The sequence below is a fragment of the Dendronalium phyllosphericum CENA369 genome, from assembly GCF_016056275.1.
Classification (GTDB): domain Bacteria; phylum Cyanobacteriota; class Cyanobacteriia; order Cyanobacteriales; family Nostocaceae; genus Dendronalium; species Dendronalium phyllosphericum.
In genome coordinates this window covers 1859-59529 of sequence record NZ_JAECZA010000231.1, presented here as the reverse complement: position 1 = coordinate 59529, position 57671 = coordinate 1859, and the positions used below count along the sequence as shown (strand labels likewise).

58 protein-coding genes and 1 tRNA gene (1 of these 59 cut by a window edge) are annotated in these 57671 nt (G+C 41.1%); 21 read left to right on the top strand and 38 right to left on the bottom strand.

Annotated features, from left to right (window positions below):
* Both clpP and clpX read left to right on the top strand, forming a co-directional pair.
* Positions 1–684 carry the 3' portion of an ATP-dependent Clp endopeptidase proteolytic subunit ClpP gene (gene clpP, locus I8752_RS26370; RefSeq protein ID WP_214435188.1) on the top strand. Its footprint begins 15 nt before the window's first position, so the window shows 684 of its 699 coding nt (coding positions 16–699); its start codon lies off the left edge, out of view; the stop codon is at positions 682–684.
* Positions 685–693: 9 nt separating this feature from the next.
* Positions 694–2034 carry an ATP-dependent protease ATP-binding subunit ClpX gene (gene clpX, locus I8752_RS26365; protein ID WP_214435187.1) on the top strand — a complete coding sequence of 447 codons (1341 nt, stop codon included), beginning with the start codon at positions 694–696 and terminating at the stop codon, positions 2032–2034.
* Between the two features lies 1 nt (position 2035).
* Here clpX and I8752_RS26360 read toward each other — a convergent pair whose 3' ends face one another.
* Positions 2036–2212 carry a hypothetical protein gene (locus I8752_RS26360; RefSeq protein ID WP_214435186.1) on the bottom strand — a complete coding sequence of 59 codons (177 nt, stop codon included), beginning with the start codon at positions 2210–2212 and terminating at the stop codon, positions 2036–2038.
* Positions 2213–2314: 102 nt separating this feature from the next.
* On the opposite strand from I8752_RS26360, the gene I8752_RS26355 reads away from it, so the two are divergent.
* Positions 2315–3235: an alpha/beta fold hydrolase gene (locus I8752_RS26355; RefSeq protein ID WP_214435185.1), complete on the top strand. Its 921-nt coding sequence runs from the start codon at positions 2315–2317 to the stop codon at positions 3233–3235.
* Here the strand turns inward: I8752_RS26355 and I8752_RS26350 are convergent.
* Positions 3232–3891 carry a nitroreductase family protein gene (locus I8752_RS26350; RefSeq protein ID WP_225895917.1) on the bottom strand — a complete coding sequence of 220 codons (660 nt, stop codon included), beginning with the start codon at positions 3889–3891 and terminating at the stop codon, positions 3232–3234. The genes I8752_RS26355 and I8752_RS26350 overlap by 4 nt on opposite strands.
* Positions 3892–3978: 87 nt before the next feature.
* On the bottom strand, positions 3979–4962 hold the full coding sequence (locus tag I8752_RS26345) for a GntR family transcriptional regulator (RefSeq protein ID WP_214435183.1): 984 nt from the start codon (positions 4960–4962) through the stop codon (positions 3979–3981).
* A gap of 211 nt (positions 4963–5173) precedes the next feature.
* Here I8752_RS26345 and I8752_RS26340 point away from each other — a divergent pair, with 211 nt between their 5' ends.
* The gene (locus I8752_RS26340) at positions 5174–5911 is read left to right on the top strand and encodes a dienelactone hydrolase family protein (protein WP_214435182.1); all 738 of its coding nucleotides are present in this window, start codon (positions 5174–5176) and stop codon (positions 5909–5911) included.
* A gap of 161 nt (positions 5912–6072) precedes the next feature.
* Positions 6073–6975, top strand: a complete 903-nt coding sequence (locus I8752_RS26335; protein ID WP_214435181.1) for a S1 RNA-binding domain-containing protein — start codon at positions 6073–6075, stop codon at positions 6973–6975.
* Between the two features lie 110 nt (positions 6976–7085).
* Here the strand turns inward: I8752_RS26335 and I8752_RS26330 are convergent, their stop codons facing one another.
* The gene (locus tag I8752_RS26330; RefSeq protein WP_214435180.1) at positions 7086–7559 is read right to left on the bottom strand and encodes a hypothetical protein; all 474 of its coding nucleotides are present in this window, start codon (positions 7557–7559) and stop codon (positions 7086–7088) included.
* Between the two features lie 184 nt (positions 7560–7743).
* Between I8752_RS26330 and I8752_RS26325 the strand changes: the two genes are divergently transcribed.
* Positions 7744–7956 (top strand): helix-turn-helix domain-containing protein, encoded by a 213-nt coding sequence (locus I8752_RS26325; protein WP_200320187.1) that lies wholly within the window; start codon positions 7744–7746, stop codon positions 7954–7956.
* A gap of 21 nt (positions 7957–7977) precedes the next feature.
* On the opposite strand, the gene I8752_RS26320 is transcribed toward I8752_RS26325, so the two are convergent.
* The 3 genes from I8752_RS26320 to I8752_RS26310 form a co-directional block, all read right to left on the bottom strand.
* Positions 7978–8439, bottom strand: a complete 462-nt coding sequence (locus tag I8752_RS26320) for a type II toxin-antitoxin system VapC family toxin (RefSeq protein WP_214435179.1) — start codon at positions 8437–8439, stop codon at positions 7978–7980.
* Positions 8436–8702 carry a FitA-like ribbon-helix-helix domain-containing protein gene (locus tag I8752_RS26315; protein ID WP_214435178.1) on the bottom strand — a complete coding sequence of 89 codons (267 nt, stop codon included), beginning with the start codon at positions 8700–8702 and terminating at the stop codon, positions 8436–8438. Before I8752_RS26315 ends, I8752_RS26320 begins: the two co-directional genes overlap by 4 nt.
* A gap of 117 nt (positions 8703–8819) precedes the next feature.
* Positions 8820–9200 carry a hypothetical protein gene (locus I8752_RS26310; protein ID WP_214435177.1) on the bottom strand — a complete coding sequence of 127 codons (381 nt, stop codon included), beginning with the start codon at positions 9198–9200 and terminating at the stop codon, positions 8820–8822.
* Between the two features lie 124 nt (positions 9201–9324).
* Here I8752_RS26310 and I8752_RS26305 point away from each other — a divergent pair, with 124 nt between their 5' ends.
* Both I8752_RS26305 and I8752_RS26300 read left to right on the top strand, forming a co-directional pair.
* Positions 9325–9534: a ribbon-helix-helix domain-containing protein gene (locus I8752_RS26305; RefSeq protein ID WP_214435176.1), complete on the top strand. Its 210-nt coding sequence runs from the start codon at positions 9325–9327 to the stop codon at positions 9532–9534.
* A 402-nt stretch (positions 9535–9936) separates the two neighbouring features.
* Positions 9937–11379, top strand: a complete 1443-nt coding sequence (locus tag I8752_RS26300; RefSeq protein ID WP_214435175.1) for a tetratricopeptide repeat protein — start codon at positions 9937–9939, stop codon at positions 11377–11379.
* 164 nt (positions 11380–11543) lie between these two features.
* Here I8752_RS26300 and I8752_RS26295 read toward each other — a convergent pair whose 3' ends face one another.
* The 3 genes from I8752_RS26295 to I8752_RS26285 form a co-directional block, all read right to left on the bottom strand.
* The gene (locus I8752_RS26295) at positions 11544–11732 is read right to left on the bottom strand and encodes a hypothetical protein (RefSeq protein WP_214435174.1); all 189 of its coding nucleotides are present in this window, start codon (positions 11730–11732) and stop codon (positions 11544–11546) included.
* Positions 11733–11820: 88 nt separating this feature from the next.
* A tRNA-Ser gene (locus I8752_RS26290) sits at positions 11821–11905 on the bottom strand.
* Between the two features lie 78 nt (positions 11906–11983).
* Positions 11984–12910 (bottom strand): TIGR04168 family protein, encoded by a 927-nt coding sequence (locus I8752_RS26285; protein ID WP_225895916.1) that lies wholly within the window; start codon positions 12908–12910, stop codon positions 11984–11986.
* Between the two features lie 150 nt (positions 12911–13060).
* Between I8752_RS26285 and nadA the strand changes: the two genes are divergently transcribed.
* Entirely contained in the window at positions 13061–14035 is a 975-nt protein-coding gene (nadA, locus tag I8752_RS26280) for a quinolinate synthase NadA (RefSeq protein WP_214435172.1), read from the top strand.
* A gap of 378 nt (positions 14036–14413) precedes the next feature.
* On the opposite strand, the gene I8752_RS26275 is transcribed toward nadA, so the two are convergent.
* The 3 genes from I8752_RS26275 to I8752_RS26265 form a co-directional block, all read right to left on the bottom strand.
* Complete coding sequence (locus I8752_RS26275) at positions 14414–15370, bottom strand: hypothetical protein (protein WP_214435171.1); 957 nt, start codon at positions 15368–15370, stop codon at positions 14414–14416.
* 292 nt (positions 15371–15662) lie between these two features.
* The gene (locus I8752_RS26270) at positions 15663–16358 is read right to left on the bottom strand and encodes a Uma2 family endonuclease (RefSeq protein WP_214435170.1); all 696 of its coding nucleotides are present in this window, start codon (positions 16356–16358) and stop codon (positions 15663–15665) included.
* Positions 16359–16640: 282 nt separating this feature from the next.
* Positions 16641–16874: a hypothetical protein gene (locus I8752_RS26265; protein ID WP_214435169.1), complete on the bottom strand. Its 234-nt coding sequence runs from the start codon at positions 16872–16874 to the stop codon at positions 16641–16643.
* A 133-nt stretch (positions 16875–17007) separates the two neighbouring features.
* On the opposite strand from I8752_RS26265, the gene I8752_RS26260 reads away from it, so the two are divergent.
* Complete coding sequence (locus I8752_RS26260) at positions 17008–17220, top strand: helix-turn-helix domain-containing protein (RefSeq protein ID WP_214435202.1); 213 nt, start codon at positions 17008–17010, stop codon at positions 17218–17220.
* Between the two features lie 23 nt (positions 17221–17243).
* Here the strand turns inward: I8752_RS26260 and I8752_RS26255 are convergent, their stop codons facing one another.
* From I8752_RS26255 to radC, 4 genes are all read right to left on the bottom strand, one after another.
* Complete coding sequence (locus I8752_RS26255; RefSeq protein ID WP_214435168.1) at positions 17244–17489, bottom strand: type II toxin-antitoxin system HicA family toxin; 246 nt, start codon at positions 17487–17489, stop codon at positions 17244–17246.
* Positions 17482–17688 (bottom strand): type II toxin-antitoxin system HicB family antitoxin, encoded by a 207-nt coding sequence (locus I8752_RS26250; RefSeq protein ID WP_214435167.1) that lies wholly within the window; start codon positions 17686–17688, stop codon positions 17482–17484. Before I8752_RS26250 ends, I8752_RS26255 begins: the two co-directional genes overlap by 8 nt.
* Before the next feature lie 197 nt (positions 17689–17885).
* Complete coding sequence (locus I8752_RS26245) at positions 17886–19106, bottom strand: sensor histidine kinase (protein ID WP_214435166.1); 1221 nt, start codon at positions 19104–19106, stop codon at positions 17886–17888.
* Positions 19107–19360: 254 nt separating this feature from the next.
* Entirely contained in the window at positions 19361–20092 is a 732-nt protein-coding gene (radC, locus tag I8752_RS26240) for a RadC family protein (protein ID WP_214435165.1), read from the bottom strand.
* Positions 20093–21016: 924 nt separating this feature from the next.
* On the opposite strand from radC, the gene I8752_RS26235 reads away from it, so the two are divergent.
* A complete protein-coding gene (locus I8752_RS26235; RefSeq protein WP_214435164.1) occupies positions 21017–21256 on the top strand; it encodes a hypothetical protein in 240 nt (79 codons plus the stop codon).
* Complete coding sequence (locus I8752_RS26230; protein WP_214435163.1) at positions 21253–21519, top strand: type II toxin-antitoxin system RelE family toxin; 267 nt, start codon at positions 21253–21255, stop codon at positions 21517–21519. Before I8752_RS26235 ends, I8752_RS26230 begins: the two co-directional genes overlap by 4 nt.
* Positions 21520–21707: 188 nt before the next feature.
* Here I8752_RS26230 and I8752_RS26225 read toward each other — a convergent pair whose 3' ends face one another.
* Positions 21708–22538 carry a M90 family metallopeptidase gene (locus I8752_RS26225; protein ID WP_214435162.1) on the bottom strand — a complete coding sequence of 277 codons (831 nt, stop codon included), beginning with the start codon at positions 22536–22538 and terminating at the stop codon, positions 21708–21710.
* Positions 22539–22809: 271 nt separating this feature from the next.
* Between I8752_RS26225 and I8752_RS26220 the strand changes: the two genes are divergently transcribed.
* Positions 22810–23847, top strand: a complete 1038-nt coding sequence (locus I8752_RS26220) for a cysteine hydrolase family protein (RefSeq protein ID WP_214435161.1) — start codon at positions 22810–22812, stop codon at positions 23845–23847.
* A gap of 135 nt (positions 23848–23982) precedes the next feature.
* On the opposite strand, the gene I8752_RS26215 is transcribed toward I8752_RS26220, so the two are convergent.
* The gene (locus I8752_RS26215; RefSeq protein WP_214435160.1) at positions 23983–26142 is read right to left on the bottom strand and encodes a pentapeptide repeat-containing protein; all 2160 of its coding nucleotides are present in this window, start codon (positions 26140–26142) and stop codon (positions 23983–23985) included.
* A 52-nt stretch (positions 26143–26194) separates the two neighbouring features.
* The gene (locus tag I8752_RS26210) at positions 26195–26539 is read right to left on the bottom strand and encodes a hypothetical protein (RefSeq protein ID WP_214435159.1); all 345 of its coding nucleotides are present in this window, start codon (positions 26537–26539) and stop codon (positions 26195–26197) included.
* A gap of 339 nt (positions 26540–26878) precedes the next feature.
* On the opposite strand from I8752_RS26210, the gene I8752_RS26205 reads away from it, so the two are divergent.
* Complete coding sequence (locus tag I8752_RS26205) at positions 26879–27319, top strand: hypothetical protein (protein ID WP_214435158.1); 441 nt, start codon at positions 26879–26881, stop codon at positions 27317–27319.
* A gap of 268 nt (positions 27320–27587) precedes the next feature.
* On the opposite strand, the gene I8752_RS26200 is transcribed toward I8752_RS26205, so the two are convergent.
* Positions 27588–28022, bottom strand: coding sequence for an RrF2 family transcriptional regulator (locus I8752_RS26200; RefSeq protein ID WP_214435157.1), 435 nt, complete (start codon positions 28020–28022; stop codon positions 27588–27590).
* A gap of 333 nt (positions 28023–28355) precedes the next feature.
* On the bottom strand, positions 28356–29192 hold the full coding sequence (locus I8752_RS26195; protein WP_214435156.1) for a sensor histidine kinase: 837 nt from the start codon (positions 29190–29192) through the stop codon (positions 28356–28358).
* Positions 29193–29800: 608 nt separating this feature from the next.
* Here I8752_RS26195 and I8752_RS26190 point away from each other — a divergent pair.
* Positions 29801–31087: a serine hydrolase gene (locus I8752_RS26190; protein WP_214435155.1), complete on the top strand. Its 1287-nt coding sequence runs from the start codon at positions 29801–29803 to the stop codon at positions 31085–31087.
* A 144-nt stretch (positions 31088–31231) separates the two neighbouring features.
* On the opposite strand, the gene I8752_RS26185 is transcribed toward I8752_RS26190, so the two are convergent.
* Both I8752_RS26185 and I8752_RS26180 read right to left on the bottom strand, forming a co-directional pair.
* Positions 31232–32875: a purple acid phosphatase family protein gene (locus I8752_RS26185; protein ID WP_214435154.1), complete on the bottom strand. Its 1644-nt coding sequence runs from the start codon at positions 32873–32875 to the stop codon at positions 31232–31234.
* Positions 32876–33227: 352 nt separating this feature from the next.
* Positions 33228–33506, bottom strand: coding sequence for a hypothetical protein (locus I8752_RS26180; protein ID WP_214435153.1), 279 nt, complete (start codon positions 33504–33506; stop codon positions 33228–33230).
* A gap of 292 nt (positions 33507–33798) precedes the next feature.
* On the opposite strand from I8752_RS26180, the gene I8752_RS26175 reads away from it, so the two are divergent.
* Positions 33799–34002 carry a hypothetical protein gene (locus I8752_RS26175; protein ID WP_214435152.1) on the top strand — a complete coding sequence of 68 codons (204 nt, stop codon included), beginning with the start codon at positions 33799–33801 and terminating at the stop codon, positions 34000–34002.
* A gap of 40 nt (positions 34003–34042) precedes the next feature.
* On the opposite strand, the gene I8752_RS26170 is transcribed toward I8752_RS26175, so the two are convergent.
* The 4 genes from I8752_RS26170 to psbO form a co-directional block, all read right to left on the bottom strand.
* The gene (locus I8752_RS26170; protein ID WP_214435151.1) at positions 34043–34288 is read right to left on the bottom strand and encodes a hypothetical protein; all 246 of its coding nucleotides are present in this window, start codon (positions 34286–34288) and stop codon (positions 34043–34045) included.
* A gap of 2 nt (positions 34289–34290) precedes the next feature.
* The gene (locus I8752_RS26165) at positions 34291–35184 is read right to left on the bottom strand and encodes a hypothetical protein (RefSeq protein WP_214435150.1); all 894 of its coding nucleotides are present in this window, start codon (positions 35182–35184) and stop codon (positions 34291–34293) included.
* A 162-nt stretch (positions 35185–35346) separates the two neighbouring features.
* Entirely contained in the window at positions 35347–36123 is a 777-nt protein-coding gene (locus I8752_RS26160; protein WP_214435149.1) for an RNA polymerase sigma factor SigF, read from the bottom strand.
* Between the two features lie 977 nt (positions 36124–37100).
* Positions 37101–37934, bottom strand: a complete 834-nt coding sequence (gene psbO / locus I8752_RS26155; RefSeq protein ID WP_214435148.1) for a photosystem II manganese-stabilizing polypeptide — start codon at positions 37932–37934, stop codon at positions 37101–37103.
* Between the two features lie 539 nt (positions 37935–38473).
* On the opposite strand from psbO, the gene I8752_RS26150 reads away from it, so the two are divergent.
* Complete coding sequence (locus tag I8752_RS26150; protein ID WP_214435147.1) at positions 38474–38863, top strand: hypothetical protein; 390 nt, start codon at positions 38474–38476, stop codon at positions 38861–38863.
* Positions 38864–38904: 41 nt separating this feature from the next.
* On the opposite strand, the gene I8752_RS26145 is transcribed toward I8752_RS26150, so the two are convergent.
* Both I8752_RS26145 and I8752_RS26140 read right to left on the bottom strand, forming a co-directional pair.
* Positions 38905–43893, bottom strand: a complete 4989-nt coding sequence (locus I8752_RS26145) for a WD40 domain-containing protein (protein WP_214435146.1) — start codon at positions 43891–43893, stop codon at positions 38905–38907.
* A gap of 75 nt (positions 43894–43968) precedes the next feature.
* Positions 43969–45300, bottom strand: coding sequence for an ATP-binding protein (locus I8752_RS26140; protein ID WP_214435145.1), 1332 nt, complete (start codon positions 45298–45300; stop codon positions 43969–43971).
* An 869-nt stretch (positions 45301–46169) separates the two neighbouring features.
* On the opposite strand from I8752_RS26140, the gene I8752_RS26135 reads away from it, so the two are divergent.
* From I8752_RS26135 to ftsZ, 4 genes are all read left to right on the top strand, one after another.
* The gene (locus I8752_RS26135; protein ID WP_214435144.1) at positions 46170–47015 is read left to right on the top strand and encodes a cell division protein FtsQ/DivIB; all 846 of its coding nucleotides are present in this window, start codon (positions 46170–46172) and stop codon (positions 47013–47015) included.
* A gap of 395 nt (positions 47016–47410) precedes the next feature.
* Complete coding sequence (locus tag I8752_RS26130) at positions 47411–47602, top strand: hypothetical protein (RefSeq protein WP_214435143.1); 192 nt, start codon at positions 47411–47413, stop codon at positions 47600–47602.
* Between the two features lie 240 nt (positions 47603–47842).
* Complete coding sequence (locus I8752_RS26125; RefSeq protein ID WP_214435204.1) at positions 47843–48379, top strand: hypothetical protein; 537 nt, start codon at positions 47843–47845, stop codon at positions 48377–48379.
* 90 nt (positions 48380–48469) lie between these two features.
* Positions 48470–49762: a cell division protein FtsZ gene (ftsZ, locus tag I8752_RS26120; RefSeq protein WP_214435142.1), complete on the top strand. Its 1293-nt coding sequence runs from the start codon at positions 48470–48472 to the stop codon at positions 49760–49762.
* A gap of 887 nt (positions 49763–50649) precedes the next feature.
* Here ftsZ and gshB read toward each other — a convergent pair.
* The 8 genes from gshB to I8752_RS26080 all read right to left on the bottom strand — a co-directional run.
* Positions 50650–51627: a glutathione synthase gene (gshB, locus tag I8752_RS26115; protein WP_214435141.1), complete on the bottom strand. Its 978-nt coding sequence runs from the start codon at positions 51625–51627 to the stop codon at positions 50650–50652.
* A 157-nt stretch (positions 51628–51784) separates the two neighbouring features.
* Positions 51785–52048, bottom strand: coding sequence for a glutaredoxin 3 (grxC, locus tag I8752_RS26110; RefSeq protein ID WP_214435140.1), 264 nt, complete (start codon positions 52046–52048; stop codon positions 51785–51787).
* A gap of 175 nt (positions 52049–52223) precedes the next feature.
* Entirely contained in the window at positions 52224–52394 is a 171-nt protein-coding gene (locus I8752_RS26105; protein WP_214435139.1) for a PEP-CTERM sorting domain-containing protein, read from the bottom strand.
* A gap of 227 nt (positions 52395–52621) precedes the next feature.
* Positions 52622–53512, bottom strand: a complete 891-nt coding sequence (locus I8752_RS26100; RefSeq protein ID WP_214435138.1) for a 2OG-Fe(II) oxygenase — start codon at positions 53510–53512, stop codon at positions 52622–52624.
* Between the two features lie 443 nt (positions 53513–53955).
* Positions 53956–55701 carry a GTPase HflX gene (hflX, locus tag I8752_RS26095; protein ID WP_214435201.1) on the bottom strand — a complete coding sequence of 582 codons (1746 nt, stop codon included), beginning with the start codon at positions 55699–55701 and terminating at the stop codon, positions 53956–53958.
* A gap of 170 nt (positions 55702–55871) precedes the next feature.
* On the bottom strand, positions 55872–56201 hold the full coding sequence (locus tag I8752_RS26090; RefSeq protein ID WP_214435137.1) for a type II toxin-antitoxin system PemK/MazF family toxin: 330 nt from the start codon (positions 56199–56201) through the stop codon (positions 55872–55874).
* Complete coding sequence (locus I8752_RS26085; protein WP_214435136.1) at positions 56179–56400, bottom strand: hypothetical protein; 222 nt, start codon at positions 56398–56400, stop codon at positions 56179–56181. Before I8752_RS26085 ends, I8752_RS26090 begins: the two co-directional genes overlap by 23 nt.
* Before the next feature lie 278 nt (positions 56401–56678).
* Positions 56679–57671: tetratricopeptide repeat protein (locus I8752_RS26080; RefSeq protein WP_214435135.1), on the bottom strand; the 993-nt coding region annotated here is incomplete at its 5' end.

The following is a 57671-nucleotide window of genomic DNA, read 5'->3' as shown; positions in this document are numbered from 1 at the left end:
TCGGGAAATTACCCTATTAGCAACTCAAGTCGAATTGGAATTTACTCCCACATGAGTGGTTTTAGCAACATCGTGCCGATGGTGGTAGAACAATCCGGTATGGGAGAAAGGGCTTTCGACATCTACTCCCGCCTACTGCGAGAGCGGATTATATTTTTGGGAACGCCTATAGATGATGCCGTTGCCAACTCAATTGTTGCTCAGTTGCTATTTCTAGATGCTGAAGACTCAGAAAAAGATATTCAACTGTACATCAATTCTCCTGGCGGCTCTGTCTACGCAGGGATGGCAATCTATGATACAATTCAGCAAATTCGTCCCGATGTTGTTACCATATGTTTTGGATTAGCCGCGAGCATGGGGGCATTTTTACTGACAGCAGGAACTGCGGGTAAGCGGATGTCTCTGCCTGACTCCCGAATCATGATTCACCAACCGCTGGGTGGCGCTCAAGGTCAAGCCATTGACATAGAAATTCAAGCAAGGGAAATTCTTTATATTAAGGCTAAGTTGAATCAGTTACTGGCTAGTCACACTGGTCAACCTCTAGAAAGAATCGAAGCAGATACCGAACGCGACTTTTTTATGTCGGCAGAAGAGGCTAAAAATTACGGCTTGATCGATCAAGTCATCTCCAGACAAAATCTTCCCACCGCAGGGGAAAACGTCACCATTGTGAAATAAGAGGCTGGTATGTCTAAGTACGACTCCCATTTAAAATGTTCGTTTTGTGGCAAGTCTCAAGAGCAGGTGCGTAAGTTGATCGCAGGCCCGGGAGTCTACATCTGCGATGAATGCGTAGACTTGTGTAATGAAATACTAGATGAGGAGTTACTCGACACAAACGGTGCAGCTTCCCAACCAGCACCCAAGTCAGAACCACCACAAAAACGCCGCGCTCGCTCTTCTAATCTCTCGTTTAATCAAATACCCAAACCCAGAGAGATTAAGAAGTACCTAGACGAACACGTTATCGGTCAAGATGAAGCTAAGAAGGTGCTATCAGTTGCGGTTTACAATCACTACAAGCGGCTGGCAATCCTTCAATCCAAAGGCAATGGCAAAGGCGTAGCCGATGATGCTGTAGAACTGCAAAAGTCCAATATTCTGTTAATCGGGCCGACAGGCTGTGGCAAGACTCTCTTAGCGCAAACCTTGGCCAAAATTCTGGATGTACCGTTTGCTGTCGCTGATGCCACGACGCTGACAGAAGCAGGATATGTCGGAGAAGATGTAGAAAATATCTTGCTGCGACTGTTACAAGTAGCAGATTTAGATGTAGAGGAAGCACAACGCGGCATTATCTACATCGACGAAATAGACAAAATTGCCCGCAAGAGTGAAAATCCCTCAATTACACGAGATGTCTCCGGCGAAGGCGTGCAGCAAGCTTTGTTGAAAATGTTAGAAGGAACAGTCGCTAACGTACCACCTCAGGGAGGACGCAAGCATCCTTATCAAGACTGCATCCAGATTGATACCAGCAATATTCTCTTCGTCTGTGGCGGAGCCTTTGTCGGCTTAGAGAAAGTGGTAGAGCAGAGAGCAGGCAAAAAGTCAATAGGATTTGTCCAACCAGGAGAAGGACAATCGAAAGAAAAGCGGACTGCTGATACTCTCCGTTATCTAGAACCCGATGACTTGGTGAAATTTGGCATGATTCCCGAATTTATTGGACGAGTGCCAATGGTAGCGGTGGTAGATCCCCTGGATGAAGAAGCGCTGATGGCGATTCTCACACAACCGCGTAGCGCCTTGGTGAAGCAGTACCAAAAGCTGCTGAAGATGGATAACGTCCAATTAGAATTTAAACCAGAAGCCTTGACAGCGATCGCGCAAGAAGCCTACCGTCGTAAAACTGGCGCTAGAGCACTGCGGGGCATTGTGGAAGAACTGATGCTTGATGTGATGTACGAGTTGCCGTCTCGTAAGGATGTGACTCGCTGTACAGTTACGCGGGAGATGGTTGAGAAACGCTCAACGGCGGAACTGATAGTACACCCATCTTCGCTACCTAAGCCAGAATCGGCATAAATTAAGTGCTGAGTGCTGAGTGCTGAGTGCTGAGTGCTGAGGAGCCACTGCGGTGAGGCAGTACAGTCTTGGGGTTTCCCCAAGTGGAGTAACTGCCGAACCCTTTAGGGTCTTGGGGTCTCCCCAAGTAGAGGAGCCAGCCGCGTGGGCGGGTCTCCCGACTTGAGCGGACTGGCATCAAGTGGCGTTGCTGAGTACAGTTAGGAGTGTAGAATTAATTTAAAACTCCTAACTATTGTAGAGACGCGATTAATCGCGTCTCTACTACTAATTTTAAAAAATGTCTTTTATTAACGTTCGTGGCATTAAGCATTATTACGAGTGGGTGAAAGAACCCTCTAGTTCTTTGGTTAAGCCAGTGATGGTGTTCGTTCATGGTTGGGCTGGTTCGGCTAGGTATTGGAGAAGCACTGCTGAGGCTTTAGTAGAGCAATTTGATTGTTTACTCTACGATATGCGAGGATTTGGGCGTTCTAGTGGCAAACCAACCATCGCCCAAGCTAGCGAATCTGTTGTTGAGTCTCAGTCTCTTCAAGAAGAATCAGCAGCAATCAAAGAGTTAACCTATGAAATGGAAGAGTATGCTGAGGACTTAGCAGCTTTGTTGGATGAGTTGCACCTCCAGCGTGTCTTTGTCAATGCTCATTCTATGGGTGCTTCTGTAGCCACTATGTTTTTTAACCGCTATCCCCAAAAAGTGGAAAAAGGAATTCTAACTTGTAGCGGAGTTTTTGAATATGACGAAAAAGCCTTTACAGCTTTTCATAAATTTGGGGGCTATGTAGTTAAATTCCGTCCCAAATGGTTAGGAAAAATACCATTTGTTGACAGGATGTTTATGGCGAGATTTTTGCACAGTCCCATACCAGCCGCGGAACGCCAAGCTTTTTTGCAAGATTTTCTCGAAGCAGATTATGATGCAGCTTTGGGAACAATTTTTACTTCTGTTAGTCAAGCCCAAGCTGAAGTGATGCCGCAAGAGTTTGCTAAGTTGACAGTGCCAACTCTGATGGTCTCAGGGGAGTATGACAAAATTATTCCCGCTCAGATGGGTCGTCAAGCAGCTGCATTCAACGACAAAGTTGAGTTTGTCGTTATTCCCAATACAGCGCATTTCCCAATGCTGGAAGATGCACCAACTTACTTGCGGCGGGTGCGAGAGTTTTTGCAAATTCCCACACCAGAACTGCAAATCAGTTAACTGAATTGGAAAGGTGCGTTATATTTTTCGTTAAAGAAAACTCGGTCGCTGGGGAAGCGGCCGCCATATTGCTTAAAAGGTTCCTGAGGATAGCCAAGTGCTAGCAAACAGCAAACATCCACTTCTTCAGGAATTTGGAATGCTTCCTTGACTTGAGCGCTGTCAAATCCTTCCATTGGGCAGCTATCAATACCAAAGCTTTTTGCCACAATCGTCATGTAGGCTACCGCTAACATTGTATGGCGGTTAGTCCAAGTTTCCATTGTCTCAAAGCTGGAATGATTGGCAAAAAATTCAGGAATGTTGGAACGGAGATAATTTGCATAACTATCATTCATTGCCCCTGCATCTTCCCCTAGATGGATGACAGAGGTAATATATTCCATCTGCGTTATCCGGCGATCGCCACAACAAATTAACACCACTGGCGCTTCACCCACTTGTCGCTGATTAAAAGCGCAAGCTTGGAGTTTATCTTTATTTTCTTGCTTGCTAACGACAATAAATCGCCAAGGTTGGAGGTTAAAGCCGGATGGTGCTTGGATTCCTAGTTCGAGAATTTCTTGCAAAATCGCTTCGGGAATGGGGTCGCCTCTGAAAGATCGAGCAGCACGACGCTGCTTAATTGCTTCCACTAGACCAATGGAAGGGTGCATTTTCACAACCATTTGAGGAAATTTCTTAAATGTGTCTTTCTATGCCATTCTCCCCCTATATATATCTCGCTCTCTTCTACCTTTGGGTTAACCTAAACCTAGTTCTCGTTTTAACAAGTTAATTGAATTAGTGCCGATGTAATTTTCTACCTTAATCAGCTTGGGCGGACGAATAATATCTTCGATAGATGCTTGTACGGCTGCTTGTACCACTGGAAAGCTGGCTTGATCGCTGATAATTACTTCAGCTCGCTTAACGATCGCGCTTAGTTTGTAAGCATCTTTTGGTTGGGAAGTCATTACCAGTATTTCATCACCGCGTAAACCGTGGAGAATTACTTCAGCAGCGCGGACAATTCCAGAACTGAGACTAACTATGCCCACACAATTTTGTTTTGGGAGAGTTTTGAGCAGGTTAAGTTCTTTCGTGTAGTCGTAGATATCCAGAGGAATTACCCGTACAGCTTTGGGAGCTGCGATCGCTTCCACATCATGAATGAAATATCGACTTGTGACCACCGTAGCCGAGGTAGTTTTATCTAGAACAGCTATTAATTCTTCCATCGCTACTAACTGGATCGGTATTTTCAGAGCTTGTTCCAACTCATACACCATTAATTCACCAGCACCCATATCATGAGATGGCACAGCAACCAACACCTGGGCGCTACAACGCAAACGCCAATCAATTTCTGCTAAAAATAGCTCCCTAGCTTGATTGAGCGAACAGCCTTGAGAGAGCAGTTCGTCTAGTGCTTGCTGGACAATTTTATCTGCGTCGGGATGTTGTTTGAGAATTGGCGATTGCAGCTTGCTACCGCCCTCGTGACCTTGAGCGCGCACATAAATTCCCGAACCAGCCAGACTTTCCACAAATCCATCGTCTTCTAACTGGCGGTATACTTTGCTAATAGTATTACGGTGTAACCCAGTTTGCATTGCCAGCGCCCGTGTACTTGGCAATTTGTAACCAGGTGGATATTGCCGAGAAGCGATCGCAAACCGAATTTGATTAAACAGCTGGGCTGATGCGGGAATTTCGCTGTCTGGCTGAATACGGAATTGAATCATCACCAAACCTCCTGAATACTAGTAGCAGCAAGTGACCAGCTGCATTTGCTATATGTAAAAAATTTTATTTAAACATGAATTTTTTCTAGGAGAAATTACTAATGCACTCACTTTTGGAAATTGATAATTTGATTGGAAACAGCCTGTATATACTGGCATAGTTATATCAAATAATTACACTGCTAGTTAAACAGCACTGGTAAAAAATATTATGACACGGGCAATACAAACCACAACTGTTAACCTTTCGCAAGGTAATTTCCAAATAGCGGCTTACCTAGCGCAACCCCAAGAACCCGGCTCTTACCCAGGAATTGTAGTGTTACAGGAGATTTTTGGCATTAACATTCACATTCGGGAAGTTACAGAAAGGATTGCTCAAGAAGGATATGTTGCGATCGCACCTGCACTTTTCCAACGCCAAGCCCCAGGTTTTGAAACTGGTTACACTCCGCAAGATATCGAAACTGGCAGAGGCTACGCGATGCAAACAAAAGCATCAGAGTTATTGAGCGATATTCAATCAGCAATTGACTACCTCAAAAGCCTTCCCCAAGTCAAAAAAGATGGCTTTGGCTGTATTGGCTTTTGTTTTGGCGGTCATGTAGCATATCTTGCTGCCACATTACCAGATATCAAAGCGACTGCTTCTTTCTATGGTGCTGGAATTACTACTCGTACATTCGGAGGTGGTGCTCCCACTGTTACCCGCACTCCAGAAATCAAAGGCACAATCTATGCTTTATTTGGTACAGAAGATAAAAGTATTCCTACGGAACAGGTAAATGAAATAGAAGCAGAGTTAGAAAAAAATAACATTCCGCATCGTGTGTTTCGCTACGATGGAGCTGACCACGGATTTTTCTGCGACCATCGCGCCAGCTATAATCCTAGAGCAGCAACCGATGCTTGGCAGCAGGTGCAACAACTCTTTGGTCAACAACTCTGAAAACCTATGTAGCCGTTGCATATTTCTTGTTTAGGTTGTGCTTAGTCAGTTGTCAGTAGAAAAATTGACAATTGACAATTGTACAGACGCGATTAATCGCGTCTCTACTGACAACTGACAACAGTAGCATCAGCTAAAATAACAATTTATCTTCAATTGTCATGAATTCCGAATCGAAAGTCTCTCAAACAGCCAATTCGTCTTTTACAATGGACGATTTTGCCAAAGCACTAGAAAAGCACGACTACCAGTTTCAAAAAGGACAGGTTGTACATGGCAAAGTGTTCCAACTCGACCATGATGGAGCCTATGTTGATATTGGTGGCAAGTCGTCGGCTTTTCTTCCCCGCGATGAGGCTTCTTTGAGAACAGTGACCGATTTATCAGAGGTGCTGCCATTGCAAGAAGAACTGGAATTTTTGATAATTCGAGATCAGGATGCTGAGGGTCAAGTCACCCTTTCACGACGGCAATTAGAAATTCAGCACATCTGGGAACGACTGGCGCAAATGCAGGAAAATGCTCAGAATGTGCAAGTTCGGGTTACAGGTGTGAATAAAGGTGGTGTCACCGTTGATATTCTCTCTTTGCGGGGATTTGTGCCGCGATCGCACTTGGCTGAACGTGATAACCTAGAAGCACTTAAAGGTCAAACTCTCAACGTTGGCTTTTTGGAAATTAATCGCAACACCAATAAACTCATACTTTCTCAACGCTTGGCGACTCGTTCTAGTAACTTCAACTTGTTAGAACTAGGTCAGTTAGTAGAAGGTAAAGTTACTGGCATCAAACCTTTTGGCGTATTTGTCGATTTAGATGGGATTAGTGCTTTGTTGCACATTAAGCAAGTCAGCCAAAAATTCATTGATTCTCTAGAAAAAGTCTTTCAAGTCGGTCAACAGATTAAAGCTGTAATTATTGACTTGGATGAAGGTAAAGGTCGAGTAGCTCTTTCTACCAGGGTTTTGGAAAACTTCCCTGGCGAAGTACTAGAGAATATGGACGAAGTAATGGCTTCAGCCGAGGCACGTGCTAATCGAGCCAGTAACAAAGCTGCTGAATAAGCTCTTACACGTTTAACAAGAGTCAATAGATACTATCAGCTATTGATTCTTGAAAAAATGCAGTATTTAGATGCATTAACTTAACTGTTAAACAGTGTCTTAATTACGAATTACGAATTAGCATAATAGCTATTTCGCAGTTCTTGTAAAGTATCTTCATGAAAAGCAAATTTAATTAACTCAATTAATTTGCCCCAACTATAAAATTCAGAATCTGAAGTAATTCGCTGAAATTCCTGAGTTAAAAATTCTGTCCACCACTGGGGTGCTTGCTTTTTGTATGTATGGTCGTGTTGCGATCGCCAGCGCCTACGCCATTTGATAAAATCTATTTCAGCAGGTGGTTGTACTCCAATAATTGGCGGAAAATCCGCGTAGCTGACAAACTTGCTTACACCTTTGGCATGGACGTAAACTACATACCGCCAGCATTCTACTGTGTAGATATCTTCATAACTAATTTTGTACATTAAGCAAATTGCTTCTTCTGTAACAAATCGCGCGAGTTGGTGACGAGTTAACGATTTGTAAACAATTTTTGATTCGCGGATGACAAGCGTTTTTGCTTTGAGTGATGATACCATAAAAATGCCAGTGAATCGGGTAGATTTCTGCCCTGTCAATGCATACAGGTGAAGGTGCTATCCGTTTTACGGGAAATGTATTGTGTATGATGCGATCGCCTTTCAGTTTTGCAGGCCGGGGGGCGATCGTTTTATCTAATACAAGATATTGAACGATAGAATTCAATCGTTTGTCAATAGATTAATGGGGCTGATTAAGCTAAGAATTCGAGAATTCGCGGATGAGAAGGGTTGGACGCTAAAAGATGTAGCTGACCGTTCGGGAGTTGCTTATAGTTCAGTTAGGGCATATGCAAGAGCGCCAGGGCTGGCAATGGTAGACTTTACCTCAATTTTGAAGATGGCCCGCGCCTTGGATGTGATGATTGAAGATTTGGTGGAAGTAGTAGAAGAATAGTTTGCAGTTGGGGAGCCGCTATTATATTGAAGGCAACGGTGGAACCTCAAAATCATTAAACGAAACAACATTATAAGACGAAGCTGCCAAAGCCCTTATCAGTTTGCCGTCCAGAGTTAGCAAAGCAGCACCAACTTGTTGTGAAAGCGCAACATAAGAGGCATCATAGGCAGAAATTCCGTAAGCCAAGCCGATACTAACTGCATCCGCCATCAAATCAGCTGTAGAAACTACGCGCAAAGGAAAGCTTTTGAGAGTTGCTAAATCTGCTGGCACATCAGCAACAGCATAAAGTCTGGCACGGACGTATTTCCAGATAATATTGCCACACTCAATGTAAAACAGGTCTGGGACAAAAATTGCTGTTTGGGGATTAGTGAGGTGAGCAAACAGTTGATTAACTTTTGGTGTTAATGGCTCGTTGGGTATAAATTGCTTAATAGCTACATTGGCATCTACAACGCACCGAAGAGGGATAGTCATCTGTCGCGGTCTTCTCGAATTAATGCAGTACTATCAGGCCATTCCACATCAGTCCGACGGCTCTCACGGCGAAGGCGGATTTCCTCTAGAAGTTTTGGGACATTTTTTCGTCTTTCGTCATCCGTTGGCTGCGTTTTTGCCTGCAAAGCGTTCTGCAATATTGTAATAACTTGAGCATCAATTGATTTATTTTCAGCTTTAGCTAACTGTTGCAGCTGTTCGTATAACTCATCGGGTATATTTAGCGGATTAAGGATAGCCATTGATTGACCTCCCACAAGAATTTATTGGTAATGGTAGCATGATGGCATTAGGAAGGCGCTTCATAGAGAGAACCCCTCTCAGAGGAGAGGAGTACAGTAGTTGTTATGGTTTAAATGCTATTTATTGAGCGTTTCAATTGCTTCTTGAATCAATTGCTTAGTCTTGTGAAGATTTAGCAGTCTAGTTTGGTCGTAGCGTTCTGGAAGTGGAAGTAACTTACCTTCTAGGGTTGCTCGAATTAACGCGGCTTGTTCGTCAGTAGGTTCTCCGATTTCATAAAGGATTGTGCCAAGTGCTTCAGAACTTCTCCAACTAGGATTTCGTAAGCCTCTTTTGTGGTCTTGGAACTGCCCAATAGCTTGCATTGGAAAAGCCAATAACGGAGTAATCCAGCTTGTTTTATACCCTGGATTCCCTATTGGCTTGATTCCGTATCGTGCAGCTAAATCTTTCAATTCTTTAAGGGTTTTGCTTTCAAGTTCAGAACGTGTAAACATAGAAGTGCCTAATTTTCTAATTGGGTTTGGCAGCTACCCCAACTTGCGAGGCTCGGCTAGCTGCCAATTAAATTATCGCACGACTTCATGCGATATAGTAGTAATATTTATATCAGAATTTTTTATGCCTAATTACGAAGAGAAACCTTATTTAAAAAAGCATCAATTTACTACTAATAGGGAAGAAGCATTAACTGCAAAAATAACTCTCCGGCTTCCGCCATCGATGCTGGAAAAATTAAAAGGTCTAGATAACTATCCAGAATTTATCAGGCAAGCAATTTCTGATGCACTAAATAAGCTTGAAAATTCCAAGGACGCTACAGAAGATTGATAATAATTCGTAATTTATAATTCGTAATTATTAGAAACGTTGTTGGCTTTGGCTAAAGCTTTTAGAGCCTTGTGTATAAATTATTAATTAAATAGATGCAAATAAAGGGTAGCGATCGCTTAACTTATCAGTAGAAGTTATTGGTATGGAAAGAGTAGGTTTAATGGTTACTTTAGTATGCAGATAGAAGAATACCAAGATTGAGGTTTGTTACTATTATTTTTTGACCGAATTTATACTTAGTTAAATATTAAATAATTATTTTTAATTTAGAAAATTCTGATAAAAAATCAGAGTTTTCACAAATGTGACTTGGCAAAAATACTATTAATATTTATAAAGTACAGAAATGCTAGTAATAGTTACAGTTTTAAATACTTTTTGGATAAAGTTGGAGGATAAATGAGTATAGAAGAATTTGTTGTAGATGTTGCAGAAGAATATATATTGAATGAATTTACAGGTAGCAACAAAGTAGGGGCAGTAGCAGGTGGTGTAGGAGCATTGTGTGCAATAGGTGCTTTAGGTTTAACTGGGCCAATTGCAATACCTGTAGCCATAGCTGGAGGGGTTCTGGCTGGTGCAAAAGGAGAGTCTTCAGTTAAAAATGCAGCAAGAAGTATAGGTTCCATAGTTGAAAGTGTGGCATCCGGGGTAGTTTCTGTAGTTGGTCATACAACCAAAGGAATAGCAGGAGGTTTTTTAGGATTTATTGATATCTTCAAAAACGATGAAGATTTTTTTAAAAGAGGAGTTGAAAGGCTTGAAAATGAGCAGTATGCAGAGGCATTTGAAGATTTTTCTAAAGTAATAGAAATCAATCCTCAGTATTCAAAAGCATATTTTTTAAGAGGTTGTATTTATTCTGACGCTGGTGAATATCAAGAAGCCATTAAAGATTTTTCTCAAGCAATAGAAACTAACCCTGAATGGGATGAAGCTTATTTTTTAAGGGGCTGTATTCGTTCTGACGTTCATGACCATCAAGGGGCTATTGCTGATTACGCACAGACTATCATAATTAATCCTGAGCATTTTGAGGCTTATTGTAATAGAGGGCATCTTTTAGCTGCACAAAAAAATTATGATGGCGCTATTTCAGATTATACACAATGTATTACAATAAAACCAAATGAAATAGAGATTTATGAGAGAAGAGGAAGGATATATATTGAGATTAAAGAGTACAAAGCTGCTTTATCAGACTATACACAAGTAGTTAGATTAGATCGACGAAAATTTGATGCTTACTTTATTAGAGGTTCTATCCTTATTGATTTAAAAGACTATCAACAAGCAATAAAAGATTTTACTTACATTATAGAAAATAACTATAATTTAGCTGATGCACACTTATATAGAGCTAATGCTTATTTAGCAAACAAAAATTATCATCAAGCAATTGCAGATTTTACTCAAGTTATCAAGATTCGTCCTAATGATGTACCTTGCTTATTAAGTCGTGCTGGCGCTCGTGCTATTGTTAAAGATTACAATGGTGCTATTGCAGACTATACTTTAGTTATTCAAAATCAATCTGAATCTGTTGATGCATACTTTCAGAGAGGTAATACTCGCAGCCTACAAAAAGATTTAAAAGGGGCAATCAAAGACTATAATCAAGTTATAAAACTCGATCCAAGTTATGCTTTTGCATATGTAAAACGCGGTTACGTTTGTAAAGCACAAGGAAAAAATAAAGAAGCAATAGAAGATTTAAAGCTAGCGATCGCTATTTTTTATAAAAAGTCGATGCTAAGTGAAGTTAGAAATCTTCAACAGGAAATTAGAAGTTTGGAAAATGTAATTAAAAATACTCCTTGGTGGAAAACACGAATTTTTTAAAATCAACCTCAGAAAAATCTCACTCAATTAGGTAAAGAGGATTTAGGCTCAGAACGCTTGGTGATACAGTCAACTATCCTCGCTGCATACTATGGAGAAGTTTAGGCAATATTAAGTATAAATAACTGAGAAATTTTCTACCGCTGTTTCTGTCCAGTAAACTTTCACTCTAACAGTCCAAACTTTTTCCGCACTTCTTGTACAGAAATCACGTTACCAGCTTTGCTATCTGCTAGTCCAGCTTCAACAGTTTGCCGAACATAAATTTGGTACATTAAATCATCCCATGTGGGATTTTCTGGCAATCTGTCAATCAACTTATGGGCTTCTTCTTTAATGTTGATATTCTTCATCAGTTGCTAACCAAATATTTTTTTGCATCCATTGAATATATTGTAGATGCGAAAAATGTAGTTAGGTTTTATAACAACATTTATGCAACGGAGAGGGGGAGATTCGAACTCCCGGAGGTTTTAGCCTCATCCGATTTCAAGTCGGACGCAATCGACCACTCTGCCACCTCTCCAATAAACTGTCAAGCTATTGCCTAGCCTACATTTGTCGGTTAGCACTAAAGCTGACAGATAATACTATATCTCATCATCTACGCAGGTTGCACTACTGAAGGCGATCGCTCGTACAAAATTTCTTCTGATGCCACTTGGTAATCATCGCCCACCCACACTAAGGAGGCTTGCGTCACTACACCCGCCTCTAAAGAAACTAGGGAAAAATTACGCAACTTCTGGTCGTCATTCTCCACAATTCTGGGCACACTGGCTGCATTTAAGTAAATTATCCCCTCTGGACTTCTAAAGATGGGCTTTCGCAGCACCTTGGTGTGCCGCAAAGCATGGTGCATATGACCAAATGTCACTAGAGGAATATTTTTCCCAGCTGCGATCGTCCGAGAAATCGCCTCACCAAAGTCTGGATCGCCAAAGTCACCGCCAATCGGATGCCAATCTTTGCCGCAGGGGTCTTCTGGGCGATCGCCTAATCCACTCGGCCCGTTGTGACCTAGAAAAATAATCGTATCGCTAGCGGCGCTTTTGACCGCAGCTGTAATTTTCTCTGCTGATTCTTCCAAACTGGTCACACCATACCGTTCTTTACAGATATCAGCAAATCTCCACTCCGTGCCACCCCAGGTAAAGGGACGACCTCCGACTACAGTGAGATTCCAAGCTGGAAAATCTAGCTTACCGTAACCAACATGGGCTGAACCCAATAAATCGAGTTGTTCTTGTACCCAATCTTCTTTTGAGCGGTCATAGGGACACTTCTTACGTCCCCATTCTGTGGCTGTGAACCATGCATCATGATTTCCCATCACTGCTGCTTTGGGAATTTCAACTGAAGCGATCGCTCTCACCACTTCCACCGACTCATTGCCAAAATCTCCCACAAATAGCACCAAGTCTACACCCAGATGCTTGAGTGCAATACCATCTTCTACTTCCCATTGGTCGTGAACATCTCCAACTACAGCAATTTTCAGAGTTATTGATTGATTTTTTTGACTAGTCATGCGACTTTCCTTGCCGTCTATCTCCAGCATAGAAAACTCAGCCGGATTTGGACACAACTAACAGGGACAACAACCGTCTACTATTTTTGGTAAAAACTACTATAATTGATGCACAAGACAAAAATCTGCAATATAAAGCACCCCCTAACTGTGTTTACCACTGCACTTGCTCAACGAGAGAAAACCCAACCAAACGGACTACCACTAGATTTATTTGCTGCCATTGAAAGTCTTAAAAAAGAACTTAACGCGGTTATTCTGGCACATTACTATCAAGAGCCGGATATTCAAGATATCGCAGACTTTATCGGGGATTCATTACAACTGGCGAAAGCCGCAGAAAAAACCAATGCAGATACAATTGTTTTTGCTGGCGTTCACTTCATGGCAGAAACAGCAAAGATACTCAATCCAGATAAATTAGTACTTTTACCAGATTTGAATGCTGGTTGTTCTTTAGCAGACAGTTGCCCAGGGGACGCATTTGCAGCTTTCAAAGCGGCGCATCCCAATCATTTGGTGGTTTCTTACATCAACTGTTCTGCCGAAATTAAGGCGATGAGCGATATTATCTGCACCAGTTCCAATGCTGTAAAGATTGTGCAGCAGATACCAAAAGACCAGCCGATTATTTTTGCCCCCGATCGCAATTTGGGGCGGTATGTTATGGAACAGACTGGACGAGATTTGGTACTGTGGCAAGGTAGCTGTATTGTCCATGAAACCTTTTCGGAAAAGAAAATTGTTCAGTTAAAAATTGCCCACCCGGAGGCGGAAGCGATCGCCCACCCAGAATGTGAAAGTAGTATTTTGCGCCACGCCAGCTTTATCGGCTCTACAGCAGCTTTACTTAGTTATTGTCAAAAAAGCCCGACAAAGGAATTTATCGTTGCTACAGAGCCTGGGATTATTCACCAAATGCAAAAATTAGCTCCTGAAAAGCATTTTATTCCCGCCCCGCCCATGAATAATTGCAATTGCAACGAGTGTCCTTTTATGAGATTAAACACTTTAGAAAAGCTTTACTTAGCGATGAAAAATCGCACTCCTGAAATTACTATGCCAGAGGATATTCGTGTTGCTGCTCTGCGTCCAATTCAGCGAATGCTAGAGATGAGCGTGTAGTTTAGACAATTTGTAGAGATGCGATCGCTTGCATCTCTACATTTTATATCAAAATATTTTTGATTTACCTTTTGTTGAAACTTTCCTAGAAGTAATACCAATTCACCAAAATCTTGATATGCAAGAAATTGTAGGGGCGTACCGCTAAAGCGGAACCCGTTCGCCGTCAGGCGTTCTCGAAGAGTAGGGTACAGCCGTTCGCCCTTACATGCGTATTTGTATTATTTATAAAGTGAAATATTATAAGGACACAGTTCAGCGAAATTCAATAGTTGACATTACTAAATCTAGCGATGAGTTTACCTCATGCAGAGACGCAGAAAGTAAGAGTTTTAAAATACTAGATTTTTTAATTTCGTAGTTCTATTTTGAAATGCTCTAAAGTTTACTCTTATCTGCTTCTTTCTGTGCTGCTTCACTATATTTTTTGTATAGCTTAGTGCGAATTTGAGCATCTTGATAGCGGCTGTGCTTAGATGACACCTGACTCATTAAATCTGAAGCTTGTTGCCACCTTGCAGCTAGTTCTAACCATTGAGTTGAAGTTGTGGCTGTTTTACCAGATGCAGAAGCTTGGATAGCAATTCGCACTCCTGCTGTAAAAGGCTCGTCATCTGAAGGGACGGAAGAATTATTTTTTGCGGTTAGGATTGGCTTTTGTGCTTTTCTATTGTTATTATCTGCCGTAGCTAATTGAGAATTGTCTATTGGCAGTAAATTTTTAAGTTTATCTCCTAACTGAGCATAAACAACCCAACCTACCAACAATAATGAGCTTAAACTAGTTGCTATCAGCAATCCTGTTTTCTGGAAATTTTTGTTTTTATTTTTATTAGTAAATACTGAACTTTGAGGAAGTTTTGTCTTAGTAAAATTTGTTTTTACGACTTCAGTTTGAGGTTCTGTTAAATCTTGAATTAGTTGCTTTAAGATATGTGGCTGATCTAATGTAATCTCCTGCGACCAGAGCAATTGATTTTCAGGATCGCTAGTAATTTCCTTCAGCCAAAGTAATTGTTCTTCTCTGACAATTCGACTATTTATCTTAATGCGGCGAATGTTCCGAGGTGCGGTTGACTCAAGAATTTGTTGAATTTGCTCTACTAAACTAGATTGTTCTAGTTGCTCGGCTTTAGCCGCTTCGCACAGAATTTGTAAGACTCCATTAGCAAAAATGGCTCTAGTTCTGACACCAGAGTTAGCTAGCTGTTCGTTCAGTAGTTGAATAATCGCAGCCACGCTACCTTGGCGAGCTTGCCAAGCGATATCATTTATTCGATCTACCATTTGAGGTTTAGCGATCGCTCTTTCACCCTGACTAATTAACATACTCATTATAATTTAGGGATTTTTGTCTACTGATCTTTATCTTGTCTTCGATTTTACGAGTAAAAAGCTGAGGTCGCCACATAAAATCTTAAAAATAAAAACCGTCCTGGATTCAGTAATCAGGCTCTATTACTATCAGTAAATGTAATGCTTTTACACTTATGCTGACAGGAAAACTATTTACGTAATGATACGCTATTTTGGAGCAATTGCACTTCGATTCAAGTATTGTTCGCTAATTTTAGAGCTGAAGGGCGATCGCTTTTTATAGAAAAACTTTTTATTTTACTAAATTTGACTAAATAGTATCAGGATTAACACCGAGGGAGCGCAATTGTTCTTTCAACTTTTCCACCTGTGACTGTGCTTGTCTAGCTTGCTCTTGGGCTTGCTCTCTAGCCAATCTTTCTTCTTTGAGCGCCTGTGCTAATTCTTCAGGAATCAGCAATTTATCTCCAGTATCCTCTCGGTAAAAACTAATTAGCTGTCCCTCTATTTGCAAGCGCAGCTCTAAAGGTTCGCATCGATTGTCTGTAATTGGCTCATACACCTCGTTTCGCAGTCTATACCCTTGTAGCTTCTCCTTTATCCACTCACCTTTAGGGTCAAATAACCAATACTCCAGCACCCCTAACTGTTCGTACAGCGTCTTCTTAAAACCTGTGTGCTGATTTCTAGTACCTTCAGAAGTCATCTCAAAAATAACTACAGGTACTTGTCCCTCTTCCCAAATCTTGTAATTATCCCGACCTCCAGGCGCAACATCAAAAATCACCATCACGTCTGGAGCCACCCGTAATTTAGGAAATCCTTGAGCGTAGTAGAGAAATTGATTGCTCAGAACGGTTGCTTGCTGACCCTGCAAATACTGCCTTAAAACTTCCAAAGTTACCAGCAAGGCATATAAATGAACGTAACTTTCAGCCAAAGGTTCACCATCCGAGCTTGGGTAAAAAACCTCTGTTGATTGAGAAGAGGGTAAGAGGCTAGTCATAATTAGCCAACTTTAAACAGAATATTGAGTGATTTTATTATGTTAACGACTCCAGCGATCGCATCTATAATATAGCAAAGTGCTGAGTGCTGAGGAGCCAGCGCTGTGCGGGGGTTCCCCCCCGTTGAGGCGACTGGCGTTGCTGAGTAAAACCTGATTGCTGTAAGGCTTTGAGCAATCGCAATTGTCCTAAAGAGTGTGAATACGGCTATATTGATTGAAAAGTCGGACTAGCGCTCTCCCCCGCAGAGTTCACAAGGAAACAGACGCATCGCCCAAACTTTATACCAGTTGCTCAAGCACAGATTTTTCGGCTTCTTCTGTTATTTCTGTAACTGTTGAATCAAATACAATTACATGATTTGCAGAAGGTAGCAGTCGCTGAAGAATTTGGAAATAGGCATCTACATCATTCCTACGATGAAACCGAGCTACTACCTGCCGCTGCATATTGGGTAATTGCCGAATAATACACCAAGGATGACTATTTAATTTTGGCTTTGAGGTTGGTATCATAAATTAATTCTCCCCACTTTGTGGGGTTTGTTAGGAATAGCGGTCGCTCTGTTAGTTTTCCAGGCTAGAGGAGCGATCGCTTTTAATGTACACAGATATTATCGGGCGCATATGCACCCGTGTCAACCACAAAATGGGCTATTTTAGGCTGCGAATTCGAGAACTGGCTCAACAGAAGGGTTGGACACTAAAAGAAGTTGCTGACCGTTCTGGAGTCAACTACAATACTGTTAAAAGCTATGTACAACGTGATGTCTTAAATACAGTTGATTTGAGTGCAGTTTATAAGATAGCTCGTACTTTTGATGTGACAATTGAAGACTTGATGGAATTGGTAGAAGAGTAGGCGATCGCATTTCACAGTAAATCCTACAAATTCTCTAAAAACTCTTCAACTGAAACACTAGCTTGATTCAAAATACTTTTGAGTGTGCCAACTGCTAACGTTTTATTGTGCAGAGGTACAACACAGCCTATTTCAGTAACATTCTGATTTTCACCAACAATCTGCTTTTTTAAAACTATATGACTTCCTCGTTGTCTTACTTGAACAAACCCTAAGTGTTCTAAAGCACGAATAACTTCAGAAGCAGGTACTCGTGGTAGCTTAGGCACTCATTACCTCAAATGTAGTTAACAAACGAGGACTCGTTTTATGAAGAGGAAATTCTTCTAGGTAAAGCTCAGTTGCTTCTTTAAGATTAGCTATCGCCTCTTCAATTGTTTCGCCTTGGCTAGCCGTTCCTACTTCTGGACACTCAGCCACGTAGATATCTTCTTCCCAATACACCATCGCTGTAAACGTGCGAGTCATAATGAATAATTAGTCTGTACTACATTTATTTATATTATTTAGCGATCGCAATATTTATCAAGCCAAAAATGCTCGTTTGCTTTCTCTCGATTATCTGAGTTTTTTGTATTTTAATCGAGATAAACTACACAACTTGTTTAGTATTATTTCAGACTCAACAATAAGTTTCTTCAAAAGCGTTAAGTTATATACAACTATTAAGATTCTGTTTTTTCAACTTCATGTTCATGACCGTTCGCTTCTAATGGCAGAATTACTGTAAAGGTAGAGCCTTTTCCTGGCTGTGAAACTACTTTGATTTCACCGTGCATTAATTCAACTAAGCGAGATACGATCGCTAAACCTAATCCCGTACCATCAGAACTTTGCACTAATGGATCGCTGACTGCACGAAAATAGGGATTGAAAATTTGTTTTTGGGCATCTGAAGAAATACCAATACCTGTATCAGTAACAGAGATTACCCATTGCTGTTGAGATTGTTTGCGGCAATCTAAACTGACTTTACCAAATTCTGTATATCGAATTGCATTGCTAAGTAGATTCGTGATAATTTGCTGAACTCGAAGCGGATCGGTAATAACCTGTTCGAGAGTGCGATCGCAATCAACAACCAAGGATAATTCTTTAGCGTGTGCTAGTGGTTCAATTATCTCTACAACTGAGTTGATTAACTCAGACACATCGCATAAAGTCGGCTGTAATTTCATCTTGCCAGCATCGTAACGCGAAATTTCTAGAGTGTCGTTGATTAGCCGCAGGAGAAGCCTACCACTTTTAAGGACGCGCTCAATACTTTCAATATTTGAAGGCGCATCGTGGACTTCCGGTTGTTGGCGATGCTGGCGCAAAAATAAATCTGCGTAACCGATGATTGAAGTTAGCGGTGTTTTCAGTTCGTGAGCCAAGTGAGAGAGGCTATCTTTATTAGCGCGAACCAAACGAGTTAATTCTTGATTAGTCAGCCGCAACTGATTTTGAAGTTGTTTAAGTTCCTGTAGTCGTCCATAAGTGTAGCTGTTGAAGCAACGAGCGATCGCTTCATCAATTACTGTATCAATCACACGAACAGCCCGCAAAAGATCCACTGGGGATGCCTGTAATAAATCTTCTTCTAAGAAAGAAAAAATAACCAACCGGAGTAAACGATACTCTCGCGCTATTTCTGCTGGCTCGAATCCCTGTTCGGCGCGAAGTATGCCGTGTTCTAGGCTTGCATCTACTAACGTTTGCAAATCGCTTTTTTCAGATTCCGAAAGTACTGTTGCTAATGCTTTCAAAACACGGGGTAAGCTATCCCTTACGGCTTTAAAAGTAAGTTCTTTAGTGGCTTCAATTTGCTCGTCCTGATAAACTGCTTCTACCCAGCGATCGACAATGGCATCACTTTTTTCTTTTAAAGCCTGACTAAAATCCATCTTTTACTCAACCAAACACACTAAGCGCAAAGCCTTTTGGGCTAGAGGTAGCTTAATGTGTTTTATGCTGCGATCGCAACTTACAAAAGATGGAAGTTAGCGAGAAGCTGTAATTATGACGAGGCTTTTGATGATGGCTCTAAAATATCCAGCATCTAATATTAGACCTGTTGCAAAACTAACTTGTGTACTCTTGCGGCAAAGAGAAAAGCTTTTCTCTCATTGCTTTTTTCCCGACTTTTGCAACAAGTCTCTTAATCCTCTTGAGGATAATCATCCCATAAAGTTGTAATCTCACGTAAACTTTGATGATTGCCATTACCTAAAATCAAATGGTCTAATAAGGGAATATTCAAAACCTGTGCCCCTGACAGCAATTGGCGCGTCAATTCAATATCTTCTTGGCTAGGTTCTAGATTACCCGAAGGATGATTGTGAGCAACTATTACTCGCGTTGCTCCGTGACGAATGACTTCCCGAAAAATCTCACGCGGAGATGCTAAAGTTTCGGTAGCTGTACCAATGGTAATTACTTGCGTACCCAGCAAGCGATTTTTAACGTCTAAAAGTACTACAGCAAACCGTTCTTGGGTCTGCCACATCAAATCTTGACTAAGTGCAGCCGCAGCCGCCACAGGGCTATCAATGGGTGTACGGTCTAAAGGACGGGATTGAAAAGCGCGTTTGCCCAATTCAATCGCCGCTAAGATAGTTGTTGCTTTTGCCGGGCCGATGCCAGGGATTTGCATTAATTCGGCTGGGGTAACTTCTCGCAAAACTGCCAACGGATCGCGCTGATGTTTGCTTAATTCCTGCAAAATATATTGTCCTAAACCTACAGCCGAAAGTTTTCCCGGCCCTTGACCAGTGCCTAAGAGAATAGCAATTAACTCAGCTGTGGCTAAGATTTTGGGGCCGTGGGTGATTAACCGTTCGCGCGGCCGCTCATTTGTAGGTATGTCAGCGATTCTGAGGCAATAGGTCATAGAACAACTACGAGAATAGTCACCAAAGATGGAACTATCTTTAGTTATCCCCTGTTTGCTTGCATAATCATCTCTATTTGATAAATTTTTAATTTCTGCAAATTTTCTCTAGCGAGAGTGTTAGGAATCCTCTATCTAATCTGTGCCAGTTGCGTAAGTCCTGTTTGAGTAAGGGCAAGCAAGTCCGAGAGACAGTTAATCTGCCGAAAATCACTGTGACAGCTATTACTGACTGGCTGATTACAAGGGGTGGTGATATGTCCTCGTCCCATCCGTTGTTTACTTCAGTGAACTTTACTTTATAAAATACATGAATCTTCAACTGGTAAGATACCAATTTTTATCTACTCCGGCACGTGATGCCATTTTTACAAAAATACAACAAACTTCCAGATAATATCAACAAAAAATATGGTAAGAGCAAGAAGACGAGCAAGCGGTTTTTGAAAAGATTTCCAAGACTTTGCGCTTAAGCTTTACAAAAATTCAAAAGAAAAGAAGAAGTACATCTGAACCTCCACCACCAGATCCTAACCTTGTAGCTCAGGAAAGATTAACTGTTGCTAGAGAATCCTTACTTAAAAAGTTGATATAGCAAACTGATTCAGCAATTATTTATTTGCTGAATTAGGAGGATTAATTCTGCTTTATTTAAGCTTTTAAAGCTAATTGGGGTAAATATAGCGTAGCTGACACTAGGGGCAAACGGAGAACAAGCCAATGCTGTGCAATAAAGCTGGGTAGCACTAGCTCTCAAATACCTTGATATCTGTAGGCTTTGACCATCCTTAGTAAGAAATTAGCTACCAGAGTTTCTTAGTTTGGAGCTTTTGAGTCACCAGAGGTGAACAATGGTTTATAAATTAGATTAGGACAGTAACCCGCTCTCATTAACTTAAAAATCTTCAAGAAGCTTCATTCATTATGAAAACCGAACAGGAACGCTCAGAATTAATCCTAGCTATCAACGTAATGCTAAACCAAGCTTACGACAGTACTTTAGATGAGATTTACGCACTACTCCAAAAAATAGAAGAAGAAGAAGAAGAAGAAGATTTAAAAGCCTATGAGCAAGCAAAAAAAGATGCTGAGTTTGACGGCTCAGTGTCATGGTCAGAAGCAAAAAAAGAACTTCAAACAGAAGTAAAAAAGGAAGTGGCGTGAGTTATAGAGTTGAAATATTGAAGGGTGCATTCAAACAACTTAAAAAATTACCGCCTGAAGTTCAAGAGCGCATACAGATTAAAATTGATGAGTTAGCCACATCACCCCGTCCCAACGGTGTAAAAAAGCTAAAAGGTCAAGAAAATACTTATAGAATTAGAGTAGGCGATTATCGCATTTTATACGAATTTTTTGACGATGTTCTATTGGTAACGGTTGTAGAAATTGGACATCGAAGCAAAGTTTATAAAGATGAAAATTGAAAATCTCAATTTGTTCTATTTTTAACTTACCATTACATTCTCATGATTTGAAGAATAGTTAACACAGCCGATTAGTGTGACTAATTTCAGCAATGCCCTCTGAGTACGCCAATTTCATATAGTGCATATATACTATAAAATAGCGATCGCTCTGTGCCACTTGTGTAAGTCCTGTGGGGATTTCTAAATTAATCCCTAATCCACTGTATGGGATCTAGTTGATAATAATGTTGTAGTAGCTGGTAAAGTGCTGGATTCTGCTTCAATAATTGCTGTGGTTTTTCAAAGAATGTTTCAGTTGCAACAGCAAAAAATTCTGCGGGATTAGTTGCACCATAGCTATTCATTACAGTCTTGATATTTTGTTGAACATCATGACAGAGTTGTTGATATGCTTCCGTCATGACCCTAGCCCAGATGAGATAATCTGACTTTCTTGGCAAAATAGGAACACCCTCTGCTTTGCCATCTTCTTGATCTAACTGATGGGCAAATTCATGCAGAACAACGTTATGTCCATCGTTCCAGTTATGAGTGTCTTGTTTAACCTGTTCCCAAGACAATATCACTTGGTCTTTAGTCCATGATTCTCCTAGCCTAGCCACGCGCCTTTCCTCAACAACATAATTCCCGGTGGCGATGGTTTCATTTACAAAATAAGTACTAGGATAAATCAAAATTGAACGCAGTTTTGGGAAATATTCTCCTCGCTCATTCAGCAGAAGCAAACAGGCAACAGCAGCAATAGTCAGCTTCATTTCCTCTGTAATTTGTAACCCTGCACAACCAATGAATTGTTTTTCTACTAGAAACACTTGAATATGCCCTTGAAGCCGTCTGTATTCAGTAGGAAAAAGACGAAGGTAAATAGGAAGATTATTCTCAATAATGGCATTCCACAGAGCAGGGAAGGGACGATGTTTAAGACGCTTTCTTCGCTGTTTAACAAAAATAGGATTGACTAAAATACCAGTAACAAGTAACCCAATGATGAAAAAAATCAGAATTGTTGCAACCATTGCTTGCGCTTTTTGCTATCTAACTTACTAATAACTTACCCTTCGCGCAATCGACGATGAGTTTGATGAAATAAGGGATAGTTCCCAAGCAGGCGATCGCTTTCATCAATTGGAGGCGAATTTGGCTATATTCCTCCTTGAAATCCCCTATAGCAGGAGATTATTTGTTTATTATGGCTATCAGCTGATATTTACAGTAACCTTGTGAATAATTCCTCTTGGTCAAATCCTATACGCGAACCTTGAGTACAAAATAAAGGTAATTGCGATCGTGAACATCCAAACAATAACCCATCTCCCGATCCCAGAGCATTTTAACCCTAGTAAAGTGAGCGAAGTCTGGCGCGTACCTTACCAACAACGCGCAGCAGAAGCTGAAGCATGGGCAAAACAACACGACATCAAACCAGCATCTTTAGACAAAACTCGCATTTGCTTGCTTTTAATTGATGTCCAAAATACTTTCTGTATCCCGGAATTTGAGTTATTTGTCGGGGGAAAATCTGGAACTGGGGCAGTTGATGATAATCGAAGATTATGTGAATTTATATATCGCAATTTAGGAGCGATCGCAACTATCGTACCGACATTAGACACCCACAAAGCAACACAAATTTTTCATCCGATTTTTTGGGTGAACGAAGCAGGCGAACATCCTACACCAGCAGCTACTAACATTACTCCTGCGGATATCGAACGGGGTATCTGGAAAGTTAACCCAGCAGTCGCTCACAGTATTACTAATGGTGATTACGAATTATTAGAAAAACACGCTTATTATTACATTAAAAAACTCACTCAAGATGGAAAATATCCCCTGATTATATGGCCTTACCATTCTATATTGGGTGGCATTGGTCATGCTTTAGTTTCATCTGTAGAGGAAGCAATCTTTTTCCACTGTATTGCTCGTCAGAGTCAAACGCAATTTGAAATTAAAGGTGAGAATCCTTTAACAGAAAATTATTCAATTTTACGTCCAGAAGTATTAGAAGATTTCGAGCAACGTCCACTTGGTCAAAAAAATACACGTTTAATTAAGCAACTTTTAGAATTTGATGCTGTAATTATTGGGGGTCAAGCTAAAAGTCACTGCGTAGCCTGGACAATTGACGATTTATTAACAGAAATTAAACAGATAGATGCCAGCTTGGCTAAAAAAATCTATTTGCTAGAAGACTGTACTTCTCCTGTTGTCGTTCCTGGCGTTGTGGATTACACAGAACAGGCAGATGCGGCATTCACAAGGTTTGCAGAAGCCGGAATGCATATTGTCAAATCTAGCGACACAATTGAATTTGGAAATTAGTTAGGAGTCAGTTGTCAGTTGTCAGTTGTCAGAAACACTTCTTTGCGAGAAAAGGGTAAAGGGAAAGGAGAAGAACTTTAGTTTAATTTCTTTCCCCTTCCTCCTTACGAAGTCATCTCCCCTTGCTTTCTTACCCTATGGGCAACGAGGATGAATGCCTCCTTTAGTACAAATGTAAGCTAGTTGTTTAGCATCTAAATTTTTAGCTTGAGAAAAATCAACTCCTTGGACTACAGCAGATACCGAACCTAGGTCTGGTGTTTGCACAAATTGATCTGCGGGATCTTGTTTGGCAGGAGCGATAATTGTCCCCTGGAAATCTGCACCTGCGACGTTTGCTCCTCGTAAATCTACTAAACTGAGGTCAGCATTTCGCAAGTCGGCGTTTTGCAGTTGGGCAGAACGCAAGGTAGCGCCAGTTAGACGAGCAGCACTAAGGTTAGCATTGCTGAGATTGGCACGTTCCAAATCGGCTCCAGATAAATCGGATGCTTGCCAATCTGTTTTAGTTAAGTTAGCTAATGACAATTGAGTGCCGATCGCAATTACGCGACCTAAACGAGCAGCATACAAATTGGCTTCGTTTAATTTTGCGTCACCTAAGTCTGCACCAGTGAGGCTGGCATTTTCCAAAACTGCGTTTCGCAAATCTGCTCCCACTAATTGAGTGCTACTGAGGTTAGCACCAACTAAACGCGCATTAGATAAGTTGGCTCTGTTGAGGGTGGCGCGGCTTAAATCGCTACCAGTCATCATGACGCGGCTGAGGTTAGCATCACTGAAATTCGCTTGTTTCATTTGCGCTTGGCTTAAATCAGCGATCGCATCGTCAAAGGTATCGAAGCGTCCATCTTCACCAGCTCCCCGAAAGCGACTTCCTTTGAAACTAGCTTGGTTGAGATTTGCAGATTTAAACTTAATTCCCGATAAATCAATGTTCTCTAACACCAAGTTGAAAAAGGAGCTGCCCGCAGTGCCACTTTGACCTAATTGGGTGCGACTGAGGTCGATACCCTCAGTTTTACCACTGTAAACAGTCAAAATTTTGTTAATGGTCTGCTGGTTGATTTGTAAGCGCTTTTGTCGCAATTCTCGCTCTTGGGGTGCGCTGCTACTTGCGTCCAGTTCGCTAGCTAAAAACTGATTTTTGTTTTTCAATTCCGGAATGGCTTTCAACCCGATGCCTGCCAAAGCTTGCTGAATCGTATCCAAGAGAATCGGGTTGGTTTCGCTCACCAGGAGATCCGCAAGGTATTGGATAGATTGTGGGTCATTCAGACCACCCATCGCTAATATTAAACTCTGACGCTCCTCAGTCGTAGCACCAGAGTCAGGATTCAATTGTTTTACCAGCGCGAGAAACTTTTGGCTATTAATTTGGTTGGTTTCCCGCTGAGTTTGCTGAGTTTGGACATAGATTTGAGTCGCGATTAAAGTTCCTAGCACCGCCGTCATACTTGCGAGTGCTACTGCAAACAATGTCAAGCTAGGATTTTGCCGCATCCGTCGCCACAGCGCGCTCAGACTTGTATTTTCTCCAGCGATCGCTAGTGCTGGGGTGGCAACTTCCTCTTGTGCCGCATCGGGTTCGTTGCCTTTTGATGAGGAATGTGCTTTGCTAGCTACCAGTGAGTCTGGCATCGGGCGAGTGGTATCAATTGTGTAAGTACCAGCTAGCCAATCGTGCAGTGCGCGACGGCCTTGGCGTGCGGGCAAAGCTAATCCTTCTCCCAATACCATCAACACAGCTAAAAACGTGAATAATCCTAAATTAGGAAAGGCAAAGCTGTAACGCCAGAGAATATAGGCGATGGATAAGGGTACGGTCGTTCTACCAAGTCCTTCGCGCACCACAGCTGCCGCTAAACCAGGTGGCGTACCTTGTTCGTTAACTACTCGTATACCTAACCAACGTTTGGGGATAGTACTACCAGTTTTACCTAGTAAATACAGTTGCCACCAGGAGAGTGTTACGGGTGCTAACAGAGCTACTGTCCACAAGAAATTAGTCGGCCATGCAACATTAGGGATACCGTAGCTCACAGGCAGAGCTAAAGGTCGAGCGATCGCTCTTTCGGTTACTACTAGCACGGGGTTGAGCGGCACGCGATTCAACTCGCTTCTAGAATTGGCAAATGCCCCCAGACCGAAGGGAACCAAGCCACTGGCAACCACCAGTGTAATTTCCGCTGCCCAAGCAGCAAAGCGCCTAGTTACTAACGGCAGTGAATTGGCTGTTTCCGAATCTTGTGTTTGTCTAGATTTATTACTTCTCCTCACAATTGGAGTCGCCATATAATTCCCTTTGACTTTATATTTACGCCGCTTTCGGCGCAGTTAACATAGTCTATTGCTTATTTTGAAAGCTACCAGACACAAAAAATTTGTATCCAACATACACTAACAATGCCAACACTGCCAGACTAATTGCCGATGCAACAAGTTTCAGCACTGCTTGTACCAATGCAAAGCCTAAAAGCACCGCCACACCCGCAAATACAATCTTGCTAGTTCCAGACAAGTTGTTGAACCACAGTTGCGATCGCCTCAAGTGCGATTTCAAGTTAGTAAAACTGGACTCAGATGTATTGTTCGGTGATTGCGATCGTTCAACTTCCTTAGACGAAGAATTTATTTCTGTTTCTAGCTTTTGCAGGCGACGCTCTAAATCTTCTTCTGGTTGATAATTCATCAATCTTTTTTACCTCAGCTAGGACATTCAATAACAGACTAACCAAATTCCATGTTTGGCGGTTGTCTAGTGATTTTAGCTAATGTCTGTGCGAGAAAGACCTCTCTTGCGACTGGGGAGGAAAAACGTTAAAAGTTCTTCCATCTTTCCTTTATTTCAATTCCCAATCCTCTAAAACCAGTTACTTTATGTTATTTTCATATTTAGCCATATAGCGATTAATTATTTATATAAAGATTTATACTCCGCGATCGGGAACTGAGACGGATTACCCTCGTCTATTAATTCAGACTATTTATATCAATATCGCTCTAGAAATAGTCGGGAGCATTAATTAACATGAAGACGGGTAGACTATTGACATTTGTTCCCGCAGCTTTGGCGATGAGTTTAGTGCTAACCGAGCCTATTTTGGCTGAGACACCATCGATCCAAATTACTTCCAAGTTACAATCAGATCCACTGATTTTGAATGGTAAATCCGGAGGATCGGTTAAAAGCGATTGTGGTAACATTCCTAACGCACCCAGTCAAATTATCCAGGTTAGTGAATCACTGCCTTACTTACGATTAACAGTAGATAGTCCTGGACAGCCAACGCTGTTAATTGATGGCCCTGGAGGACGCTTCTGCGTTTTAGCAGATCGTTACTCTGAAACCAAGCCAGAAATGTCCGGTTATTGGCAATCAGGAAAATACGCGCTGTACGTAGGCGAGTTATCCCAACGACAGTATAGCTATACCCTCTCAATTTCGCAACAACAGAAGAAGGGGAATTAGAGACTAGTAGTCTGTCCCATTAGTTGTAATATGGTTAGGGCTGATATAGGGACGCGGTGAGGAAGTTGGAGTCTTGGCGGTTCCCGTCGAGTCCAAACTTCCGAACCCGAAGGGGGACGCGGTGATACGGAGACGCGGAGGATTTTAAAGCTAGCAAATTTATTGGGACAGACTACTAGAGACTGAGACTGGAAATTGGAAAAATCGGGAGAAATTATTTCAAAATTCTTTCTCCCGCTTCTGTGCTTCTGCTTTTCCTGTACCAATACTATATGTAGTACATAATTTCTTTGTGACGATGGATATCTCGCCGATCGCAAAGGTCTTGGAGTGTATATTTTTGCAGAACAGCATTAGCTGCCTGACGAGCCTCATGCCAGATTTCTTGGATTACCTGAGTTTCTACTGTTGTAGTATCACTATCCACATCAGGCGCGGTATCTACGCCTTCCATGCAAGTAAAAGCTTCTAGCAGCGTAATCATACGAGGATCTCGTGCCAAAACATAGCCACCTTTCGCGCCACGTATGCTCTTAATCAGGCCTCTACGCCTTAAGGTCGCCAATAATTGTTCTAAATAGCGGTTTGGTATATGTTGTAGCACTGCTATCTGCCGAATTTGCAGAGATTCGCCGCTAGAATAACGAGTTGCCAATTCTAACAGCGCTAGAAGTGCGTATTCAGATTTATTAGAGAGTTCCACAGGCGTAATTCACACCTACAACTTTCAGTTGCCGAGCAAATTTCCTTCAGCTAATGCTAAACGAGACTTAACACTCAACTTTTTATTAATGGTCAATTATATATTAAAGACTCTTAATCGATAGATGCAAATATTTTTACTTTTTAATTCCATAAATAAAAGTAATTATCAGCCCACAGCTACAATGCGTAGAATAATCATATTATTTTATACTTTAGTTTCTGTATCTATAAGTTCCACCTAAAATTTGCAAGTTGAAGTAACTGTTTTCATCATAAAAAAAGAAGTTGAAGATTTTCTTAGGAAAGAAAAGGAGTAGGGACTAACACCTAATTAGGCACATACATGAGTAGGCAAATTTCCCGAAAATGGCAAAGCGACTGTGCAAGTAGTTCCTACCTTGACAAAACTTTCCACAGTTATCTGACCGCTATGTAAATCTAGAGCTTTCTTGACTATAGACATTCCTAACCCCATACCTGAGACGTTACCCACATTGCTAGCACGATGAAAAGGTTCAAAGATATGTTCTATTTCAGTAGCAGGAATGCCAATCCCAAAGTCTTGAATCTGAAAGACGATTTGGTTTTTAGAATAAGTAACAGAAAATATAACTGTACTGCCCACAGGGGAATACTTTAGAGAATTAGAGAGTAAATTAGTTAAAATATATTGCAGTAGTTTAGGATCGAAGTTAGCTTCTATAGATTGATATTCACTGCTAAAAGCGATCGCATGTTGAGAGCGATCGCACAGATGACTGAGTTTTAGATGAAAATTAGGATGTTCTTCTTCTACTACGTAAATATCTAAGGGTTCGCCTATGAGGAAACTCTTGGAAATATTCAACAAAGTCGTAGCGGTATGATTAGCTTCTTGAATAATCCCTTTTGTATCAGTTACCAAGTAAGCATCTGGTACTTGCTCAAATAATTCCTGGTAGTGGTGACGTTGTGCTACCAATGCCTGTTGAGTATTGGATAATTCTTGATTTTGTTGCTGTAAGTCCTCATTGGTCATTTGAAGTTCTTCTAAAGCAAAGTAGAGTTCTTCAAAGACTTCTGCCAAAATCTCAATTTGCTGTCCTTTTGGCTTTTGACTTTGGCGTTGCAAATGGTTAACACGCTGACGCATATTTTCTATCTGTAAGGACAAATTGTCCAAATTCACACTACTCCTCCTATCGACTATCTTCAGTTTTCGTTATCTTTAAGATTCCCTAATTCTCAGAATTTAGCTACTGAAGTCAGGAGTCAAAGCCCTTCGGATAGGGAAAAGGTTCGGGAGAAAAGGAATTCAATCAAGTTCTCTGGCTTTTGTTTTAACTTTTAACATCTACCCCCTCTTGTTCTCCCTTATCTCCCTTTGCCTTCCTCTCTTGTTCCCTAGTTCTTTTTTATGTCTGATTGTAGCTACAGGTGAAACACTTTTCCTTCCCTCCACCCCTACACTTATGTTTCTTCAGAGACATAAAATTAAATATTGTGATTTTCATCAAAAATCATCAGTATTGAGCCTGTTAAAATACTTTTGCGGTTATTTAAGCTTACAAGTCTAAATATATTTATTTTTCAGCAATTTAACCCTAATCATCTGATTGAAAACAAATAAAGCGTAAATACAAATCAATTTTTGATTTTGTAGTGGAACTATTTTGTGGTATTAGTGTCTTGATTAAGCAATTACCACTTGTTTTCATGTGTTTTTCTTCCGGATATACTGGGAAAACGAGGAAAATTTGTGCTAGTAAATCCTACTGTCGCTCATAAATTACCCGAATGAGATTACGCTTTTTTTTGCCTAGCGTTATCAGCATTTTGCTGCTCTCTTCTGCTGCCAAAGCAGCTAGCTTAGAATCTTGGTACTTTGACACTGCTCGCAATCAACTCAACATCACTACAGAATCAGGAGTTCAACCCAGAGCATTTTTAATTAATAACCCAACGCGACTGGTTATTGACCTTCCAAAAATTCAACTCGATCGAAATACAATTCGTCAAAGTTTTGGCTCAAAAGTTAAAGAAATCCGCATTGGAAAAGTTGATTCCGACACGACCAGATTAGTGGTTGAATTAGCACCAGGGTACACAATCTCTCCAGAAAAATTATTAATTAAAGGCGACTCTTCATCCCACTGGATAGTAAACTTTGCATCAATTGAGCGCAGCAGTAATAATATTGCGTCCTCTGGTGAAGAAAAAATTCCCGTTTCCATAGGTGATGTTTCTCCATTTGCTGGCGTTGTTCCTTTAGGTAAAGAAATATTGCAGCTAAGTTCTCAAGTTAAAGGATTGATGGCTCGTTATGGTTATTTAGAACCGGGAATGTTTTTCTTAGATTTAGATACAGGTAACTATCTGGACTTACATGGGGAAAAAGCATTTCCAGCTGCTAGCACAATTAAGTTTCCTGTTTTAGTAGCGTTATTTCAAGAAGTGGATGCAGGTAGAGTCAAGCTGAATGAAAGCTTAGTCATGCGGCGTGACTTAATGACTGGAGGTTCGGGAGTAATACAGTATAAACGACCTGGAACTCGGTTTAGTCTTTTGGAAACCGCTACCAAAATGATTACCATCAGCGACAATACTGCCACTAACATGATTATTGACCGTTTGGGTGGTAAGGCTAAATTAAATCAGCGTTTCCGGAACTGGGGACTGCAAAACACTGTGATTCGGAATTTGCTGGGCGACTTTAAAGGTACTAACACAACTAGCCCTAAAGATTTGGTCAGATTATCAGCCCTGATTGTTAATCAGAACAATCAGGTACTGAGTAATTCTAGTCGTAGCAAAGTCTTGAGTCTTATGCGTCGTGTCGAAAACAGAAGCTTACTACCTTCTGGACTTGGTAAAGGTGCGGTAATTGCTCACAAAACTGGAACGTTGGGAGTGATTCTCGGTGATGCCGGTATTATTGAAATGCCATCAGGTAAACGCTACTTAGCAGGCATTATGGTGAGAAGACCTTTCAACGATTTAAGAGCTAAAGCTTTTATTGGTCAAGTTTCCCGACTTGTGTATAACTACTTAGGTCAACCGAATATAGCTAGTCAACCTAGATAAGTAGAAAGCAATAGAGGAGGAAGACGCGGTGAAGAAGTCGGAGTTTTAAGCGCTACTTCCTAGCCGCACACTAATTCACAGAATCGTGAAGCCAGTCGCTTGTCATCAGATATTGCTTATTCTTGATTTAAAGTAAGTAGATAGTTATTTCAACTTAAATTCATCAAATTTTAAAACATCTAAATCCGGTTTGCGAGTATCAAAACGATAGCTGCTTACTATACCTGTCCCAGTATCAAAGATGCTGAACGCTGTAATGTCATTACTGGCAATATAGGGTAATGGTTTACCATCTTTATCTAACAATGGGGCAATTGTTGGCAATACTGGTTCTAACTCGTTAGGATCGCCAAGCATAACATAATCTTCCTTATATCCTATTGGGATTTCTCGCTTTCTGTCACCCCAAGCGGCTCCATAAGTATTGCCAACATTAGATGTTTCTAAAAAGTGCATACCATTTGAGCTAACAAAGCGGTTCCACAAATGAGAATGGCCATAGAAGACTAGTTGCACATTAGCTGCTTCTAATAAAGGCATGACATCGCGGATTAAATAATCTTTATCTTTAGGATATTCGTAACGTATTGCTTTGATATTGTCGGCTTCGTTCCGTTCGATTATCTGCAATGGATTGGTATAGGCAGGGACAATATTATCACCCAAAGTATGGGGTGGATGATGGAACATTACGACTTTATATTTTGCTTGTTTAAATTCAGGACTTTTAAGTTCTTGCTCAAGCCAATTGTACTGCTTGCTACCTCGATCAATTGGCTCATAAATAATCTGTCCATAGCCCCAATTTTCAGGATGATTGAGGTCTTTTTCAGCTTCTCGATATCTACTTACATATTTTCCATCTAACTTGGGAGTCCGCCACATATTTGTGGCATACAAGACCACTAAACGCACATCACCAAAGCTGACTGCATAATATCTTTTGCCACCCTCTTTACTTTGGGGTAGGGTAAAAATTTCTTCATAGGTATTAGTGTTAAAAGAACTATCTCTAAGAGATTTGTTGCGATAAAATTTTTGGGCAACTTCACGAGGAAATGTATCATCAAATTCATCATTTAAGCTCTGCTTCCTGGCAAATCTTCCCATCACTTCATGATTGCCAATGCAAGTAAACATCGGCGCATGTTGAATTATTTGACCTCCTGTGTAGGTTGTCTTTATGCCATTATGTTCTATTTCATACTTAGCACGACCTTGCAAACCTGGAAATAAAGCAGTACCTCGATTATCATCAAACCATTCCGAGGCGCGATCGCTAACGTTAATCAAATCACCAGCAAACCATACTGCATCCACACGTCCCACTGTCTCTACGACTTTTTGCAGATTTACCTCTGTCATTGGCTTCAATTGATGGTCAGAAGTCAGCAAAATTTTTAATGCTGTGTCGGCTTTTGGGGTAGGTGCAAGTGTAAAAACATCGCTGCTAACACTTTCACCATCTTCTCGGATACTCGTGACGCGATAGTTCGCGCGCACGCCAGGAGTTAAGCCAGTCACTTCAGCTTCATGCCGCCAAATATTACGCAAAACAGGTTTTTGATAAACTTGTCCGTCTTGGGTTTGGTTTGCGACTCGCGATCTCTGGTCTTCACGCGTGCGACTGAGTTTTGTTGTGCTGGCATAGGAAGTTTGCTTTAAATTTTCCCCATAGGCGACTTTATGTTTAGCACCAGCAAACTCAGTGAACCAAACTACTCGCACTGAAGTTTCAGTTGGCAGTTGCAAAAATGGGTCAGTCAGCAGTCGGGGCGCTGAGGTCATAATTGTTTGCCCAAATGAATGCACGCTTATTAGAGTAAGGCATATCACAAATGAAAGCACAGCCACTGATATTGTTCTATGGCTGTTGCAGCGTCTGAGCATGAGAGTATACCAGCGGAAATTTAAAAACTTCAGCAGTAGCGATCGCCGTAACCTTGAAATTTACCACCCACCTGAATCGCTACTTTTGAAACTTCACTTTTGGACATACCAAAAAGCTTGCAGTATTTAAGTTAGCAGCAAGCCAACTTTACCACAAGCTTTTATATTTTTGTATTGTTACACTTTCACTAAGGATAGGATGATGAACTTAGTATGTCTGTTATCCATCATCTCTCAAGTGAAGGCAGACCTAGTAACGGTATCCTGGTGTATAGTAGCGACCGCGATCGCGATCGCGATAGGGCGACCGATAGTAATCTCGATCGCGATCGCGTCGTAAACGCGGAAATCTTCTCTCTCCCCTGTAATAACGGCGGGGAGAATAAGACCTGTCGCGATCGCCATAGCGGTAATCTCGTGTTCTATAGAAATCTTCTCTTCTAGATTGGGCTTGAGAATCTGGAGGGAAAGCAACAACGGCAGCAGTTCCTAGGGCTAGTGCCATAACAAGAGATGCTAAACGTTTCATCGTGTTAACCTCAATCGAAGCTATCCATAAATTATGGTGAGGGGTTCTCGAAGCTAACCTTCTTACTTAAGTTAGATAAAGTGAATTCAAAAGAAGTAAAGAAATTTCTGTATGATAAGCTGAAGCGTATTAAAAAAACATAAATACTTGTAATAATTTTTGACTGTAAATATTCAATAACTGATGGCGAAATAATGTATTCCATGAAGTTTCATGGATTTGATATTAAGCTAATAAAATATCTAAATTGCATAATCTAATTAAGCGTCAGTACGAATTAGGAATTATATATTTGAAAACTACTATTGATAACTCGTACTTAGTCATGCTAAATGGCAGTCACTCGTGGGGAACCACTGCGACGAGTTCCCAAAGCACTGCCCTACTACCAAGGAGGAAAATGGTATTTTTACTTAATACTTTTTGGATAAATAAGTCGATCGCCCAAAAAATACGTATGGGGTTCGGCAAATGTCTTCACCCCGATCGATTTTGACTATGGCTATAGTTTAGGAACTTAAGATGAACTCAAGTTGTCAGATGCCATAGAGATTTTGATAGTAAGCCAAAATTTGCTGCACGCGTTGCTGACTTTCGGAATTAGAGTTTGGTGTCCAAGACAGCCAGAAGCCACCTACTTGGCTTTGATTGTAATCAAATTGTTGGGATGATTGGGGAATTAAACTGACTTTTACCCCTTCTACTTGACGCAAATGAGCTACTATCTCTCGATAAACTGCTAGGGGTAAACCAGAAAATTCAATTTTTTCCTTAGTCTCCATCTTTATGAAGCTCCAACACTAAAAGAACTTTGAGTCGGCGTTGTTACTGAAACAGAATTTCCTCCAGTCGCCGCTGAAGGCGTTGAACCAGTAGGTGCTTCTCCTACCATTCTGGCAACTTCAATTCCATATTGTTCCAAAATAACGACCGGATTGGAACCCTCGTTCATTTCAATACGTTTAATTAGCACGCCGTTTGCCAATCGCTGTCCTGCCTGTACATAGCGACTTGTCTGCTCGTTCGGCACTTTAATAATTGCTTGGGGTTCTTTACCAATCTGAACTACGCCAGTTACAACTACCGCTTTTGCTAACTCAGGTTGTGCTGGTGGTGGTAATACAGATACTAGGGTAGGATTAGGAACAACTTGGGGCAAAACTTTAGGTAATACTTGAGCTAAGGCTGGATTGAGTTTTGGTTTTGGAGTTTTTGCCATTGTGCTTTGAGCCAAAACAGCACTGCGCGTTGGCAGTTTTTTGCCTGCGGTCAATATAGCTCGAACGGTAGATAGGGTTGGTAGGGGAGGCAATATAGGAATTTTCCTAGCGACCGTACTTGTAGGCATTGTGGCAACTGTCTGCCCCACAATTTGGGCAAACGGGTCAGTCCGGCCTTTTGAGACTAAATTTATCCGTTCTGTGGCATTAGTTAGTTGAATCAAGTTAGAAGTTCCAGTGGCACTTGTTGGAGCATTCTTTGGAACCACCAAGGGATTATTAAAGGATTGGGTTTTTGCTGGCAACTTTGCTACTAAAGACGGAGTTGCTGGTGGTAACTTGGCTGCTGGTGGTGCAGGTGGTGTTGGATTAGCAGCTTGTTGTGTATCTTCCGATCCACATCCAGCGATCGCCAAAGTTAAAATAGTTGCAAGTGCAATTGCTGATTTTTTACCCATTAGCTGTTCTCAAAAACTATAAGAAAATTTGCATGTGGAAATCACTGAAGCCCTTTTGTGCTAAGGGCGAAGTACTTTCCCTTTATAACCTAATTTTCAGCATTTCAATGGTTATTTTTAGCACTGTCAACCTTGGATAAATGCGGTTTGACTTTTTTATGCTCATTCCTCGGTAACACCCATAAGGTCTTTCAACAAGTCAAGCCCTTTTTTGACCCTACGGGAAACAGTGACTACGCTAATTCCTAAGTGTTCTGCTACCTGTTTTTGTGTCAAATCCTGCAAAAACACACACTCCAGGACATCACGAGTGCGTTGTTCTAACTGAATTAATGCTTGTTGTAGGCGAATTTGGTCTTCTTGTGCTAGTTGAAAACTCCGATAGTGAGGATCTGGAACCAATTCTCCTAAGCTGGTAGCTCCTTCTTCACCATCCTGAACGGGGACATCTAAGCTCAAGGGGGCGCGATTAATCCATGCTAATTTTATTTCCTGCCATTCATCTAGAGAAATGGCTAGTGCTCCAGCTAATTCCGAGTCAGTAGGCTGGCGGTTATATTTTTCGCGCAAAGAACGCGAAACACCTATTGCCTGTTGTTGCAGTGCCAAATAGCGTCGAGGAATTCTTACCGTGACACCTTTATCTCGGAGGTAGTGTTGAATTTCCCCACGGATATAAGGCATAGCAAAGGAGCTAAAGGCATGTCCTTTTGAAATTTCAAACCTCTCAATCGCTCGAATTAAACCCAAACAACCAACTTGGAGCAAATCGTCGTAGCTTTCACGGCATTGATTCATCCAGTAGTGAGCTTCTTTTCTCACCAGTCCAAAATTGAGTTTTACTAGCTGATTACGAACAGTTTCCGAGCGAGATTGTTGATATTCTCGTAGTAACTGCCAAATTTCATGCTTGAGTTCGTTGGTTGCTGTGGTAGGCATAGCAGCACATTTATTTAGCAAATTAAATGTTAATTATTGGCTTTTAAATTAAGTTACGATTGCACAATGCCTTAGGAAATAGCATGATATTTACCTTTAAAAATCTATGGCAAATGAAAATTTTTCTATAAATATGCCATAGTAGGCTGACAGTCGAGCAAAATTTAAATAAGCAAAATTGGTGTTTTGTTTGTTATGTTGGCTTGATATTATCTGTAGCTTTTAAAAGCTGCATAGGAACAAAATATAAAATTATTTGTTAAATTTCAAACCGAGATTGTACTTAATTTCTGACATCAACGATAAAGTTTAATCATCAAGAGTTTTTTAGAGCTTAAAGACTTTATCGTTCGGTGAATTTACGGTAATCATTAAATGTAATTTATATAATTTTTGAAATAACTATTCTCTTCTAGCCCAAAAAATACCTAATTTCAGGAATTGCAAAGAAAATAAGATGCGGATTGCAAAACTTAATCCTAAGCATAGGATACGTAGGAAGAAGCAAAATCAGATAGGTAATCTTGCATAGTGAACTAAGCAAGTACATATGTGTGTAAAATATTAGCCTTTTTAAATATAGATTTGTATTTTGTTTCTGGGAGCGAGTAACAATTCGCGGTGTCAACCAAAAAAAAAGGGCTAGATGCCCTTTTTTATCATTCAGTCGCTATTTTATTTCCCCCAAAACAGCTACCTTGTACGCATTGGTATAACTAGTCGGATTTGCAGAAAGTTATTTTATGAAACTTTTGATTCTCATCGGACAATTCTCAATTATTTAAAATTTTTGATAATTGTTTGAGAATCACGAAACCTGACCTAGTGAGGGTTAAACCAGATCCAAAAAGGATTTTAGAAGTTGTGTATACACGGTAGCTACAAAAGGGGGACAAAACTATTAACTCTTGCGATGAAGCCTTATGAGTACAGCATTTAAATCCTGACTGCTAGCAAGTGGCTGCACTCAAGAGAATTTAGGCACGATTTGGTTCAACCCGTGCGTAAAATAAACCCCGAATCTTGACTTCTTTGGGTTCGCCAGCACCCAAATCGGTGTCAGATGGCTGCTCGCTCTCGAAAGTGCCAGCTATTTCACCACTAGCGCTATCTATTTTGGCTACTTGTAGAGAAATCTTGCCATTCAGAATTTCAGCACGTTTGACATTAGCACGGGCAAGTTCTTCATCATCTGCTTGAGCAGGCAAAGCTACAGCATTATCGTAACCAGTAACGACACCGCGACCTTTGGGATCTAAGAAGGCAGCACCACGATAGGAAGGAACTTTGAAAGAGCCTTCAAAATCTGTGGAGGTGTTGATACTAGTCGAACCGGGTTGAGTTTGAGCAACCAAGTTTTTAATGGTGAACAGGAAAGGTACTCGCTCACCACCAGGAAGTTGCACGGTGATAGCTTGGAAGTCAAGACCATCTGTTTCCACAAAGGTCAAGCTATTATCTGAGTTAATTTTTAGGTCACCTTGAACCTGGTCAATAGTAGAGGTATACCTAGTTAACAATTTGCCAGCTACAAATTCTGCTGTTTGCCGTTTATTAGCAGGTTCTTCTTTCACAAAGAAATTGGTTGGTTCCAAGCAGAGTTCTTTGATGATGTAGGACTGGCTAGAGTCAAGGGGAATAGAACCACGCCTTGTCTCTGCTAGTTGGGGGCATTTGTTAGCCAAGCCAGTACCTCTAATTTGTTCGTAAGTGAGTACATCCCTACTGCTAGTAGAAGGGCCATCACTACAAGCAGTCAGTAACCCCAGGCACAAAGCCAAGAATGCAACAATTAAAGCGCGATACCTCATGGTCAACCTCAATGTCAAAAATTAATATCTAAGTTGTAAAACTGCACCGTAGGGTTTCGGTACGTAAATTAAGTACGTTCTAATACAGAGCCACAAAAGTGCGTGCTTTGAGGAACGCAAAGATTTATTACTTCGCGCTTTGCGAATGCTTAGGGCATTTACAGCATCCCTCCAGTCGTTCTGTATTATGTATGTGTTGCCACTACATACAACCCATTGCTTTATGGGGAAATCAGCCAGATCATACGATTTTTTTTAACTCAAAATCAAAGCACTCTAGCTTTAAATAATAAGTCGCGATCGCATCTAGCTCACGTGGAGGCTTCCTTGAACGTCACTGCGCGCTTTTTGAGGTGATAGCTACTGTTGGAATTCAGATTCAAAATCAGGAGGGTAAGTGGCAAAAAACCTACCTTCAGAAGCTTCTAGAAGTCTAATCTCCCTAAGCCTGAGATTATGTTGCTAAAGCTGTGACAGCCAATGAAAACCAGCAATGTTGAGTAAATTTAAGTAGTGCTAATTTCCATAGAGAGGGTAGTGTGAGCAAGAATCAAAGTTTTGAATTAGAGAAGTTAACCGAACAACTGCAAACGATCGCCACTGCGGTACATGATGCTGCAAAAATTTGTCAAGGCGATGCCATCGCTCTTTTGAACTTGCTTAGGCAGTTAGAGCAGTTACACCGAGAGATTCGAGATGGTGCTTTTCAAGAGAGTTTGCCCGATAATCGTCAGCAGCTCTACGCGCTACTGAAAGACATTGAGTCTGAGGGTGGCTGGCCTTATATCGAGCGGATGAGGTTGCAAGCTTTTTTTGCAAATTTGCCACAAGCAACTGGCGAGGAGGAAAGCGAATCAAAAAACAGCGATGATGTGCTGGATAGCGATACTCCAGTAGCCAGTCAGCTGGAAACAAGTTTGGAGTTGTAAATTGAGAAATCTTTACACTTTATAACTTCTAGCTTCTACATTTAGCGCTTGCGGTTGATATCAGCACAAAGCAAGCGATCGCGTGCTTCAACATTGTGGTTGTGCTTGAGGTAATCACCTACCCAGTTGCAACCACGCACGAGCAGGTCGTCAAGATGTAAATTCCACAAAATTATCGTGTTATCGTCACTAGCCGATGCCAGTGTTTGTCCATCAGGGCTAAAACTGACACTTAAAACTGGGGCGTGATGCCCGTTGAGGGTTTTAATTAATTTGCCCTCACGGCTCCAGAGTTTAACTGTACTGTCCCAACTGGCGGCGGCAAGCAATTTACCATTGGGACTGAAAGTAACGGCATTAACGCTATCGCTATATCCCTTTAACAAGGTTTTTAAGAGCGTACCGTCTCGCCGCCACAATCTAACTGTGTTGTCCCAACTAGCAGAAGCTAACAACTGGTCAGTGGGACTGAAACTGACACCTAAGACCCAACTCTCATGGGGCGAAAAAGTTTTGAGTAAAGTACCATCGCGCCGCCAAAGTTTCACTGTTTGGTCATCACTGGCAGAAGCGATAACTTGACCGTCGGGACTAAAATTGACGCTATTCACCCAACCTTGATGCCCGACCAAGGTTTTGAGTAAGATACCCTGGCGGTTCCAAAGTTTCACGGTCTTATCCTTACTTGCTGATGCCAATAACTGTCCATCAGGGCTAAAGCTAACACTCATGACGCTATCGCTATGCCCTAGGAGAGTCTTGAGCAAAGTACCATCGCGCCGCCAAAGTTTCACGGTTTTGTCATAACTTCCTGATGCGAGGATTTTACCTTTGGGATCGAAGCTGACACTGGGAACTCTTTCACTATGTCCCACCAGAGTTTTGTAGAGTCGAGTTTGGACTTCGCCACTACTAACATATCGCTGCCAGAGTTTCACGGTGCGATCGCGACTGCTAGAAGCCAGCATATAACCATCAGGACTCCAAGCCACGCTCAATACTCGATCCTGATGACCCCGAAGAATTGGTAGTGTGGGAGCATCCAAACTCCATAGTTTTACACTTTTGTCATAACTTCCTGATGCCAGCAGTTTGTTATTTGGACTAAAAGCCACGCTGGCAACAGCATCGCTATGCCCTCTAAAGGTTTTAAGTAATGTGCCATTGATGGTCCAGAGGTTGATGGTGTTGTCATCACTTCCGGAAGCTAACTTTTGACCGTCAGAACTGAAACTGAGGCTCCAAACTGTACTAGTGTGCTGCTGTAAAGTTTTGTAGGCACGAAAAGCCCAGCTATCTCGACTTATTCCTTCTCGCCGCCAAAGTTTTATTGTTTTATCTCGACCTGCTGACGCTAGCAATTTCCCATCAGGGCTAAAAATAACAACAGTTACACCCTGCTGATGCCCGTACAAAGTATGGACTAAAGTGCCATCTCGCCGCCAGATTTTCACTGTTTTGTCGTCACTTGCTGAGGCAATGAATTGACCATCTGGACTGAAGCTTACCCAGTTAACCCACCCTTGATGTCCTTTGAGAGTTGTGACTAAGCTACCGTCCCTGCGCCAGAGCTTAATTGTTTTATCTTTGTTGCCAGTAGCCAACAACTCCCCATCAGGACTAAAACTCACGCTATAAACCCTATCTCCATTTCCTGCTATGGTTTGAGATGGTTGAGAGTTGAATTCTCCTGTAATTAAGTTTTTCTGCCAGATTTTTACGGTTTTGTCGAGACTTGCCGAAGCTAAACTCTGACCGTCAGGGCTGAAACTGACGCTGCTAATAGCAGCAGTGTGACCTTTGAGGGTTTGGAGTAAAGTGCCATCAGGATGCCACAACTTTACAGTCCGATCCCTACTACCTGATGCTAATAACTGACCATCAGGACTGAAAGTAACACCCCAAACAATATCCGTATGTCCCTCTAAGCGGTTTAATTCTGTAACGCCATACACTGCTTGTTGCAGTGCCGTCACGACTCGCATTCGAGTTTCTGGCTGGACTGCATCTGCCTGCTTGAGTTTCCTCCAAGCGCGCAACCCTTCTAATAAAGCATCAAATTCTTTATTAGAGGCAAACAGAGCTTCACTAGATGCGGCGATGGTACTTATTTTCAAGTTGGTTTCGCTGCGTTCGGCTCTGATAGTTTGGTGAATTGCTGCTCTTTTTTGCAAATCGGCTTGCCACCATAATGCAGCGATTGTTCCTCCCATCATTGCCAGCAATATGCCTGCTATTCGAGCTTCTCGCAGTCGGCGTTGTAAAACACAAGTCAGTTGCTCTTGAGAAAGTTTTTGAGCGACTTCAGCTTTGTTTTTTTCAAATCGGACTTTTTCTAGTTCAGCAAATAAGCCATAGTTATTTTTTTGGCGAATTGGTTCTACTAAATAATCATGAACTAACTGGTAGCGATCGCCAAATTCTTCTCGTAGCCTTAATACTAATCCCGAACCTACTAAAATCTCTAAAATTAACTCCCATACCGATTCCAATTTAGCTGCATTATCAATATTTTGCCTTAATGCCTCTGCCAAATCAATTTTTGTTTTTAACGGTCGCGTTCCCTTTTCATCAGTTAACTCAAATAATAATTTCCAACTTAAATCTTCATTTTCTTGACCGCAATCTTTTATCACTTCTTCCAACCAGCGTTCCACTAGTTTTTTCGAGCCCCCACAAAGCTTATACTGTTGAAGTGTGGTAATACTTTCTGATTGGAGTTGCGCGCCTACTATTTGTAATTCAATGGGATGTACTTCTCCGATTTCTCCTGCCAAATCCTGCACTAATTTATGAATTAATTCTTCACTTATTTCATAATGCGAACGTTGGGTAAAGCTGTGGATAATTCCGATTGTATCCTCAATTGAAAAATATCCAAAATAGTAGCGAATATCCTTATCAAGGATGTTTTTATTAATGACACCTAAATCATATAACCCATCACTTTTCTCTTTACTTAAACGTTCAAACTCTAACAAATAATGCAAATAATCTTCTCGCAAACAGAGAATAATTTTCACATATGGAATATTTAAACATTCGCTAAAGAATTTATAAAACTTTGTTCTTTGAGAAAGATTACTAATAAAAAAAAATTCTTCAAATTGGTCAAAAATAAGAACAATTGTATGCTTTCGCTCGGCAGCTAACCGAAGTTTTTCAATAATTATATTGGGTGTAAATTCTATGGCAATTGCTATTTCTGTCTGGGCTAATGCTTGGTTGACACTATGTCCTAAAGATGTAATCCAGTCGGTATATCCCGATAAAACAATGGGCAAAGGAATACGTTCGCCGATTGTCTTTCCCTTCAAAGCTGGTACTAAACCAGCCTTGAGAATTGAACTTTTGCCTACACCTGATGGCCCATGTATGACTGTGAGTTTGTAGTCAGCACGGGTTATTCTTTCAATTAAACGATTGACATCTTGTTGTCTTCCAGAAGCAGCTATTTCCTGAGCAATTTCCTCAGGCATAAATGGTATTTTTTGCTGTTCTAAAGCTGGATTAATTCTATAACGTTGCGGCTGTAATTGACTGGCACCAATGAAAGCACGAAACCCATACTGATGTTCTATTTGAATTTTTTCTTGCTTGAGACTAAAGGCTTCTGTATAATCATGACGCTCAAAAAAGTAGAGCGATCGCAATTCTTCTAAAATCTCTAAATAAAGTGATGGCTCGTATTGTAGTTCGCAAACTACCCTAGCCCATTCCAGATTAGCAATCGCTTCTTCAGATTTACCTAAATGCCTTTGCGTGCGTGCTAGCAACAAAAGATACCAGCTTTCTTGCTGCCGCGAAACATCTGTTGTCCCTGCGATCGCAAGTGCTGTATTTGCTAACTCATGAGCTAATATCCAATTAGATTCAGAAGCAGCTACAGATGCTAAAAAACCATAATCTTGAGCAATTTGCCTTACTTCACCATAGGTTTTATGTAAATGCAAAGATTTTTGCGCTAATTTTTTTAGCTCTTCCCACCTTTGTAAGCGCTGTAGCATTTCACAAGCAGGCAAAATAAATGTCGCAACTAAATCTTGCCGTTGGGCTGATTGCAATATATCAAGACATTGTTTAAACCATAACAAAGCATGTTGCCAATAGCTACTATTAGCTCCTTGGTGTAAGTCTGCCATCCGGCGATAACACAATCCCAAGTGAAATAATACTATTGCTTGCCAAATTTGATAAGGACAATTACGTTTGACATTTCCTATTTCCTGAACTAATTCTCTCTCTCTTTTTGCTTCTTGCTGCCACAAAGCCAAGCTTCTTTGATAATGAGCTAAAGCACCATTAATGTTATCATTGGCATATTTATCCCTCCCCAATACAAATTCTAAACTAGCTTCTAGCCCCGGACATAATTGGACGCTATAAAGGCGCAGCAAATCATTTCGCGCCGACTCAATTTCATAGCGATGTTGGCATTTGGGAGCTAAATCAAGAGCAGCATTAGATAAAAACCTTTCAGCACCTGCATCTAAAACTTTGGCAAAAAGAGATTCTGTTTCATGCCGAATTAAAGCAATTAAATCTTCTTTTGTCATTTCAAATTTGATAGTAGTTGCAGCCCAGCTTTTAAAATCGGGTGCTAATCTGGCAATTAATGATGCTACTTCATCTCTCAGCCATAATACTAGTGGAAAAGGAAAAGTTGCTGCATATATATCTCTTGCTTGGTTGATATTACTAAGTAAGTCTTCTAGAGATGTTACAGACTCTAGACCAAAAACCATTACAGCTGATGGGAAATCTGTAACCACAGAACTATCTAGAAATACTTGAGAAGCTATTGTAGTGTGTAAAGTGGTAGTTGATGGTTGAAGTAATATTTCTGTGAAATTAATATCTTTACTAAAAGAATGGAGATTACTCAACATCTGTTCGCGTAATTGCCCATAGTTGCACCGGACTAAAATCAGCGCAAATTGACCTTTGGAGAGCTTGATTGCCCGAACTAGTCTTTGCAGAGAATGTTTATTATTGTTGGCGATCGCTGTTGTGAATTGCCAATTTGTCATAATTAAAAATCGGGCGATAAGGGAAAAATTAGTCAATAGTCATAAACTTTTAGACTATTGACTTTGAACTATTTACTACTTTTTATACTGCCAGGCGATGACTTTTTCTGTCTCTGCCAATGCTGGACTAATACCAAACCAACGTCCAAGAGGATCGCGGTATTCAAACAAATACATACTTCGCAATAACCTCTGGTAATCAGACTCACCTTTGACGCTTTGCTGCTGCACTACTTCAAATAATAATTCCCACTGGCACTCGTCAATAGCTAATAGCAGGTCATCTCGGTAGTCTTTAATCACTGCTTCTAAGCAGTCTCTAGAAAAAGGTGGATCTTGTCGCTGGAGGCAGCTATAAAGTAAACCCAATAAGTTACGGATGTGTCCGCCACTGACGCGACATATGCGATCGAGAGTTTCTAAATGGTCAAATAATTCTGTAATTAATAACAGTCTTTCATTAGAAGGTACTTCGGGAAAAGCTCTTGCTAGTATTAGCTGGCACAATAGTGACATCCCTGGTTCGTAGTCAGCACCATCTCTTTGTCGCACTCGCACCATCGGTAATACTTTAGGAGCAATACCTCCTCCTAAGCGATTTTTGAGTGTTTCATACTCATTGGAGAAAATTAGTGCTAGAGGTATTGTGTAAACTACATGGCATTTGAGTCGGCGTAACTGCTCTCCTCGGTCAATGAAGAGATATTCTGGTTGTGTCCGTCCAGATGCAACAGGACGCATATCCACTCTATCTAGGTTATCTACGATCGCTACCAATCCTTTTTGACCCCGCAGTTTTAGCTGTTCGACAGCTTTTTCTAATACTTCTTCGTTAATCGCTTGCAAAATACTATTGGTACGGGGTTCTAAATATTGCCTGAGTTGATTGCGTAACTGCGCGCTATCTTTGGTTTTGGCTGTAATTTTGGCAATGCCTAAAGACAACTCTGCTTGTCCAGAAAGCTCAATTGGGGTTTGTAAAAAATCTCCAATTTCTCTAAACAGATTAATAAAGTAAGTAGGTTTGAGTTTGATGCCGATCGCTTCTAAACTAACACTGACTTGACGGGCTACACTCAGCAAAATATCACTGACATCGATATCCGCCATGTCCAAGTCTTGGCTGGACTCAAAATAAACAACATGAAATCCTGCTACTTCTAGTTCTGCTTTCAGACGCTGCAACTCTGTTGACTTACCACAACCAATATGACCCGTAAATAACTGGCAAGTTGGCTCATCTGGAGAAATACGAGTGATGGTACGTTGCAATTCTTCAACTATCTTGCAACCACGTACGTCAGCAAAATCTATGTAATACTGCCGATCGACCATATTACCCATATTTAGCGTGTAGCTAGGGTTACATGCTTTATAAAAGCGTGATAAATTCAGTGTATTTGTCATGTAGATGCTGTTTTTTGTACTTATTTATACCCAACATCTCTAGCCGATTGTGTAGGCACGTAATTAACTCGCAATTTGGATTTTGCGGGGATCGCTACTTTCAGCGCGATCGCTACAAGCAACTATCAGTACCATACTAGAGATTTAATTGTCCCTGATACGTACAGTATATCTGTCTTTTTTACATCTGCCGTTAGGCTTGTGACAATCTTTAAGCTTTTACTTGACTGGTTATAAACTTGTATGCATTAGTTACCGCAGTAGAAAAAGCTACTGGAAATTATAATTTTCAGATAGTTGCTGATGTGGCAGTATATATGTAATTTTTAGCTAAAGTTTTCAGGAACTTGTCAAGCAAGTACGCCACTCAAACTCTTGCTGGTTAAGTAAAATCAACTTTAAATATACTTAATATTTTGTAACTTTTCGACACATAATCAAATTCTTTCTGGATCTTCAATATTCATTGATGCAATATTTGCTACATATATACTTAAAAAAAGAGAGAAATAGTGACTTGAGTACAATTAACTATAGTTGTCCTTGTTGCATATTGACTTTCAGGCTATTATCCATTGGATACATAAACTAATATTTTTGTCAAGATATATTTTTTAGCCTTGTTGCCAGCTATCGTCTGCCGACTTTAAGGCAAAAAGACTACATTTGATTTAAACTAAACAACTGCAAACTTAGATAATAAAAATTGCTAGCGCTTAAATCCTAGTAAGGTTACTGTAAAGTGTTACTACTAAAAGTAAAAAAAAGTCTTGAGAGTAGCAGCTAACAGATACCAAGAGGCTTTACTGTAATTAATCAGTGCTTTTAGCCCACTTAGCAAATAAGACTTACACCAGAAAGGGGTTTGAATGGCTGGCATCGTATCCGTTTCCCATGCAGATTTAGCCCAACGCCGTAAGAAATTGCGTCGGCAGCGACAGATGAAGATTATTCAAGCTATTTGGCGAACCTTTGCCATTAGTGGTTTAGCTAGTGGTTTGCTGTGGGTGGCAATCCAACCAATATGGGTACTAAATACTCCCAAACAAATAATGGTGAAATCAGGCGATCGAGTACTGCCAGAAGGATCGATTCAGTCATTTCTGAAGCTTTCCTATCCCCAGTCTTTGTGGCGAATTCAACCTTCTGCGATCGCTGATTCTTTGAAGCAACAACCCACTATTGCACAAGCAACAGTTCGTCGCCGCCTTTTTCCTCCTGGATTGATCGTCGAAATCCAGCAAAGAATTCCTGTGGCAATAGCTCAAAGTTCCAAAGTCAGAAATACTGATACTGCTAAAAAACAAGTATCTGTCGGTTTAGTAGATGCAAGTGGAATATGGATACCTTTAGAAAAATACAAATCAGTAAATCCAAACGTCAAATTGCCAAGTCTCAAAGTTATTGGGTTGCCAGAACAATATCGCCAATACTGGAGTCAGCTTTATCCAACGTTAAGCCAAAGTCCTGTGAAAGTGACAGAAATTGATTGGCAAGACCCAACTAATTTAATTTTGAAAACAGAACTAGGGAATGTGTCTCTTGGTGCACCAAGTCCCCAATTACCAGAACAAATTAAAGTACTCGCCCAAATGCGTCAATTACCTGCAAAAATTAATCCTAACCAAATAGAGTATATCGATCTGAAAAATCCGGAATCTCCATTAGTACATGTGAACCAAAAAAATCAGAAAATCAACTCCCAAACTCCATAGATATATGTAGCATATGTAATCTACAAAACGCTCCTATATAATTAAGAAGTTTTATGCCGATAGATTAATATTTATATTTGTTATATTCAATTTTCCAGTAACTCTAAAAAATCGGCGATAACTTTTAAATTAATTAAAACGGAGGAGCAATAATCATCAAAACTCCTTTGAGATAAAAAAAGTATAATTGTTACCCTAAATGTAGTGCAGGGGTGCAATATATCAGGCAATCTAATGCATTATACCTATCCAAGGTAAGACTAAACCGAGCTTTTCAAAGATATATAACTTGAGGAGACTGGTATAGACACCTGAAGGATTTTTTCCAGCAAAATGGATGATTTATGCAACAATCGCCTAATAGTTGATAATACTGCTGTGAAAGCTAGAAAACGGTGGCAAGCAAAATCGATGGTATTTTTTGTATTCAAGAGTCTGACGAATCTAGTCATTTAACAGCCTGGTTATTATGGGCTTCTTGTCAGGTAGATGGTTTTCCCCAGCATCCATTTTGCTCCCCAGACCCTTCTCAACACGGTATCCGCAACTTCTTAAGAGTTTTAATAAATTTGCTTTTAATTCTGTAACCGTTGCTTTTAAGCAGTTATCTCACACTTACAAAATATTTTTAGCACTCTTAGTTTGCTAATTGCACTAGTAAAGGTTTTCATCCAGTCGAATGCTACTATCGAGTGTCATTTAGGCACATAAAACAGCAAATTAATTATAGTGTTGTATAACTGATTAAGCATAGTGTTCCTGACCTCAAACTTTAACTACAAGTAAGTAAAAGACAAATTTTGTGTTTTAAGTTGCAATCATCTCCAATGCTTAAACCTATCATTAGCTATATAACTAAGGCATACAAGATAAACAGGGGCACGCCTCTACAAATTGTTTCATTTGCTCTTAATTTTGAACGTGATGATATTTATGCTGTTATTAAATGTATATTTGATTGCGGAGAACCAGCCGATATTGTCAAGACTCAGAGAGTAAAAAACTTTTATCGTCAGTATTTGACTTTCAATATAGATAACAAAATATACAATTTATATAAAATGGATGCGGTTATTCAGGAAAAAGAAACCAACACTGATATTTGTAAAATTAATGACCAATCTAAATCCTTGAGTAGGATAGCAGGAGGAAAAATTTTATACCAAAGGTATATTTTGACAACTTGGGAAGAGATTTGTGAAAAAATTAAGATTTCGATGAAGTTATACAGTTCAATTTTAGATAAATGTAGGTATACTTCTCTAAAATTAGCTGTACAAACGGCTGCGAGAATGGCTTATCCTATAGCCAACTTTCGCACTTGCAACCTTGTTAAGGTTGGAAGTAGTGATAACAATAAATAACACTGCCATAGATTTTGGCAGTGTCAAACTATAGTTGACTCTTAGGTGAAAAACACCTGAAAAAGTCGTTTATCTACCTTTCTGAATGCAATGACACTTGATAATAACCAAGAGCTGACCTATAAAAACTCCCAATCTATGGGGCAATCAGGATTCTCACTGGCAGTTAACTCGACCAATCCTTTTAATCACTCTGGGTTGAACTTCGGGCAAAACCATGACAGTAAGAAGATTACTACAGAAAATAGCCGCATTGGTGAGATTGTTCCTGGTAGGGTTGCCAACATCAAAGTGATTGGTGTTGGTGGTGGTGGAGGAAATGCGGTTAACCGCATGATTGAGTCTGATGTCGCTGGAGTGGAGTTTTGGTCAATTAATACTGATGCCCAAGCTCTGACCCTAGCAGGAGCTCCCAGTCGGTTGCAAATTGGGCAGAAGCTAACACGCGGTTTAGGAGCAGGTGGAAATCCTGCTATTGGTCAAAAGGCAGCTGAGGAATCAAGAGACGAAATTGCCACAGCATTAGAAGGTGCTGACCTCGTATTTATCACCGCTGGTATGGGAGGTGGAACTGGAACTGGTGCAGCCCCAATTGTTGCAGAGGTCGCAAAAGAAATGGGTGCTCTGACTGTTGGGGTAGTCACTCGTCCATTTGTTTTTGAAGGTCGTCGCCGCACCAGTCAAGCAGAACAAGGTATTGAAGGGTTAAAAAGTAGGGTAGATACGCTGATCATCATCCCTAACAACAAACTGCTGGAAGTGATCCCAGAACAAACACCCGTACAGGAAGCTTTTCGCTATGCTGATGATGTCCTGCGTCAAGGGGTACAAGGGATTTCGGATATTATCACGATTCCAGGCTTAGTAAATGTGGACTTTGCCGATGTCCGAGCTGTAATGGCAGATGCAGGGTCAGCACTGATGGGGATAGGTGTAAGTTCAGGAAAATCAAGAGCCAGAGAAGCTGCGATCGCAGCTATTTCCTCACCGTTATTAGAATCTTCTATTGAAGGAGCTAGAGGAGTTGTCTTTAACATTACTGGTGGTAGCGATCTCACTCTACATGAAGTAAATGCTGCCGCAGAAGCAATATATGAAGTGGTCGATCCCAACGCCAATATTATTTTTGGGGCAGTGATTGATGATAGGCTACAAGGTGAGGTCAGAATTACTGTAATTGCTACTGGCTTTACAGGCGAAATTCAATCGGCACCGCAACAAAATGCCACTACCCCCAGAGTAGTGAGTTCTGCAAAGCGACCAACGCCACAACCACCTACAGCTACTCCCCCTACTCCCCCAACACCAATTGCAGAACCCAAAGAAAAATCTGGATTGGATATTCCTGATTTTCTTCGCAATCGCCATAAACCAAGGAATTAATTGATTCTGGATTTGAAATTTTAGATGAAATTTGCAGTCTTAGTTCTAGCTGAGTGCTGTATAGAATCTCCTATTTCTGGGTTTTCACCAGAGACAAGTTAGGTACTTTTGTTGCAATCTCAGATGCAGCTAATTTATGACTAAACTTGTCAATGCTATCTACATATCAAATCAACCAGGGCAGGAGCCTACCGACTCAGATGCCTATATATTATGTTTGAAATAAAAAAGTCAAGGTGAAGGGTTTTAACTAAACCTCCGCACGGTGAGGCATTGCTGCGGGAGGGTTTCACTACCCAGGCGACTAGCGTACTCCAAAGGGGAACTCGTTCGCCATCAGGCGTTACCGTAGGGTAGAGTACGTGAGGGGCGCTGGCTCTGCAAGGCAGTCCCGATGAAAAAATTTTCATCGCCATGCATGAAAATGGGGCTGGGGACTAGAGACTAGTATTTTTACCCCCTTCGGGGCGGGAGTAGGGAGTAGGGAGTAGGGAGTGGGGGAAGAAATTAGCCCCGAAAAAGGTTTAAAGCCTCGCCCGCAAGTGGCGCGATAAAATCCTTGTATCGCAAGGTAGGTTGAAACCCCGCCCCTTGTGGGCGGCTTAGTTTCCCTACTCCCCACTCCCTACTCCCTACTCCCTTTCATTGCCTCATCAGTCACCTAGGTCGTGAAACCCTCCCACAGTGCTGGACTCACCACAAGTAGCTGGCTAGACTTTAAAGAACTGGCGTGAAACCCCAAAAGCAGACTGCCTCACCGCCAATACAGCAAGTGCTTCACTGTAGTGGCTCCAGTTTCGGTAGATTGCGTTAGCGACGTACTCCTAGATTGAAACAAGCTACGCGTAGCGTCTTTGTCAACTAAACTGTGTTGGACTATGAGATGGTTACGATAGATTGGTTTGCACAGTCTGCTCAACCCATTGAATAACCTGATGACCAAGGCGAGTACCATCTAATCGGTCGATTTCACGAACTCCAGTCGGACTGGTGACATTAACTTCAGTAAGGTAGCCACCGATCGCATCAATGCCAACAAAAATTAAGCCATCTTTGCGTAATTGTTCAGCTACTTGGTCGCAAATTTCACGCTCTCTATCAGTAATGTTGGTTTGAGCGACTGTACCACCTGTTGCCATATTGTTACGAAAATCAGTACCACTAGAAAGACGATTGAGAGCACCTATCGGCTCGCCATTGAGTAGAATAATCCGCTTATCTCCCTCTTTTGCCTCTGGTAAATAGGTTTGTACCATAACTGGTATTCGACCTTGAAGAGTACTGAGTTCGACTATGGAGTTGAAGTTGCGATCGCCTGATTGTAAAAATAAGATTCCTTCCCCAGCTTTATTACCCAGTGGTTTGAGAACTGCTGCTTCTTTTGCCTCAACAAATTGCCGAATAAAATGCTTATCGGCACTGACAATTGTTTCTGGAATTGCTTTGGTAAACTGAAGGGCATACATTTTTTCGTTTGCTTTGCGGATGCCATTGGGACTGTTTACCACTAGGGTTTTGCGTTGGTCAATGTAATCTAGAATGTAAGTAGCATAAAGGTAAGAATCATTAACTGGTGGATCTGTCCGCATGAATACGGCATCCATTGTTTCTAGGGAAGTTAAAAAGCGATCGCTCAACTTATACCAAGAATTTGCTGCTACCCAGCGTCCCTCTACCAACTGCACTGGTACAAGTTCTACTTGCTGTAGGACAGCCCAAGCTTTGCTATCTACTACACTCAGCAGGTTTGCCTGAGTTACCCAAATTTCATGTCCCAAACTTTGTGCGGCTTCCATGAGAGCAACGCTAGTATCATGACATGGGTCAAGCTGATGGATGGGATCGATAATAAAAGCCAATTTCACGCTGTTTGCCTCAATCACCAGGAAGTTTAATGGTTATTCAATTTAAATTATCCTCTGATGATTCAGCCAATTTGCGTAGACGCATAGCATCTTGTCACCAGACATCGTTGCTGTGGAAAATAAGCTGTAATTTGAATACTGTCTCAACCTACACGCTCTAGCTGGCAGTTAGTAGTTCATCCAGCTTGCCTTGACTTTCGAGAGCGTGGATGTCATCACAGCCTCCAACATGGCGATCGTTGATAAAAATTTGTGGTAAGGAACGTCTTCCATTCGCCCTCTGAGCCATTTTAGCTCGTGCTGCTTCATCTCCATCAATGCTGTATTCTGTAAATTCAACTCCCTTGTTTGTCAGCAAATTTTTGGCACGGATGCAAAATGGGCAAGTCCTCCAAGTGTAAATTTCTACTTTGGCAGTCATAACGTCCTCAAATTTGTTTCATACTTCTTAATTTTAGAACTTTGCCACCTAATCTAGTGGCTTTCTTGTGTTTTGCAGCCAAATTGATACTCACACAAAAAATTGGGTTAGACGTGTTTATACACATTCTGAACCCAATTGAACGAGTCTGATAACTCAACAGTATTGTTTAAGTTTATAAATTATTCTGTTTGTTTTTCCTCTTAATTCTGAGAGCACCTACCGCAAATAAGTCTAAAGCTGCGATCGTTCCAGGCTCAGGTACTTTCCGCACTACAGGTGTTGGTGCAGGAGCAGGCGCGGGCACAGGAGCAGGTGCTGGTGCAGGCACGATGCTCCCAAGCATTAGTAGCTCCACCTGATGTTGAGTTAGTTCCTATTCCTGCAAAAGTGATAGATGCTGCATTTGCTTGAGACATTTGCCCAGCCATAACTACAGCTAATGATGATAAACCACAGATTATATAACCTATTAGTTTTTGTGAATGCATTTGAGCCACTTCTTTAAAATTCCTTTATTTATAAAAAATAAGTGAGGCGATCGCCTCACTTGAAAATAATTGCACAGCTACCCTAAGATGCTTCTCTGCGTACCCAGCCATTGATAGTAAAGCGGCTATCTGCAAAAGCTTTAGATGGACACTTCACAGGTAGAACTTCGTGCATATAGCGGCTAAAGAAAAATACAATGCTGTTATTGCGCGGTTCGATAGTTTTGAAAGATTCTGCTTTTACATAAAAATTATTTTCAACTTTACTATCGTAGATTAATAACTCTCCTCCCGAAAATTGTTTGGGTTCTCGATTGAAGTAATAAACATATGTAAGTTCTCTGGTAGCGGTGTCTGGGCTACCATTATCGTTATGAATTTTGTAATAGTTTCCATCATTATGTGATGTTAGTTGGCTTTCAATTTGAGATATAGTAAATGATGACATTCCCAATTTGATCATAACGTCAGGCATGATTTTCTGGATTTTATTAACAATTAGTTCAGCAAAATCAGGAAAAGAATAAAGAACCATTGAGCGACGATAATTTTCATCTTTTGTAGAAGTACTAGTAGATACAAAATTTGACTTATTAGCTAATACATATTTGATGAGCCGTTCATGCTCTTTGGTTGAGAAAAAATTATCTATTTGGATATGATTAGAATTCAAAAAATCATTGGATACAGGTTGTATATTGTCAGTTTGCTGTATCCAAAGAGGTGGCTCAATTACTAAAGCAACAAGATTTTCACTAGGAAAACATAAGGCAGAATGTCCCTCATTGATGGGAATTTGAAATAAACAGCGATCGGCTGATTCTTGTTTGTAAGCACGAGCCACAATAGTTGTTAATAGAGTATGCAGTGTAGGGTCATCTGAATTAAAATAAACTGTATACTGATGTCCACCAGCTAAAAGAAGCTGAACTTTGACTTTTTGAGATTCTAATTGTTGCGAATTTGCTGACATAAATAATTAGTGGCTAGGATAGCGATCGCAGGGACAGTTGGCAAAAATAAAAGTAAAAAGGTAATGCAAGCTTCCTCAGAGATGCAAAAAACACTTGAGAGCAAAGAAATTTTAGGAGGAGCCTTTGCGTAGAAGTTGGAGTTGCTTTTTATATCAAGCACAAAAATCAAAATACCCAGTAGCTGTTGGTTCTAGCACGTTTTCGAGCGCACTGTCATTCAGGAAATTCCACAGTTATTGCTAGAGTTTGCATATATAACTGGGGACTGGGGACTAGTGACTGGGGACTGGGTGAAAAGTCTTTTTGTGCCTAGGTTTGATCGTCTGTTGATGTCCTAACACTAGTGACGAAGGCTATATATAGTAAAAATATAAAAAATTAAAGCCGTAGTTATATTAACCACGGCTGTGTTCATCAGATATTCAAAATTTATTTTCGGTATTTACTGGGAGTCAACAGCATATTGAATTAACTGGCCAAGGCGCTGGCGTAGGGTTTCTAACCCCAAGCGATGGCTTGCGGAAATGAATACCGCCAAGGGAAACTCTTCTTGAGCTAGAGCTAAAGTTTCACTATTGACTCGATCGATTTTGTTAAAGGCAACTAGCGCCGGGCCAGGAGTTACTGGCATTGCCGCAAGAATTTCTCTGACTGAGCGAATATGACTCAACCAAGCAGGATGAGACAAATCTACTAAATGCAGTAGGGCATCGGCTTCTGTGACTTCCTCCAAGGTGGCGCGGAAGGCATCCATTAACGATGCAGGTAGTTCGTGGATGAACCCTACTGTATCTGTAACTAGAATCTCATGGGATTCACCAGTCTCAGTATGGGGAATCACCAAGCGGCGCGTGGTTGGGTCAAGGGTGGCAAACAATTGGTCGGCTGTATAAACCTCAGCATTAGTGAGGGCATTGAGCAAAGTTGATTTGCCAGCGTTAGTATAACCAACCAAAGCCACTGAGGGAACTTCCCGATGTTGCCGTCGCTGCCTTAACCGCGAACGATGGGCTTGTAATTGGTCTACTTCTTGTTGCAGTCGAGAAATACGTCGCCCAATGGCACGGCGTTCTGTTTCTAGTTTGGTTTCACCAGGGCCGCGAGTACCAATACCACCCCCTAGCCGTGACATGGTTTGACCTCTACCAGTTAGTCGCGGCAGCATGTATTCTAACTGTGCCAGTTCTACTTGCAACTTACCAGCACGGGACTGAGCGCGTTGAGCAAAGATGTCTAAAATTACTTCTGTGCGGTCAACTACTCGAACACCAATTTGTGCTTCTAAGTTGCGGACTTGGGCGGGTGAGAGGTCGCGGTCAAAGACAACGAGATTGGCTCCCAAGGTTTGGGCTGTCAGAGCGATTTCTTGTACTTTGCCTTCACCGACTACGGTTTGAGGATGAATGCGCGATCGCTTTTGTTGTACTGTCTGTAATACATCTCCGCCAGCTGTATCAACTAACCGCGCCAATTCTGCCAAGGTATCTTGGAATTGTTGGGGAGTCAACTCATCGGTCACTACTCCCACAATTAGCACGCGATCGTGGTCGGCATCTACTTCCTGGGCGACGAATTCCCGGCGGAATTCCTCTTCCAGTCCTTCCACCAACTCGATAAAATCCTGCTGTGCTACTATATCCAAGCTCAGAGGCGGCGATACACTCCAACTTGGAGATTGAACTTGATTTTCCTCTATCTTGAATGCCGCAGGACTCGTCATTAAAGCACGAGACTCTTGGGGTGTCAGGTGAGCTAAATAAGCTTCTTTGACATATCCAGCAGCGCCTCCTCCCCGACGCGTAAATCCTGTGCCAGTAATATTTATCACTACCAGAGCGTCTAACCGTTGCAGCGCCATAGCAGTCAGTGCCGCATCGTTGGGCGGTTCTGATTTTAAGTGGGTGGCGATACAACGAATACCGCTAAGACGTTCTGCACCGTAACGGGGCAATTCTAGCGGTGGGATTTGTGTTTGACGCGGTGTGCCTACCCCTACACGAATCACTTGTCCGCGACGGTTGAGGTAGGCACATACAGGTTGATTGATTTCTGTACTAATGGCTGCCAGACGCTGGGAGAACTCAGGCGTGGTGATGCGATCGCCTGGTATGCGCTGGTGGTACAGCCGCTGTAGTTGTTTCAGCTGGCTGGACTTGAGACCTTGAAGATTTCCGAAGATAGTTTCTATAGGCGTTTATGACCAGTAAATGGCCCCCCGAATCCTTCTATTGTCTATTTTACAACAGCGTTTAGGGTGCAAGCTCTCTCCTGTGAGAGATGCTATCTAAAATTAGTACGCACAAATGCGAGAACAGTTAGAGTTTTTTGATTTGGGCGATCGCTTTTAGTTTAAGTTGCTTAAAATTGAGGTTTTATATATAAATCCCATACTTGTTTTAAACGCTTTGCATCTGATTCAGAAATTTGCCCTATTTTAGCCAGTAACAAAGACTGTTGTAGGCAATCCAATCGAGACAGACGCACGGTTGAAGCAACACGCAAGCCACTTGCAGCCCAATCATTCAAAGGTATATCAGTTTGTGTGCGTGGTTTGGCAGATGTAACTACTGCTACTACAACATCATCTGCATCTATCCACAGCACTAGTACGGGACGCTTTTTAAAACCGCTACTGCTGGTGAATGGAATATCTGCTACCCAAAACTCACCTGCTTGGATAATTGTCATAAAGCCCTTCGTCTTCTGGCGCGTAGCCGTTCAAAAAGCCATCATGGCTGCGAGTGCTTTCGAGTTCTTTCGCTTTTTGTTGGATAGTGATTACCCAGCGTCCTGTAGTAATATTTTCCAGTATTGATTCTGGAAGATTCAATTTCTCCCCTGGTTTTAGTTCAATTTCATAAGTCAGAGTAGTCAATTGATATTCCATAACTGTTAGTTTTGATTTTCATTATGTTTAGTGTAATTTAATTTATGGGCGATCGCTTTTAGTTGAAGTTGTGATTAGTGGGAGTAGGAAGGCGATCGCTATATTTGAATTGTATTTTTCTCAGAGTTACTCTTTTTCAGTCGTTATTTTCAAGAGCTTAATAAATATACAGCAGATTGCAACTTGGTAAGGTACAGATAATTGTAAGGGTGAACGTAACAGCATCCTTACCCGTGTACTTCATTTACCTGAAAAACGCTGTAAATAAAATTATTAAATCAGCGTATAATACGAATCATATTAAATAAGCCTATCCAAGCCTGAATTAATTTATTCCATCCGAATGTTTGTAGCATACTGACAATAACTTGTTCGTTTCGAGACTTTAACTCCTCTATCACAAAATTAGGGTTGATTTTAGCAGCTTTATTGATGCTGGCAAATGCTTCTTTGAGACGACCTAATTTTTTTAATGTAATGCCTCGATAATACCAAGCTTGGTATGAATCAGGTTGAATTTTCAGTACTTGCTCGAAGGATGTAATTGCTTCTTCGTAGCATTGTAGATAACCACATAGCACAACACCTTTAGAAATCCAAGCCTTATAGTAGTTTGGTTGAATTTTTAGTGCCTGCTCAAAGGAAGTAATTGCTTCTTCATAGCGTCCTAAATTTCTTAATGCAATGCCCCAGTTGTAACAAACCAGGTAGTCATCTGGTTTAAGTTTCAGTGCCTGCTCAAAGGAAGTAATTGCTTCTTCATAGCGTTGTAGGTGATCGCATAAAATAGCACCTCGGTTATTCCAAGCTTCTTGGTAACTTGGGTTAATTTTTAGTGCTTGATCGTCGGATGCGAGCGCTTCTTCATACCGTCCTAAATTTTTTAATGCAATACCTCGGTTACTCCAAGCATCGCAGTCATCTGGTTGAATTTTTATTGCTTGTTCAAAGGATATAATCGCTTCCTCATAGCATCCTAAATTCATTAGTGCAATGCCCCGATTGTGCCATACTGTGTGGTCATCTGGTTGCATTTTCAGTGCTTGGTCACAGGATGTAAGCGCTTCTTCATAGCATCCTAAATGAAAGAACACATCACCCTTGCTTTTCCAGCCCTTATAGTCATCTGGTTTAATTTTAATAACCTCATCGTAAGAGGTAAGCGCTTCTTCATAGCGTCCTAAATTGGTTAGTGCAATGCCCCGGTTGTACCAGGCCTTATAGTCATCTGGTTTAATTTTAATAACCTCATCGTAAGAGGTAAGCGCTTC

Excerpts from the sequence above, each read along its gene's own strand:
- clpX (WP_214435187.1), top strand. The coding sequence starts at position 694 with ATGTCTAAGTACGACTCCCATTTAAAATGTTCGTTTTGTGGCAAGTCT.
- I8752_RS26360 (WP_214435186.1), bottom strand. The coding sequence starts at position 2,212 with ATGCCAGTCCGCTCAAGTCGGGAGACCCGCCCACGCGGCTGGCTCCTC.
- I8752_RS26355 (WP_214435185.1), top strand. The coding sequence starts at position 2,315 with ATGTCTTTTATTAACGTTCGTGGCATTAAGCATTATTACGAGTGGGTG.
- I8752_RS26350 (WP_225895917.1), bottom strand. The coding sequence starts at position 3,891 with ATGCACCCTTCCATTGGTCTAGTGGAAGCAATTAAGCAGCGTCGTGCT.
- I8752_RS26345 (WP_214435183.1), bottom strand. The coding sequence starts at position 4,962 with ATGATTCAATTCCGTATTCAGCCAGACAGCGAAATTCCCGCATCAGCC.
- I8752_RS26340 (WP_214435182.1), top strand. The coding sequence starts at position 5,174 with ATGACACGGGCAATACAAACCACAACTGTTAACCTTTCGCAAGGTAAT.
- I8752_RS26335 (WP_214435181.1), top strand. The coding sequence starts at position 6,073 with ATGAATTCCGAATCGAAAGTCTCTCAAACAGCCAATTCGTCTTTTACA.
- I8752_RS26330 (WP_214435180.1), bottom strand. The coding sequence starts at position 7,559 with ATGGTATCATCACTCAAAGCAAAAACGCTTGTCATCCGCGAATCAAAA.
- I8752_RS26325 (WP_200320187.1), top strand. The coding sequence starts at position 7,744 with ATGGGGCTGATTAAGCTAAGAATTCGAGAATTCGCGGATGAGAAGGGT.
- I8752_RS26320 (WP_214435179.1), bottom strand. The coding sequence starts at position 8,439 with ATGACTATCCCTCTTCGGTGCGTTGTAGATGCCAATGTAGCTATTAAG.
- I8752_RS26315 (WP_214435178.1), bottom strand. The coding sequence starts at position 8,702 with ATGGCTATCCTTAATCCGCTAAATATACCCGATGAGTTATACGAACAG.
- I8752_RS26310 (WP_214435177.1), bottom strand. The coding sequence starts at position 9,200 with ATGTTTACACGTTCTGAACTTGAAAGCAAAACCCTTAAAGAATTGAAA.
- I8752_RS26305 (WP_214435176.1), top strand. The coding sequence starts at position 9,325 with ATGCCTAATTACGAAGAGAAACCTTATTTAAAAAAGCATCAATTTACT.
- I8752_RS26300 (WP_214435175.1), top strand. The coding sequence starts at position 9,937 with ATGAGTATAGAAGAATTTGTTGTAGATGTTGCAGAAGAATATATATTG.
- I8752_RS26295 (WP_214435174.1), bottom strand. The coding sequence starts at position 11,732 with ATGAAGAATATCAACATTAAAGAAGAAGCCCATAAGTTGATTGACAGA.
- I8752_RS26285 (WP_225895916.1), bottom strand. The coding sequence starts at position 12,910 with ATGACTAGTCAAAAAAATCAATCAATAACTCTGAAAATTGCTGTAGTT.
- I8752_RS26275 (WP_214435171.1), bottom strand. The coding sequence starts at position 15,370 with ATGAGTATGTTAATTAGTCAGGGTGAAAGAGCGATCGCTAAACCTCAA.
- I8752_RS26270 (WP_214435170.1), bottom strand. The coding sequence starts at position 16,358 with ATGACTAGCCTCTTACCCTCTTCTCAATCAACAGAGGTTTTTTACCCA.
- I8752_RS26265 (WP_214435169.1), bottom strand. The coding sequence starts at position 16,874 with ATGATACCAACCTCAAAGCCAAAATTAAATAGTCATCCTTGGTGTATT.
- I8752_RS26260 (WP_214435202.1), top strand. The coding sequence starts at position 17,008 with ATGGGCTATTTTAGGCTGCGAATTCGAGAACTGGCTCAACAGAAGGGT.
- I8752_RS26250 (WP_214435167.1), bottom strand. The coding sequence starts at position 17,688 with ATGACTCGCACGTTTACAGCGATGGTGTATTGGGAAGAAGATATCTAC.
- I8752_RS26245 (WP_214435166.1), bottom strand. The coding sequence starts at position 19,106 with ATGGATTTTAGTCAGGCTTTAAAAGAAAAAAGTGATGCCATTGTCGAT.
- radC (WP_214435165.1), bottom strand. The coding sequence starts at position 20,092 with ATGACCTATTGCCTCAGAATCGCTGACATACCTACAAATGAGCGGCCG.
- I8752_RS26235 (WP_214435164.1), top strand. The coding sequence starts at position 21,017 with ATGAAAACCGAACAGGAACGCTCAGAATTAATCCTAGCTATCAACGTA.
- I8752_RS26225 (WP_214435162.1), bottom strand. The coding sequence starts at position 22,538 with ATGGTTGCAACAATTCTGATTTTTTTCATCATTGGGTTACTTGTTACT.
- I8752_RS26215 (WP_214435160.1), bottom strand. The coding sequence starts at position 26,142 with ATGGCGACTCCAATTGTGAGGAGAAGTAATAAATCTAGACAAACACAA.
- I8752_RS26210 (WP_214435159.1), bottom strand. The coding sequence starts at position 26,539 with ATGAATTATCAACCAGAAGAAGATTTAGAGCGTCGCCTGCAAAAGCTA.
- I8752_RS26205 (WP_214435158.1), top strand. The coding sequence starts at position 26,879 with ATGAAGACGGGTAGACTATTGACATTTGTTCCCGCAGCTTTGGCGATG.
- I8752_RS26190 (WP_214435155.1), top strand. The coding sequence starts at position 29,801 with ATGAGATTACGCTTTTTTTTGCCTAGCGTTATCAGCATTTTGCTGCTC.
- I8752_RS26185 (WP_214435154.1), bottom strand. The coding sequence starts at position 32,875 with ATGACCTCAGCGCCCCGACTGCTGACTGACCCATTTTTGCAACTGCCA.
- I8752_RS26180 (WP_214435153.1), bottom strand. The coding sequence starts at position 33,506 with ATGAAACGTTTAGCATCTCTTGTTATGGCACTAGCCCTAGGAACTGCT.
- I8752_RS26170 (WP_214435151.1), bottom strand. The coding sequence starts at position 34,288 with ATGGAGACTAAGGAAAAAATTGAATTTTCTGGTTTACCCCTAGCAGTT.
- I8752_RS26165 (WP_214435150.1), bottom strand. The coding sequence starts at position 35,184 with ATGGGTAAAAAATCAGCAATTGCACTTGCAACTATTTTAACTTTGGCG.
- I8752_RS26160 (WP_214435149.1), bottom strand. The coding sequence starts at position 36,123 with ATGCCTACCACAGCAACCAACGAACTCAAGCATGAAATTTGGCAGTTA.
- psbO (WP_214435148.1), bottom strand. The coding sequence starts at position 37,934 with ATGAGGTATCGCGCTTTAATTGTTGCATTCTTGGCTTTGTGCCTGGGG.
- I8752_RS26145 (WP_214435146.1), bottom strand. The coding sequence starts at position 43,893 with ATGACAAATTGGCAATTCACAACAGCGATCGCCAACAATAATAAACAT.
- I8752_RS26140 (WP_214435145.1), bottom strand. The coding sequence starts at position 45,300 with ATGACAAATACACTGAATTTATCACGCTTTTATAAAGCATGTAACCCT.
- I8752_RS26135 (WP_214435144.1), top strand. The coding sequence starts at position 46,170 with ATGGCTGGCATCGTATCCGTTTCCCATGCAGATTTAGCCCAACGCCGT.
- I8752_RS26125 (WP_214435204.1), top strand. The coding sequence starts at position 47,843 with ATGCTTAAACCTATCATTAGCTATATAACTAAGGCATACAAGATAAAC.
- ftsZ (WP_214435142.1), top strand. The coding sequence starts at position 48,470 with ATGACACTTGATAATAACCAAGAGCTGACCTATAAAAACTCCCAATCT.
- grxC (WP_214435140.1), bottom strand. The coding sequence starts at position 52,048 with ATGACTGCCAAAGTAGAAATTTACACTTGGAGGACTTGCCCATTTTGC.
- I8752_RS26105 (WP_214435139.1), bottom strand. The coding sequence starts at position 52,394 with ATGCTTGGGAGCATCGTGCCTGCACCAGCACCTGCTCCTGTGCCCGCG.
- I8752_RS26100 (WP_214435138.1), bottom strand. The coding sequence starts at position 53,512 with ATGTCAGCAAATTCGCAACAATTAGAATCTCAAAAAGTCAAAGTTCAG.
- I8752_RS26090 (WP_214435137.1), bottom strand. The coding sequence starts at position 56,201 with ATGACAATTATCCAAGCAGGTGAGTTTTGGGTAGCAGATATTCCATTC.
- I8752_RS26085 (WP_214435136.1), bottom strand. The coding sequence starts at position 56,400 with ATGGAATATCAATTGACTACTCTGACTTATGAAATTGAACTAAAACCA.